At 55.2% G+C, this 57,671-nt stretch carries 43 protein-coding genes, 1 pseudogene and 1 CRISPR repeat array (1 of these 45 cut by a window edge); of the genes and pseudogenes, 17 read left to right on the top strand and 27 right to left on the bottom strand.

Annotated features, from left to right (window positions below; genetic code table 11):
- From AX755_RS25775 to lrp, 7 genes are all read right to left on the bottom strand, one after another.
- On the bottom strand, positions 1 to 300 hold a 300-nt coding region (locus AX755_RS25775; RefSeq protein WP_231883357.1), incomplete at its 3' end, for a 4Fe-4S dicluster domain-containing protein.
- Between the two features lie 10 nt (positions 301 to 310).
- Entirely contained in the window at positions 311 to 2,755 is a 2,445-nt protein-coding gene (gene dmsA, locus AX755_RS11335; RefSeq protein WP_062856769.1) for a dimethylsulfoxide reductase subunit A, read from the bottom strand.
- Positions 2,756 to 2,965: 210 nt separating this feature from the next.
- Positions 2,966 to 4,258 (bottom strand): serine--tRNA ligase, encoded by a 1,293-nt coding sequence (gene serS, locus AX755_RS11340; protein WP_008499983.1) that lies wholly within the window; start codon positions 4,256 to 4,258, stop codon positions 2,966 to 2,968.
- A 92-nt stretch (positions 4,259 to 4,350) separates the two neighbouring features.
- On the bottom strand, positions 4,351 to 5,694 hold the full coding sequence (rarA, locus tag AX755_RS11345; protein ID WP_013097318.1) for a replication-associated recombination protein RarA: 1,344 nt from the start codon (positions 5,692 to 5,694) through the stop codon (positions 4,351 to 4,353).
- Positions 5,695 to 5,703: 9 nt separating this feature from the next.
- Positions 5,704 to 6,315: an outer membrane lipoprotein chaperone LolA gene (lolA, locus tag AX755_RS11350; protein ID WP_013097319.1), complete on the bottom strand. Its 612-nt coding sequence runs from the start codon at positions 6,313 to 6,315 to the stop codon at positions 5,704 to 5,706.
- A gap of 128 nt (positions 6,316 to 6,443) precedes the next feature.
- Positions 6,444 to 10,124: a DNA translocase FtsK gene (locus AX755_RS11355; RefSeq protein ID WP_062856770.1), complete on the bottom strand. Its 3,681-nt coding sequence runs from the start codon at positions 10,122 to 10,124 to the stop codon at positions 6,444 to 6,446.
- Between the two features lie 135 nt (positions 10,125 to 10,259).
- Positions 10,260 to 10,754 carry a leucine-responsive transcriptional regulator Lrp gene (gene lrp / locus AX755_RS11360; protein WP_000228469.1) on the bottom strand — a complete coding sequence of 165 codons (495 nt, stop codon included), beginning with the start codon at positions 10,752 to 10,754 and terminating at the stop codon, positions 10,260 to 10,262.
- Positions 10,755 to 11,298: 544 nt separating this feature from the next.
- Here lrp and trxB point away from each other — a divergent pair.
- From trxB to AX755_RS11395, 7 genes are all read left to right on the top strand, one after another.
- Positions 11,299 to 12,267 (top strand): thioredoxin-disulfide reductase, encoded by a 969-nt coding sequence (trxB, locus tag AX755_RS11365; protein WP_013097321.1) that lies wholly within the window; start codon positions 11,299 to 11,301, stop codon positions 12,265 to 12,267.
- A gap of 114 nt (positions 12,268 to 12,381) precedes the next feature.
- Positions 12,382 to 14,148, top strand: a complete 1,767-nt coding sequence (gene cydD, locus AX755_RS11370) for a heme ABC transporter permease/ATP-binding protein CydD (RefSeq protein ID WP_062856771.1) — start codon at positions 12,382 to 12,384, stop codon at positions 14,146 to 14,148.
- Positions 14,148 to 15,869 carry a heme ABC transporter ATP-binding protein/permease CydC gene (gene cydC / locus AX755_RS11375; protein ID WP_038419020.1) on the top strand — a complete coding sequence of 574 codons (1,722 nt, stop codon included), beginning with the start codon at positions 14,148 to 14,150 and terminating at the stop codon, positions 15,867 to 15,869. The genes cydD and cydC overlap by 1 nt, the downstream gene beginning before the upstream one ends.
- Before the next feature lie 45 nt (positions 15,870 to 15,914).
- Positions 15,915 to 16,619, top strand: a complete 705-nt coding sequence (aat, locus tag AX755_RS11380; protein WP_062856772.1) for a leucyl/phenylalanyl-tRNA--protein transferase — start codon at positions 15,915 to 15,917, stop codon at positions 16,617 to 16,619.
- Positions 16,620 to 16,903: 284 nt separating this feature from the next.
- Complete coding sequence (gene infA / locus AX755_RS11385) at positions 16,904 to 17,122, top strand: translation initiation factor IF-1 (RefSeq protein ID WP_002211347.1); 219 nt, start codon at positions 16,904 to 16,906, stop codon at positions 17,120 to 17,122.
- Between the two features lie 304 nt (positions 17,123 to 17,426).
- The gene (parS, locus tag AX755_RS11390) at positions 17,427 to 17,870 is read left to right on the top strand and encodes a type II RES/Xre toxin-antitoxin system antitoxin (protein ID WP_038981400.1); all 444 of its coding nucleotides are present in this window, start codon (positions 17,427 to 17,429) and stop codon (positions 17,868 to 17,870) included.
- A complete protein-coding gene (locus tag AX755_RS11395) occupies positions 17,867 to 18,340 on the top strand; it encodes an RES family NAD+ phosphorylase (protein WP_062856773.1) in 474 nt (157 codons plus the stop codon). Before parS ends, AX755_RS11395 begins: the two co-directional genes overlap by 4 nt.
- Before the next feature lie 22 nt (positions 18,341 to 18,362).
- Here AX755_RS11395 and cas6f read toward each other — a convergent pair whose 3' ends face one another.
- From cas6f to clpS, 9 genes are all read right to left on the bottom strand, one after another.
- Positions 18,363 to 18,917, bottom strand: coding sequence for a type I-F CRISPR-associated endoribonuclease Cas6/Csy4 (gene cas6f / locus AX755_RS11400; RefSeq protein WP_040022896.1), 555 nt, complete (start codon positions 18,915 to 18,917; stop codon positions 18,363 to 18,365).
- Positions 18,918 to 18,927: 10 nt separating this feature from the next.
- Positions 18,928 to 19,926, bottom strand: a complete 999-nt coding sequence (csy3, locus tag AX755_RS11405; protein WP_062856774.1) for a type I-F CRISPR-associated protein Csy3 — start codon at positions 19,924 to 19,926, stop codon at positions 18,928 to 18,930.
- 13 nt (positions 19,927 to 19,939) lie between these two features.
- Positions 19,940 to 20,875, bottom strand: a complete 936-nt coding sequence (gene csy2 / locus AX755_RS11410) for a type I-F CRISPR-associated protein Csy2 (RefSeq protein ID WP_062856775.1) — start codon at positions 20,873 to 20,875, stop codon at positions 19,940 to 19,942.
- Positions 20,872 to 22,182 (bottom strand): type I-F CRISPR-associated protein Csy1, encoded by a 1,311-nt coding sequence (gene csy1, locus AX755_RS11415; protein WP_062856776.1) that lies wholly within the window; start codon positions 22,180 to 22,182, stop codon positions 20,872 to 20,874. Before csy1 ends, csy2 begins: the two co-directional genes overlap by 4 nt.
- 347 nt (positions 22,183 to 22,529) lie before the next feature.
- Positions 22,530 to 25,754, bottom strand: a complete 3,225-nt coding sequence (gene cas3f / locus AX755_RS11420) for a type I-F CRISPR-associated helicase Cas3f (protein ID WP_062856777.1) — start codon at positions 25,752 to 25,754, stop codon at positions 22,530 to 22,532.
- A 2-nt stretch (positions 25,755 to 25,756) separates the two neighbouring features.
- Complete coding sequence (gene cas1f / locus AX755_RS11425; protein WP_062856778.1) at positions 25,757 to 26,734, bottom strand: type I-F CRISPR-associated endonuclease Cas1f; 978 nt, start codon at positions 26,732 to 26,734, stop codon at positions 25,757 to 25,759.
- Positions 26,735 to 27,068: 334 nt separating this feature from the next.
- Positions 27,069 to 27,997: a CRISPR direct-repeat array (repeat unit 28 nt; unit sequence TTTCTAAGCTGCCTGTACGGCAGTGAAC).
- Between the two features lie 175 nt (positions 27,998 to 28,172).
- Positions 28,173 to 28,613: a hypothetical protein gene (locus AX755_RS11430; protein WP_062856779.1), complete on the bottom strand. Its 441-nt coding sequence runs from the start codon at positions 28,611 to 28,613 to the stop codon at positions 28,173 to 28,175.
- A gap of 477 nt (positions 28,614 to 29,090) precedes the next feature.
- Positions 29,091 to 31,370 carry an ATP-dependent Clp protease ATP-binding subunit ClpA gene (gene clpA / locus AX755_RS11435; protein ID WP_023622164.1) on the bottom strand — a complete coding sequence of 760 codons (2,280 nt, stop codon included), beginning with the start codon at positions 31,368 to 31,370 and terminating at the stop codon, positions 29,091 to 29,093.
- 27 nt (positions 31,371 to 31,397) lie between these two features.
- Positions 31,398 to 31,718 carry an ATP-dependent Clp protease adapter ClpS gene (gene clpS, locus AX755_RS11440; RefSeq protein WP_006174393.1) on the bottom strand — a complete coding sequence of 107 codons (321 nt, stop codon included), beginning with the start codon at positions 31,716 to 31,718 and terminating at the stop codon, positions 31,398 to 31,400.
- Between the two features lie 267 nt (positions 31,719 to 31,985).
- On the opposite strand from clpS, the gene cspD reads away from it, so the two are divergent.
- Positions 31,986 to 32,207 carry a cold shock-like protein CspD gene (gene cspD, locus AX755_RS11445; RefSeq protein ID WP_008499993.1) on the top strand — a complete coding sequence of 74 codons (222 nt, stop codon included), beginning with the start codon at positions 31,986 to 31,988 and terminating at the stop codon, positions 32,205 to 32,207.
- 70 nt (positions 32,208 to 32,277) lie between these two features.
- Here cspD and macB read toward each other — a convergent pair whose 3' ends face one another.
- Together macB and macA are read right to left on the bottom strand one after the other, a co-directional pair.
- The gene (gene macB, locus AX755_RS11450) at positions 32,278 to 34,218 is read right to left on the bottom strand and encodes a macrolide ABC transporter ATP-binding protein/permease MacB (RefSeq protein WP_062856780.1); all 1,941 of its coding nucleotides are present in this window, start codon (positions 34,216 to 34,218) and stop codon (positions 32,278 to 32,280) included.
- Positions 34,215 to 35,330, bottom strand: coding sequence for a macrolide transporter subunit MacA (gene macA / locus AX755_RS11455; RefSeq protein WP_023622163.1), 1,116 nt, complete (start codon positions 35,328 to 35,330; stop codon positions 34,215 to 34,217). The genes macB and macA overlap by 4 nt, the downstream gene beginning before the upstream one ends.
- Positions 35,331 to 35,489: 159 nt before the next feature.
- On the opposite strand from macA, the gene AX755_RS11460 reads away from it, so the two are divergent.
- Entirely contained in the window at positions 35,490 to 36,446 is a 957-nt protein-coding gene (locus AX755_RS11460) for a VirK/YbjX family protein (RefSeq protein WP_062856781.1), read from the top strand.
- Here AX755_RS11460 and AX755_RS11465 read toward each other — a convergent pair.
- Complete coding sequence (locus tag AX755_RS11465; protein ID WP_062856782.1) at positions 36,443 to 38,101, bottom strand: ATP-dependent endonuclease; 1,659 nt, start codon at positions 38,099 to 38,101, stop codon at positions 36,443 to 36,445. The two genes, AX755_RS11460 and AX755_RS11465, sit on opposite strands and share 4 nt — an antisense overlap.
- Before the next feature lie 371 nt (positions 38,102 to 38,472).
- Between AX755_RS11465 and aqpZ the strand changes: the two genes are divergently transcribed.
- The 4 genes from aqpZ (at position 38,473) to hcr (ending at position 43,001) form a co-directional block, all read left to right on the top strand.
- Entirely contained in the window at positions 38,473 to 39,168 is a 696-nt protein-coding gene (gene aqpZ, locus AX755_RS11470; protein ID WP_013097330.1) for an aquaporin Z, read from the top strand.
- 157 nt (positions 39,169 to 39,325) lie between these two features.
- Entirely contained in the window at positions 39,326 to 40,225 is a 900-nt protein-coding gene (locus tag AX755_RS11475; protein WP_013097331.1) for a lysine exporter LysO family protein, read from the top strand.
- A gap of 144 nt (positions 40,226 to 40,369) precedes the next feature.
- Positions 40,370 to 42,022: a hydroxylamine reductase gene (gene hcp, locus AX755_RS11480; RefSeq protein ID WP_023622157.1), complete on the top strand. Its 1,653-nt coding sequence runs from the start codon at positions 40,370 to 40,372 to the stop codon at positions 42,020 to 42,022.
- A gap of 10 nt (positions 42,023 to 42,032) precedes the next feature.
- Positions 42,033 to 43,001, top strand: a complete 969-nt coding sequence (hcr, locus tag AX755_RS11485) for an NADH oxidoreductase (RefSeq protein ID WP_062856783.1) — start codon at positions 42,033 to 42,035, stop codon at positions 42,999 to 43,001.
- 97 nt (positions 43,002 to 43,098) lie between these two features.
- Here the strand turns inward: hcr and AX755_RS11490 are convergent, their stop codons facing one another.
- On the bottom strand, positions 43,099 to 43,533 hold the full coding sequence (locus tag AX755_RS11490; RefSeq protein ID WP_040022874.1) for a DoxX family protein: 435 nt from the start codon (positions 43,531 to 43,533) through the stop codon (positions 43,099 to 43,101).
- A gap of 152 nt (positions 43,534 to 43,685) precedes the next feature.
- Between AX755_RS11490 and poxB the strand changes: the two genes are divergently transcribed.
- The 4 genes and pseudogenes from poxB to AX755_RS11510 all read left to right on the top strand — a co-directional run bounded on the left by poxB (position 43,686) and on the right by AX755_RS11510 (position 48,996).
- A complete protein-coding gene (gene poxB / locus AX755_RS11495; RefSeq protein ID WP_062856784.1) occupies positions 43,686 to 45,404 on the top strand; it encodes a ubiquinone-dependent pyruvate dehydrogenase in 1,719 nt (572 codons plus the stop codon).
- Positions 45,405 to 45,442: 38 nt separating this feature from the next.
- Complete coding sequence (gene ltaE, locus AX755_RS11500) at positions 45,443 to 46,444, top strand: low-specificity L-threonine aldolase (RefSeq protein ID WP_062856785.1); 1,002 nt, start codon at positions 45,443 to 45,445, stop codon at positions 46,442 to 46,444.
- A gap of 10 nt (positions 46,445 to 46,454) precedes the next feature.
- The gene (locus AX755_RS11505) at positions 46,455 to 47,891 is read left to right on the top strand and encodes an SDR family oxidoreductase (RefSeq protein WP_029883005.1); all 1,437 of its coding nucleotides are present in this window, start codon (positions 46,455 to 46,457) and stop codon (positions 47,889 to 47,891) included.
- A 92-nt stretch (positions 47,892 to 47,983) separates the two neighbouring features.
- Positions 47,984 to 48,996, top strand: a pseudogene (locus AX755_RS11510) (NAD-dependent epimerase/dehydratase family protein).
- A gap of 145 nt (positions 48,997 to 49,141) precedes the next feature.
- On the opposite strand, the gene AX755_RS11515 reads toward AX755_RS11510, so the two are convergent.
- From AX755_RS11515 to gspK, 7 genes are all read right to left on the bottom strand, one after another.
- Entirely contained in the window at positions 49,142 to 50,983 is a 1,842-nt protein-coding gene (locus AX755_RS11515) for a glycoside hydrolase family 19 protein (protein WP_062856786.1), read from the bottom strand.
- 137 nt (positions 50,984 to 51,120) lie between these two features.
- Positions 51,121 to 51,573, bottom strand: coding sequence for a type III secretion system invasion protein IagB (iagB, locus tag AX755_RS11520; protein WP_029883008.1), 453 nt, complete (start codon positions 51,571 to 51,573; stop codon positions 51,121 to 51,123).
- 137 nt (positions 51,574 to 51,710) lie between these two features.
- Positions 51,711 to 54,413 (bottom strand): glycosyl hydrolase family 18 protein, encoded by a 2,703-nt coding sequence (locus tag AX755_RS11525; protein ID WP_062856787.1) that lies wholly within the window; start codon positions 54,411 to 54,413, stop codon positions 51,711 to 51,713.
- Positions 54,414 to 54,676: 263 nt separating this feature from the next.
- Positions 54,677 to 55,474, bottom strand: a complete 798-nt coding sequence (locus tag AX755_RS11530) for a prepilin peptidase (RefSeq protein WP_062856788.1) — start codon at positions 55,472 to 55,474, stop codon at positions 54,677 to 54,679.
- Entirely contained in the window at positions 55,471 to 55,956 is a 486-nt protein-coding gene (locus tag AX755_RS11535; protein WP_023621352.1) for a type II secretion system protein M, read from the bottom strand. The genes AX755_RS11530 and AX755_RS11535 overlap by 4 nt, the downstream gene beginning before the upstream one ends.
- Entirely contained in the window at positions 55,953 to 57,083 is a 1,131-nt protein-coding gene (gspL, locus tag AX755_RS11540; protein ID WP_062856789.1) for a type II secretion system protein GspL, read from the bottom strand. The genes AX755_RS11535 and gspL overlap by 4 nt, the downstream gene beginning before the upstream one ends.
- Before the next feature lie 15 nt (positions 57,084 to 57,098).
- A protein-coding gene (gene gspK / locus AX755_RS11545) for a type II secretion system minor pseudopilin GspK (protein WP_062856790.1) crosses the window boundary here: on the bottom strand, positions 57,099 to 57,671 show its 3' portion. 444 nt of this gene lie beyond the right edge of the window; the window shows 573 of its 1,017 coding nt (coding positions 445–1,017); its start codon lies beyond the right edge, outside the window; the stop codon is at positions 57,099 to 57,101.

Genomic DNA, 57,671 nt, shown 5'->3' on the forward strand with positions numbered 1-57,671 from the left:
GATGCAGACATCCTCATTCACCACCACAAACCCGTCGTCACGCTTGTGCATTGCCCCGCTCGGGCACACTTTGGTGCAGGCCGGGTCTTCACAGTGGTTACAGGCAATCGACAGGTAATAGGCAAAGACGTTCTGATGCCAGACGCCGTTATCCTCCTGCCAGTCGCCGCCCGCGTATTCGTAGATCCGGCGGAAGCTGACGTCCGGGGTCAGGTCTTTGTAATCCTTGCAGGCCAGCTCGCAGGTTTTGCACCCGGTGCAACGGCTGGAGTCAATAAAAAATCCATACTGGGTTGTCATCGGTTACTCCTTACACCTTCTCAACCTGAACAAGGTTTGTGTGGGACGGGTTGCCTTTCGCCAGCGGCGACGGGCGCTGCGTGGTCAGTACGTTAATACTGCCAGCCTGGTCGATGCGGTTTGCATCCGGGCTGTACCACGCGCCTTCCCCCAACGCGACAACACCAGGCATCATGCGGGGCGTCACTTTGGCTTCGATATGCACCTCGCCGCGATCGTTAAAGATACGCACACGATCGCCATTGCTGATGCCTCGCGCTTTCGCATCCGTCGGGTTAATCCACATCTCCTGGCGGCAGGCGGCTTTCAGCACATCAACGTTGCCGTAAGTGGAGTGAACGCGCGCTTTGTAGTGGAATCCGGTCAGTTGCAGCGGGAATTTTGCGGTCAGCGGATCGTTATAATTTTCAAACCCGGGCGTGTAGATCGGCAGGGGATCGATAACATCCCCTTCCGGCAATTCCCAGGTTGCGGCAATGTTTGTCAGCTCTTCGGAGTAAATCTCGATTTTGCCCGATGGCGTGGTCAGCGGATTCGCCTGCGGATCCTCGCGGAAGGCTTTGTACGCCACGTGGTGCCCTTGCGGATCGCGCTGTTTATAGATGCCCTGCTTGCGGAAGGTATCGAAATCCGGCAGGTCAGGGATCGCTTTACGGGAAAGTTCATGCAGATGACGCATCCACTCTTCCTGAGTGCGGCCTTCTGTGAACTGTTGTTCGACACCAAGACGTTTCGCCAGCTCAGAGGTCATCTCATAGATAGTTTTGCACTCGAAACGCGGTTTGATGGCCTGGTCGGTGAAGATCACGTAGGACATGTTGCCGCAGGAGGCATCCAGCGCGAAATCCATCTGCTCCGAGGCGGTGCAATCCGGCAGCAAAATATCCGCATATTTCGCCGATGAGGTCATGTGGCAGTCGATCACCACAATCATCTCGCACTTCTTGTCATCCTGCAGGATTTCGTGGGTGCGGTTGATCTCCGAGTGCTGGTTAATAAGGCAGTTACCGGCGTAGTTCCAGATCATCTTGATCGGCACATCCAGCTTGTCTTTGCCCCGTACGCCATCGCGCAGGGCGGTCATCTCCGGCCCGCGCTCAATGGCGTCGGTCCACATAAACATGGAGATACTGGTCTGAACCGGGTTTTCCAGAGTTGGCATCCGTTCAAACGGCAGCGAATAGGAACCTTCGCGCGCGCCACTATTCCCACCATTAATACCCACGTTACCGGTCAGAATGGAGAGCATCGAAATAGCACGAGTGGCGATTTCGCCATTCGCGTGACGCTGTGGCCCCCAGCCCTGGCTGATATAGGCCGGTTTCGCTGAACCGATTTCACGCGCCAGCTGGACAATACGTTCCGCCGGTATCCCGGTGATTTTTGATGCCCACTCCGGGGTCTTCGCCACGCCGTCACTACCCTGGCCCAGAATATACGCCTTGTAATGCCCGTTGGCAGGCGCACTGGCGGGCAGGGTTTTCTCGTCATAGCCGACGCAGTATTTATCGAGGAATGGCTGATCGACAAGGTCCTCGGTGATCATGACCCACGCCAGCGCACTGACCAGCGCCGCATCGGTACCCGGGCGAATAGGGATCCACTCATCTTCCCGGCCTGCCCCCGTATCGGTATAACGCGGATCAATGATGATCATCCGGGCGTTAGATTTGGCGCGAGCCTGTTCAAGGTAATAGGTTACCCCACCGCCGCTCATGCGCGTTTCACCAGGGTTGTTACCGAAAAGCACCACCAGTTTACTGTTTTCGATATCGGACGGGCTGTTACCGTCTGCCCAGCCACCGTAGGTGTAGTTCAGGCCGGCAGCAATCTGTGCAGAAGAGTAGTCACCGTAGTGATTGAGATAACCGCCGCAGCAGTTCATCAAGCGCGCCACCAGCGTTTTGCCCGGTGGCCAGGAGCGGGTCAGCGTTCCCCCGAGCGTTCCGGTGCCATAGTTCAGGTAGATGGATTCGTTACCGTACTCTTTTATCAGACGCTGCATATTGCTGGCGATGATATCGTAAGCTTCATCCCAGCTGATGCGCTCGAACTTCCCTTCCCCGCGCTTACCGACGCGTTTCATCGGGTACTTCAGACGGTCCGGGTTATAAACCCGGCGGCGCATTGAGCGGCCACGCAGACAGGCGCGAACCTGATGCAAGCCGTCGTAGTTATCGTCGCCGGTATTGTCGGTTTCGACGTATTTGATCTCGCCATCCACCACATGCATACGTAATGGACAACGGCTACCACAGTTTACGGTACAGGCGCTCCACACCACGTTTTCCGGGGCCGTAGCCGGGGACAACGCATCCGCCGCCGACGCCAGTCGGGTAAAAGGGAGAGTGAAGGCACTGCTGGCAACGGCGAGACCGCCAATTGCCGTGGTTTTCATCAACCCACGGCGAGTGACCTCGGCAGCCATTAACGCTTCAGGCGCTTTGATTTTCATAAAGACTCACTTTGGTTGCTCACAAAGAATAAGGGGCGGAATTAACCGCGATATAGTTTTATATATAACGAGCTAATGCGTTATGCGTGTTTTATGCTGGCTTTCATTCGCAGGAGTATTACTACTTTAGAGGGAGGGGGTATTGCGTCGTATCAAACCGAGGGTATAAAAAAAGCGCCAAAAGGCGCTTTTTTGTTGTAAGGCAAAGAATTAGCCGATGTACTGCTGGCCTTTCATGTATGGGCGCAGCACTTCAGGGATCTCAATACGTCCGTCTGCCTGCTGATAGTTTTCCAGCACGGCAACCAGCGTACGGCCAACAGCCAGACCAGAGCCGTTCAGGGTATGCACCAGACGGGTTTTCTTGTCGGACTTGCTGCGACAGCGTGCCTGCATACGACGCGCCTGGAAATCCCAGACGTTAGAGCAGGAGGAGATTTCACGGTAGGTGTTCTGCGCAGGTACCCACACTTCCAGATCGAAGGTTTTGCAGGCGCCAAAGCCCATATCACCGGTGCACAGCGCCATACGACGGTACGGCAGACCGAGCAGCTCCAGCACTTTCTCCGCGTGGCCGGTCATCTCTTCCAGCGCGTCCATGGACTCTTCCGGACGAACGATCTGTACCATCTCAACTTTATCGAACTGGTGCATACGGATCAGACCACGCGTGTCACGGCCGTAAGAACCCGCTTCAGAGCGGAAGCACGGAGAGTGCGCCGTCAGTTTGATTGGCAGGTCGTCTTCGTCGATGATCTCATCACGCACGAGGTTGGTCAGCGGCACTTCCGCGGTTGGGATCAGCGCGTAGTTGCTGCTGTCGGCTTCCTCGTCCAGCGGACGGGTATGGAACAGATCGCCGGCAAATTTCGGCAGTTGTCCGGTACCGTACAGAGTATCGTGGTTAACCAGATACGGAACGTAGGTTTCGCTGTAACCGTGCTGCTCGGTGTGCAGATCCAGCATGAACTGTGCCAGCGCACGGTGCAGATGAGCAATCTGACCTTTCATCACCACGAAGCGAGAACCGGTCAGCTTCACGGCTGCCGCAAAGTCCAGGCCCGCGTGCATTTCGCCCAGAGTAACGTGATCGCGAACCTCGAAGTCGAACTCACGAGGCGTACCCCAGCGTTTCACTTCAACGTTGTCGTTTTCGTCTTTACCGACAGGAACGCTGTCGTCAGGAATGTTCGGGATAGCCAGGGCGATATCACGAATTTCGGCCTGAAGAACATCCAGCTCAGCTTTCGCCTGGTCCAGCTCTTCACCCAGTTTGTTCACTTCCAGGCGTAATGGCTCAATGTCTTCCCCGCGCGCTTTCGCCTGGCCGATGGACTTCGATCGAGAGTTACGCTCTGCCTGCAGATTTTCAGTTTGTACCTGCAGAACTTTACGACGCTCTTCAAGAGCGCGCAGCTTATCTACATCCAGCTTAAAGCCCCGGCGTGCCAGTTTTTCAGCGACTGCGTCTGGCTCATTACGCAGCAGATTGGGATCGAGCATGCTTATCCTGTGCTTATCGAATTAAAATAGGAAAATGTGGCCACAGCCTGCGGCCACAGGGATACAATGCCAACATTACCGCAACGACTGAACTAACGGTAGCGTTTTATAGGGCTATTTTGATCCTGTCCGGCGAGCCAGGCGAGCTTTTCGCCAATCTTGCCTTCAAGACCTCTGTTTGTGGGGTGATAATAGCGGGTTTGTGCCATTTCCTGCGGGAAATACTCCTCCCCGGCCGCGTAAGCGTTGGGTTCATCGTGAGCGTAACGATACTCCTGCCCGTACCCCATCTCTTTCATCAGCTTCGTTGGCGCATTACGCAGATGCACCGGCACATCGTAGTCCGGGCGCTCACGCGCATCCGACATGGCCGCTTTGAATGCGGTATAGACGGCATTACTTTTCGGCGCGCAGGCCAGATAGACAATCGCCTGAGCAATAGCGCGCTCACCTTCTGCCGGCCCGACGCGAGTAAAACAATCCCAGGCCGAAAGCGCCACCTGCATGGCGCGCGGATCGGCATTGCCAACATCTTCTGAGGCAATCGCCAGACAGCGACGCGCGACGTACAGCGGATCGCCACCGGCAGTGATAATGCGTGCATACCAGTAAAGCGCGGCATCCGGCGCGCTGCCGCGTACCGACTTATGCAGCGCCGAGATCAGATCGTAAAAGCGATCGCCTTTGTTATCAAAACGGGCGCTACGCTCACCGGCAATTTCGGTCAACAGTTCCGGTTTTAATACCCGTTTGCCGGCGTCGTCGACTTCGGCCATATCGGCCATCATTTCCAGGGTATTCAGCGCCCGCCGCGCATCGCCGTTGACCAGCTCCGCAATTGCCCGACGCGTGTCGTCAGGCAGGACAATGTCCTGTCCGCCATAGCCGCGGGCTTTGTCGTCCATCGCCTGGGTGAGGACGTTTTCAATATCCTCGGTGGTGAGCGATTTAAGCAGGTAGACGCGCGCCCGGGAAAGCAGTGCCGAGTTGAGTTCAAACGACGGGTTTTCGGTGGTGGCACCAATGAAAAAGATGGTGCCGTCTTCGATGTGCGGCAGGAATGCATCCTGCTGACTTTTATTAAAGCGATGGACTTCGTCCACAAAGAGGATGGTTCGTCGCCCGGCGTTACGGTTCTGGCGCGCGCGCTCAATTGCCTCGCGGATCTCCTTCACACCGGATGTGACCGCCGAGATGCGCTCGACGTCCGCGTTAGCGTAGCGGGCGATCACTTCAGCAAGCGTGGTTTTACCGGTACCGGGTGGTCCCCAGAGGATCATCGAGTGCAGATGCCCGGCTTCAATGGCCCGCGGCAACGGCTTACCCGCAGCCAGCAGGTGCTGCTGACCAATATACTGAGCTAAATTTTCTGGCCGCATACGCGCGGCCAGAGGTTGAAACGCATTATCTGAAAAATCGAGCGACAGGTTGCCCACTCATGCCTCTTACTTACGTTGGTCGTCCACCGTTACGCCCTGCGGCGGGGTAAAGGTAAATTTAGATGCATCGACAGCGCCATTTTGCTGTGATTTGAGCTGATAGCTGCTGCGCTGATCGTCCTGCTCAACGGCGCCGAACTGATTGATGGTACCGTTGGTGCTTACATTGATGGTGAACTGCTTCAGGTTGCCGTTGCTGCCTTTTGGCGTCAGGACAAACTCATCACCGTTCTGCTTAATATTATACTGCTGCCAGTCGCTGGCCTGGTTACGGGCAATCAGCATAAATGGCGTGTTGCTGGTCGCATCTTTCAGCCAGGTGGCGGTTGCCTGCTCAACAAACGGGTTGAAGAACCACAGGGTTTTGCCGTCAGAGACCAGGATGCTCTCATCCGGCTGAGTCATGTGCCAGTTGAAAAGATTTGGGCGTTTAACCCACAGATCGCCCTGGCCTTCCTGCACCGCATTACCGCTGCCGTCAGTCACTTTTTGCGTGAAGCTGGCGTGGAAGCTGCTCACTTTATCCAGGCGGCTTTTAAGGTCGCTGGCCGCATCAGCCCAGACGCTGCTGGCGACAAAACTGGTGAGTAATGCACAGGCGATTGCGATTTTTTTCATTGTTGTTCCTTAAAATACGTCATCCCGAAATGGGGTTTCCGTTTTCTATTCTGGACCTGCCCGCAGGCAGGTGACAGAAGAAAATGCTTAAATTTGGCTGATTTACCCTTCTTTGCACACGCTGAAGATCAATCAAACGGCGGCGGAGCCAGCACCTCACGGTTACCGTTATGCCCCTGCTCACTGACAATGCCCTGAGCTTCCATCTGCTCAATGATGCGCGCCGCGCGGTTGTAGCCAATACGGAACTGACGCTGAACGCCGGAGATCGACGCTTTGCGTTTTTCGGTAACAAAATTAACCGCCTGGTCGAATAACGGATCCAGCTCTTCGCCGCCGTCAAAGCCACCGCCGCCGCCTTCGCTTTCGCTGTCGGAGGTAATGCCGTCAACGTATTGTGGACGACCGCGCGCTTTCCAGTCCTGCACCACGGCATGCACTTCCTGGTCGCGAACGAATGCGCCGTGAACGCGCACCGGAGAGGTGGAGTTCGGGCCGGAGTAGAGCATATCCCCCATCCCCAGCAGCGATTCAGCACCGCCCTGATCAAGGATGGTACGCGAGTCAATTTTGCTTGATACGGTAAAGGCGATACGGGTCGGAATGTTGGCTTTAATCAGACCCGTAATGACGTCCACAGAAGGACGCTGCGTCGCCAGGACGAGGTGAATACCGGCCGCACGCGCTTTCTGTGCCAGACGGGCAATCAACTCTTCCACTTTCTTACCGACGGTCATCATCAGGTCGGCGAACTCATCCACCAGCACGACGATGTAAGGCAGTTTTTCCAGCACCGGATGTTGGGCATCCATGCTATCGCCCGGTTTCCAGTATGGATCGGGAATTGGACGACCCATCCGCGCCGCCTCGGCGATTTTCTCGTTATAACCGGCAAGGTTACGCACGCCCAGAGCCGACATCAGCTTATAACGGCGCTCCATCTCGTTGACGCTCCAGCGCAGGGCGTTGGCCGCGTCTTTCATGTCGGTCACAACTTCCGTCAGCAGATGCGGGATCCCCTCATAGACCGACAGTTCCAGCATTTTCGGATCGATCATGATGAAACGGACATCTTCCGGCTGCGCTTTGTAGAGCATGCTGAGGATCATGGCGTTCACACCTACCGACTTACCGGAACCGGTTGTACCCGCGACCAGCAGGTGAGGCATTTTCGCCAGATCGGCTACCACCGGCTCACCCGCGATATCTTTACCCAGCACCACGGTCAGTGGTGAAGGGTTGTCGCGGAATTTGGTGTTGTCCAGCACTTCACGCAGGTACACGGTCTGACGTTTTTTGTTCGGCAACTCAAGACCGACATAAGGTTTACCAGGAATGACTTCAACCACACGAACCGCAACGGTCGACAGAGAACGCGCCAGGTCGCGGGACAGGTTTGAAATACGCGCGGCTTTAACGCCAGGCGCCAGGTTGAGTTCGAAACGGGTTATGACAGGGCCTGGAGAGTAGTTGACCACGTCCGCTTTAATGCGGAAGTCAGCCAGACGCGCTTCTACCAGACGGGCCATTTGCTCCAGCGCGAAGGTATCGACCGGCTCAACTTCTGCTGGCGGCGGCGTTAACAGATCCAGCGACGGCAGAGGCGTGCTCGGACGTTGCAACGGACGACTGTCACCGTTACGCATCAGCAACGGATGAATGAGACTTTCTTGCGGCTGTGCCTGAGGCTGCTGGAATTGTGGCTGCTGTGGCTGCGCATAAGATTGTGGCGCAGGCTGCTGCGGCTGGGCGTAAGCCTGTGGCGCAGGGGCCGGCTGCTGACGCACCGGCTCGGCTTCCGGCATGACGCTCGGCGTGAACAGCGGTTCACTCGGACCATCATCGACCAGATCTTTCATCGGTGAGAATTCGAAATCCGACAGCGAGAACGGGTTCGCACCAGCAGGTTGCTCACCTGAATAGCGTTGCTGCTGGGTGGCCGCAAACTGGCGTGCTAATTCTGCCTCTGCGGCATCATCATCGTCCGCCTGAGCAGGATGATCGTGCTGATACTCCTCGCCATAGCGCTGATGCTGCTGTGCGGCGAACTGACGCGCCAGTTCGTCCTGCTGCATTTCATCTGCATCATCGTCGTAATCAGATTCACGGGCTTTCTCCTCAGCCATACGCTGAGAAGGCAGCTTAATGCCATAGGATGCCAGCTCGCGGCGGGTTGGCACACGCACGCGGTTAGGACGCGGCAACTGCGGACCAATCCCCTCTTTTACCTGAGGACGTGGTGTTCCACCTGTCGCCAGGCTAAAGACCGGCGCCGAAGCGGCTGCTGTGGCCTGTTTCACGCTCTCTGCCACTGGTGCAACCGCAGGCGTTGGAGTAACCGGCGGTGCGGAGACAGAAGGTGTATTCACAACAGGCTCCTGCACCGGCTCAGGAACAGGCTGATACCATGCTGCCAGTTGCTCGCGCTCACGGGCACGGCGCTCTTCAACCTCTTCGAAATAGTACATTGGCGGACGAGACGGTTTGACCTCTTCCACCACCTCAGGTTCTGGTTGAGGCGCGACGTAAGGCTCAGCAGGCGGAACAGGCTCAGGGACATACTCCTGATACGGTTGCGCGACGGGCTGCTCGTCGTACGGGTACCCCTGCGGCTCATGAACGGGCTCAGGCTGATAAGGTTGCTGCCACGGTTCCTGCTGGACCGGCGCATAGCTTTCTGGCTCTGGTGCGATAACCGGCTCTGGCGTATGAACGCCAGGCGCCGTTTGCCACTCTACATGAGGCTGTTGAATAGCGGACTCGGGAGCGGGAACCGACGCAGACGGCATAACGGCTTCCGCTGGTGCTGCATAAGCCTGCGCCGCCGTAGTCGCGGCTGCCGCGGCAGCAACCGGTGCGGTAACAGAGTGACCGTTTAGCAGTGGATCGTATTCATCAAAATCGCCCGGCATGGCGCGACTGCCAGAGAAAAGCACATCATCAGGATCGACGGCGGCACCGGCTGAACGGTACTCAACATGATCGTCTTCGTCCATGCGTTTACCGGAGAAGAGCGCCGCATCGGTTTTACGGCCCAGCGGGTTGGCAAATTTCTCGGCGACGCGCTGACGGCGTGCCAGTGCTCCACGCAAAATACGTGCACGACGAGATTCACGACGCTGTACTGGCGCATCGTCTTCCTCTTCGTACTCATCTTCATATTCGTCTTCATCGACCCATGTGTCGTCACGACGGGTACGGTTGCTGGCAAAGGTCAGAATAGTGAGGACAAAACTGCCGATCTTCTCGGCAATGCTCACCCACGACCAGCCGGTGAACAGCGTTAATCCTGCCGCCCAGATACACAGCAAGGCCAGGGTACCGCCGCTGCTGTGAAGCATAGGCTGCAGCGCAGAGCTCAGCAGGCTACCGATGACCCCGCCAGAGGCGAAATACCAGATGTCATCGGCGTTGATGGCTGCCAGCCCGCAGGAGGTGAGGATCAACGCCAGCGCGCCTATCAGGCGCAGCGAAACCGCGAAATAGTCGATGTAGTCGTCGTTCTGACGATGGCGCCAGGCAAACCAGCATCCGCCAATAATAATGACGGGAATGGTATAGGCCATCACACCGAAAATGAAAAACAGGGTGTCCGCAAGCCAGGCACCGGGAACGCCGCCTAAATTATGGATAGGCTCATGCCATGCAGTTTGTGACCAGCTGGGATCTGAGGGGTTGAAACTGAGTAAGGCTGCCATCAGCCAGACGGCAAAAAGGGCAATAACAATCAGCAACGCCTCAAGGAGCCGACGTCCGCTGCTTAGCTTCGATAATGTGACTTCTTTGTCTTCAGTGTATTCCTGGCTCAAGAAAGGCTCTCCAGGTATCAGGCATATCCTGCCTGTTTGCTAAAACGGACAACAGCGCCGGGACACCCCGGCACTGTTGCTGTATGGATTAACAGGAGTGTAATCAAACTACACTGATTTTGCACCTGTTCCGTGTTAGCGCGTCTTAATAACCAGACGATTGCTCTGTTTGACCTCTTCCATCACCACATAGGTACGGGTGTCGTTCACGCCTGGCAGACGCAGCAGGGTTTCACCCAGCAGCTTACGGTAGGCGGACATATCTGGTACGCGGGTTTTCAACAGGTAGTCGAAATCGCCAGAAACCAGATGACACTCTTGAATTTCTTCAAGTTTTTGTACAGCGGCGTTAAATTGCTCAAACACATCCGGTGCACCACGATTCAGAGTAATCTCAACAAATACCAGAAGTGAGGCATCCAGATAATGCGGGTTCAGCAGAGCCGTATAGCCCTGAATAAAACCCTGTCTTTCCAGTCGGCGCACACGCTCAAGGCACGGCGTCGGGGAAAGTCCCACACGTTTTGAAAGCTCGACGTTGGAAATACGCCCATCCTTTTGCAATTCATTAAGAATGTTACGATCGATACGGTCGAGATCTTTGCCAGGGCGCTTCTTGCTATCTACCATTATTATTGTCTCTCTGTATTCCTTCCCTACTCCTGCCTGGACCCTGTGCACATCACTGTTCAGAGCCTGTACCCGTTAGTCATCACATCGCCTGGTTATCTATTAGACGCGATGCGGATTCGGGTTCTGTTGGTAAGAAGACCGTTGCCCGAAGGCAGTCACCGACATCACGTATGGCGTCTGTCCACGCCATGCGTAGATTTCACTGACCCGGTAAAAATGGCATTTACGTGCATGCCTATGCGGCACACGGTTAACGCGGTTTTTTTTCTTCCTTGAATGTTTTCGCAAAAGCGCAGGGGATTGTCAAAGCAAAACATCGATTTTTAGTACAACATGCCGGATATTCATTTCGGTGGGGTATTAATCCTCATTTTATTGCCTTATAAACAAGCGAATTTAAGAAGTAAGCCTGATGTTATAGCGCTCAATTTATCGTCATTGCCTATCGTACAGATTGAGATCAACATTGCTGTGCTCTTTTTTTACGGCAACAAATTCCCTACAATCCTGCCAACTGTCTGCCAACAACAATGGGGATCTCATGGGCACGGCCAAACACAGTAAGCTGCTAATTCTTGGTTCTGGACCTGCGGGATATACCGCGGCGGTCTATGCTGCACGCGCTAACCTGCAACCGGTTTTGATTACCGGTATGGAAAAAGGCGGTCAGCTGACCACCACCACTGAAGTGGAAAACTGGCCAGGCGACCCTAACGACCTGACCGGGCCGCTGCTGATGGAGCGTATGCACGAGCATGCGGCTAAATTCGAAACCGAAATTCTGTTCGACCATATTAACAAGGTCGATTTGCAGAACCGTCCGTTCCGCCTGACGGGCGACAGCGGCGAGTACACCTGCGATGCGCTGATCATCGCAACGGGCGCTTCTGCCCGCTACCTTGGCCTGCCGTCAGAAGAGGCGTTCAAAGGTCGCGGCGTTTCTGCCTGCGCAACCTGCGACGGTTTCTTCTATCGCAACCAGAAAGTCGCGGTCATCGGCGGCGGTAACACCGCCGTAGAAGAGGCGCTCTATCTGGCGAACATCGCTTCAGAAGTGCACCTGATCCACCGTCGCGACACTTTCCGCGCCGAGAAAATCCTGATCAAACGTCTGATGGATAAAGTGGCGAGCGGCAACATTGTGCTGCACACCAACCGTACGCTGGAAGAAGTGACGGGCGATCAGATGGGCGTTGCCGGTCTGCGTATTCGTGATACCCAGAACACCGATAACGTCGAAACGCTGGAAGTGGCGGGCCTGTTTGTGGCTATCGGCCACAGCCCGAACACGGCAATCTTCGAGGGGCAACTGGAGCTGGAAAACGGCTACATCAAAGTGCAGTCCGGTATTCACGGCAACGCGACCCAGACCAGCATCCCGGGTGTGTTCGCTGCTGGTGACGTAATGGACCATATTTACCGTCAGGCGATCACCTCCGCAGGCACCGGTTGCATGGCCGCGCTGGACGCTGAACGCTACCTTGATGGGCTGGCTGAACAAGGTAAATAATCTTTACAAGTCAGTAACAAACGTAAATAAAGGCGGCGATAAGTCGCCTTTATTGTCTCCTCGTTGTAACATTGCGCTGCCCACTTTCTAATAACATCACCTGCAAAGCACGCAATGGAAAAAAACCGTCAACAAGAGTTAACACGCTGGCTAAAACAGCAGAGCGTTCTTTCCCGCCGCTGGCTCATGATTTCCCGTCTTCTGGGACTGATCAGTGGTCTGTTGATTGTTGCCCAGGCATGGCTGCTGGCCCGCATTCTCAATCATATGATCATGGAGAACATTCCGCGTGAAGCGCTTCTGCTGCCCTTCATCGTCCTGATCCTGGTTTTCATTCTGCGCGCCTGGGTCGTCTGGCTGCGCGAACGCGTTGGTTTTCACGCGGGGCAGCATATTCGCTACGAAATTCGCCGACAGGTGCTTGATCGTCTTCATGAAGCCGGGCCCGCATGGATCCAGGGAAAACCAGCCGGAAGCTGGGCAACGTTAATCCTTGAACAGATTGACGATATGCACGACTACTACGCCCGCTATCTTCCGCAGATGGCGCTGGCCGTCTGCGTCCCGCTGCTGATTGTGATAACCATTTTCCCTGTCAACTGGGTGGCAGCGCTGATCCTGCTGGGTACCGCCCCGCTGATCCCCCTGTTTATGGCGATGGTGGGGATGGGAGCGGCCGATGCGAACCGCCGTAACTTCCTTGCGTTGGGTCGCCTGAGCGGCCATTTCCTTGATCGTCTGCGCGGGATGGAGACGTTACGCATTTTTGGCCGGGGTGAAGCCGAAACGGAAAACATTCGCCTGGCGTCGCAGGATTTCCGTCAGCGCACGATGGAAGTGTTACGTCTGGCGTTTCTGTCGTCTGGCGTACTGGAATTCTTTACCTCGCTCTCTATCGCCCTCGTGGCGGTCTATTTTGGTTTCTCGTATCTCGGTGCGCTGGATTTTGGTCATTACGGCACGGCGGTAACGCTGTCGGCCGGTTTCCTGGCGCTTATTCTGGCTCCGGAATTTTTCCAGCCGCTTCGCGATCTTGGCACCTTCTACCATGCCAAAGCGCAGGCCGTTGGCGCGGCTGACAGCCTGAAAACGTTCCTGGAGACGCCGCTGGCGCATCCGGAGCGGGGAGAGGTAACGCTGAACGCCAATGAACCCGTGACTATTGAAGCACGTGATTTCTCTATCCTGTCACCGGAAGGGAAAGTGCTGGCTGGCCCACTGAACTTTACCTTACCCGCCGGGCAACGGGTGGTGCTGGTAGGGACCAGTGGTTCAGGGAAAAGCTCGCTGATTAATGCGTTATCCGGTTTTATGGCTTATACCGGCTCACTGCGCATCAACAAAACCGAACTGCGCGATCTCGATCCGAACGCCTGGCGAAAACAGCTCAGTTGGGTGGGGCAAAACCCGCAGCTGCCAGCCCCGACGCTACGGGAAAACGTCCTGCTGGCTCGCCCGGATGCACGTGAAGACGAGTTGCAATCTGTTCTCGACCGCGCCTGGGTCAGCGAGTTTCTGCCGCTGCTTCCGCATGGCGTCGATACCGTTGTCGGCGATCAGTCTGCCGGGTTATCCGTGGGCCAGGCGCAGCGCGTGGCGGTCGCCCGCGCGTTGCTTAATCCATGCCAGTTAATGCTGCTGGACGAGCCAGCGGCCAGCCTGGATGCGCACAGTGAACAGCGCGTGATGGCGGCCCTGAACGCCGCCTCGCGGCAGCAAACCACCCTGATGGTCACTCATCAGCTGGAGGGCATTGCCGACTGGGACCAGATCTGGGTCATGGAAAATGGTCGTATTGTTGAGCAAGGCGATTACGCCTCTCTCGTTACCGCGCAGGGCCCCTTCGCTGCCCTGCTGGCGAATCGTCAGGAGGACATCTGATGCGTGCCCTGCTTCCCTATCTCGCGCTCTATAAACGCCACAAATGGATGCTGACGCTGGGCATCGTGTTGGCCATTGTGACCCTGCTTGCCAGCATCGGCCTGCTCACGCTTTCCGGCTGGTTCTTGTCTGCCTCTGCCGTGGCGGGGGTTGCCGGGCTCTACAGCTTCAACTACATGCTTCCGGCGGCGGGCGTCCGCGGCACTGCCATTACCCGTACGGCAGGACGGTACTTCGAGCGACTGGTCAGCCATGACGCGACATTCCGCGTGCTGCAACATCTGCGCATTTACACCTTCAGTAAACTGCTGCCCCTCTCCCCTGCCGGACTGGCGCGTTTTCGTCAGGGGGAATTGCTCAACCGTGTGGTTGCGGATGTCGACACCCTGGATCACCTCTACCTGCGCGTGATTTCCCCGATAGTCGGCGCGTTTGTGGTGATTGTGGTAGTCACGCTGGGTCTGTCGGTGCTGGATGTCGCTGTTGCGCTGACGCTGGGCGGGATCATGCTTTTGACGCTCATTATCCTGCCGCCGCTATTTTACCGCGCGGGTAAATCCACCGGAGAGAACCTGACGCGTCTGCGCGGGGAGTACCGCCAGCAGCTTACCTCCTGGTTACAGGGGCAGGCCGAACTGACGATATTTGGCGCCAGCGAGCGCTACCGTGCGCGAATGGAGAATACAGAACTGAACTGGCATGAAGCCCAGCGCCGTCAGTCTGAGCTTACCGCGTTCTCTCAGGCGCTTATGATGTTAATCGGGGGTGTCGCAGTCATCGCCATGCTCTGGATGGCGTCCGGTGGCGTTGGCAATAACGCACAGCCGGGCCCTCTGATTGCCTTGTTCGTATTCTGTGCCCTGGCGGCCTTTGAAGCGCTGGCGCCGGTGACGGGTGCCTTCCAGCATCTCGGTCAGGTCATCGCCTCCGCCCTGCGCATCACGGAGATTGCGGAGCAGGATCCGGAGGTGAAGTTCACCGCAGAGCAAACGGCCACGCCTGAGCAGGTTGCCCTAACGCTCAGTAACGTCACCTTCGCCTATGACAAGCAGGCACAGAATGCGCTGGAAGGCATCAGCCTCGCTGTGGATGCGGGTCAGCGGATTGCGATCCTCGGCCGTACCGGCTGCGGCAAATCCACGCTTTTGCAGTTGTTAACGCGAGCCTGGGATCCACAGCAAGGTCAGATTCAGTTTAACGGAACTCCGCTGGCAGACTTCAGCGAACAGGCGCTGCGCAAAACCGTCAGCGTGGTTCCGCAGCGCGTTCATCTCTTCAGCGCCACGCTGCGCGATAACCTGCTGCTGGCTGCACCGGAGGCCACTGATGACGTACTCCGCGCCATGCTGGAGCAGGTCGGGCTGCATAAGCTGCTTGAAGACGATGGCCTGAACAGCTGGCTGGGTGAAGGCGGTCGTCAACTCTCTGGCGGTGAGCTGCGTCGTCTGGCGATTGCGCGCGCGCTGCTGCATGATGCGCCGCTGATGTTGCTCGACGAGCCCACAGAAGGGCTTGATGCGACAACTGAAAGCCAGATCCTTGATTTACTTGCGAATGTTATGGCCGGTAAAACCGTCCTGATGGTGACACACCGCCTGCGTGGACTGGCAAGTTTTGATCGGATAATTGTGATGGACAACGGACACATTATTGAGCAAGGTAGTCACGCAGAGCTGTTGACGAAACAGGGTCGCTACTACCAGTTTAAACAGCGTCTGTAGACTATATTTGTAGCGTCCTCACTCGCGTACTGGAGTTTTGCTGTCATGCGCCTGGTCCAGCTTTCTCGTCATAACATTGCGTTCCCGTCGCCAGAGGGAGCGCTGCGTGAACCCAATGGGCTGCTGGCACTTGGCGGCGATCTCAGCCCTGCCCGGCTCCTGATGGCCTACCAGCGCGGCATATTCCCGTGGTTTTCACCTGGCGACCCTATTTTATGGTGGTCTCCTGATCCGCGCGCCGTGCTCTGGCCCACGCAGTTTCACCTGAGCCGCAGCATGAAGCGTTTCCATGCAAAATCACCGTACCGGGTCACATTGAATCACGCCTTCGGTCAGGTGATAGAAGGGTGTGCGGAAGACCGTCATGAGGGGACTTGGATCACCCGCGATATCATCACTGCCTATCATCAACTGCACGAGCTTGGCTACGCCCACTCCATTGAGGTGTGGGAAGGTGGCGAACTTGTTGGCGGTATGTACGGCGTCGCGCAGGGGACGTTGTTCTGCGGTGAGTCGATGTTCTCCCGGGCGGTAAACGCCTCGAAAACGGCCCTGCTGGTTTTCTGCCAGGAGTTTGCTCAGCGCGGCGGGCAGCTGCTGGATTGTCAGGTTCTGAACGAGCATACCGCCTCCCTCGGTGCGGTTGAAATCTCCCGCCGCCACTACATTGAGCACCTGCATAACTGCCGTCAGGAGAAGCTGCCGCGCGATTTTTGGGTACCGCGGACACTCTTTATGCCCAATGTCTAAATGTTTTCCGCATATTTTTTATGAGGGTGTTATAATTATGCCGCAGAGTAGCTTCTGCCTGTTGCCCCGCCGCCGTTTGGGACCTTCGCTTCAGATAACGTCCTGACGTTTATCCTGTTGTATCCCCTTTACGAATGCGCTTTCCGTTCGGTTGTACCGTGACGCTTGGGCAATGCGCCGAAACTGTTTTGCTGCGTTTTAAACGCGCAATTCTTTACTTAATTGATGAATTTCGGCATTATCTTGCCGGTTCAAAACTTGGTAGTGATACCCCAGAGGATTAGATGGCCAAAGAAGACAATATTGAAATGCAGGGTACCGTACTTGATACGTTGCCTAACACCATGTTTCGCGTAGAGCTGGAAAACGGTCACGTGGTAACTGCGCACATCTCCGGTAAAATGCGCAAAAACTATATCCGCATTTTGACGGGCGACAAAGTGACTGTTGAACTGACCCCGTACGACCTGAGTAAAGGCCGCATTGTCTTCCGTAGTCGCTAATTGTTTTCGCCTGTAATGGCAGATGAATATTTAATAAGGCCGGGAGATTCCCGGCCTTAAATTTATGAAAAACCCTACCCTCTGTTATACAACCGCCTTTCTTGCCGGGTGGCGCTGCGCTTACCCAGCCTACGTCGATGTCAATAAATTACATAACTCATTGTAGGCCTGTGCAAGCGTAGCGCCGCCAGTTAAGGTCAGAATCTGGCTGACCCTATCTTTCTTTGTACAGAACATATTCATTTCGCATTGCCAGACAAATGACTATAATAAATCATGACAAATGACATATCAGGAGGTCAAAATGAGAACATGGGTTCCTGCGCAGAAGCCTGCTGATAACGCACTTTGGCGCTATGCCGGTTTACCTGCAAATCGAGGTATGCAACTGATCGAGTTACTCAGCCAAGGTCTACCCGTTAGCGTGCTCGACAATATTCATGAATGGACGGCGATGTCAAAAGCAGACATTTTGCGCGTCACCGGTATAAACGAACGCAATGTCGCGCGTCGTAAAAGTGCGGGTCGTACGTTGACCCCCGATGAAAGTGAGCGCGTGGCGCGCTTCGTACGCGTTTTGGATGCTGCCGTTGATTATTTTGGCAGTAAAGATGATGCATGGAACTGGCTGCAATCACCGGTCCGTGGACTCGGAAATGTTGCGCCTGTCGATTTGATTGCAACAGAAACCGGTGCACTGGAAGTGACCGATTTGATTGGTCGCCTGGAACATGGAGTATTCGCATGATTTTTTATCGTCTGGTGACAGGACGATATGCCAGCGAAGCGTGGAGTGGAAGCGGCGCAAACCAGTATGGCGGCCGCTGGAATCACAAAGGACACCCGGCGGTATACGTCTCTACATCCATCTCGCTGGCATCACTTGAAATTCTGGTTCACGTTAAAAAAGATACCGTGTTAAACCAGTACCAGCTTTTCAGCATTGATATCCCGGAAGAGCAAATTGAGTATCTGGATAAAGCATGGCTACCCAAAGACTGGCAGGAGGATCCTGCACCGATGTCGACAATGGATCTGGGAACCGGTTGGCTCCAGTCCAGCAGCGCGCTGGCGCTTATTCTACCGTCCTGCATCATTCCTTCTGAAAATAACGCCATACTGAATCCACTGCATCCCGATTTTCATCAGAGACTGGAGACCGTCCAGCAACTCCCTTTTAGCTTTGATAACCGGCTAGCAGAAAAAACCGCATCCTGAGAACGAATGCGGTGGTCACGTTTCAAAACCAGGGGATCGTGGCTGTAGCGCTTAGCCCGTAGGTGGAAAATACTCCCGTAACGGGTGCGGAGAGCAAATCACCATGACGGATAAACAGCCTGAACGATTGACCCGTCGAGAGACTACGCAAATTTAGCCACGGCAAATCAGTCCTAGCCTCTGCCATCGTCAACATACGCTGCTGCGCTTCCTCTTCAGTTAACCATCCCTTCTTCACCGAACGTCGCATGAGCCGCTGCGCACTACTTTTGACCTGTACCCGGCTGACACAACGCCAGTGATTTACCTCTGGCACATTCTTAATCTCCGTACAGTCGCAGTAATCACTCAGCCCTTTTCTCCAGGCCAGTTGCTCAAGCTCATTGAGTGCCTGCCGGTGGCCATGCAAACGCAGAATAGCGCCAGGTTTTACAGTATACGCAGGGAAACTAATACCAATATCGCCCTGCCCTCTCTGACCCAATGCGCGATGCAGTTTTGCCACCAGCGCGGCCATTAGCATCTCTTCACTGAATTCGGGATCTGGCAACACACGGATCTCAAGATAGTGATCCATAAACAGCTCCTTACTCGCTCTTCTCGCCGAAGACACCACCACGGATCAATACGGCCATCACGTAATGTTGCTGATCCACATCCGGCTTCTGGCCTTTGGTGACCCAATTATCGAGAAGCGTGTAGAAATCCATTTTCTCTTTCGGCTGACGACACGCCACTCCACGGCTGGTGACAGATCCATAGGGTTCAACGGCTATCGCACCAAGTTCGTCCACTTTAGGATGCCAGGTATCGATAGTTCGAATCGCATTACCGATTTTCTGCGAGTGGATGCCAGCGACTTCATCCACCTGATAAAGCAGACGGCTCTTGCTGTTGTTGCTGTCCAGTACTAACTCCTGCGACGGGAAGATCTCCTGCCCTGCGCCAAGCAAAACCTGCGCCTCTACGTTGAGCAGAACAAATCCTTTTCCACTGAGCCCCTTTTCTATTTCCTGAGCGAGTTCTGTGAGGCTCTTGTCACGGGCGGTAAAATCACGCAGCGCATAACTGTACGCATCAAACGTCCACGACTGGCTGCCTGTCACTTTCACAACGATTTTTTCTGCACCAACGCGGTTACGCCATAAAAAACGACCATTCGCCAGGTTGTTGGCGTAACGACGCGCCAGTTCGGCGAAACCATGTTCATGTATGTAGCCGTCGATAACCTGCTGGAGTTCTTCCTGATAAGCGCGGTCATTACATACAGAAGGAGTCGATAAGTTTCCCAACACGCGCAGGGTAAATTTAACCTGTAAGGTATCCGCGTCCGCAGGCAGTGCCGCCACATCTACACGCTGGAGATTGGCTTTCTGGATCTCAGCATCCAGTTTTGCCGGATCGTTGGTGAGCGCGTTTTTTAGACGGTTAGAGATAGTGCCGCGTACTGCTTTTTCCTGAATCCGAATCGGTTGCCAGGTTTCTCCTTCCCAGCATCCTGAATACATTACCGCATCCGAGGTCGCCAGTTTACGTTCAAATGCCAGTACAGATGCCGTTTTAACGGCAGTTGGAGCCTTTGCCATAAATAAGTCCTTTTTAATTTAGAGGTTCAGATGTCACCGGCGCGCCCGCGCCCTGACAGTAGTAGCCTGTTTCCGTCGTGCGATAGCGCCAGAAAATGTCTTCTAATGACCGAATCCGGTGCAGACCGCACCACTCGCCCACGCCATATACGGCTTCGGTAAACGCGAACGGTGTTTCTGCATCACGCGCATTTGCCACGACGCCGGGTGCGTAGAGTTCAGAGATGCGCTGGTATCCTGTCATTAATGGCACCAGATACCCGGGTTTAGGTTTGGGAACGTAGAGCCAACTGGCCGGATCGCCTTCCTGGATAGCGCCCTCGTCCGGCATTTCGGCCTGCAGTTTCAGCGAAGCAAAATCGAGCCAGGCATCAAGTAGCGTGGCATCAGGATTGTTTTCCAGAAGCGTTTGATGATGTTCGCCCAGCCAGCTGCTGCGGTCGCGCAGGGCAAAGCCCGGCATCAATTGCCACTGTAATCGGCCCATTTCCTGAACGCTGGCAGGCATCGCCATAACCGAAATATTCTGGATATCGACGATGATTCCCCCCGCCAGTCGAAGCGTCGGGCATATCTGAGACAGAAACTCGGCGAGGTCACGCTGCCCGTATTCACCGTTTGGGATTTCCCCATGACACTCCAGCAGCAATGAAACCGTCAAATGCATACGCCCCTCTTCATTAAAGGAGGCGGTTTTCGCTTTACGGGTAAGAGGATTGCGGGTCAGGGCGAACTGATAATCGCGGCCAGACGTATGCGCGTGGATCTGGTGCTCGTGGCTCACGACAGCACAGCCATCAATGTGCAGCCCATGCTTTTCTGTCAACCTGCGCGACAAAGCATGAGAAAATCCCATGAAATGGGTGATCGCTGGAAAACCCCAGGTCAGGCCAGCAACCGCGTTGGCGTTTTCAACTCTCACACGGCGAAGCAAAATCAATGAACTCATTTCAGCGCCTCCTGGATAATTTTTTCCATCTCACGGAGGTTGGCCCGTAAGTGCTCGCGGGTTTCCCATTCACGTTTTTCCACAGCACCTAAATCCGGCATCGACTTTCGCAGACGTGCGTTCAGCCAAAGGGAAAAATCTTCTGCCACAGCGTCCTGCCAGTCGTCTTTTTCTCGCTCAAGACGAAAGGCTTCATCTGTTTTTGTACGCCAGGGATCGAGCCAGAGCTGTTGATGGGGTTTCAGATCGGGACAGTTGCGCGTCCAGTTTTGCGCGGTTTCACGTTGAAAATCAGATGCGATCTCGAACAAGAGATCGATAATCATATTGATGTAGCCATCGCGGGCTTCGCGAATACGAAAATTGGTGTAATCACCCGCTTTCGTCAGTAGGGAAACAAGCAGCTGAATGTGGCTCTTCGCTCGGCGGTCAAATTGCCCACCCCAGGCGAAAACAGAACGTAAACTCGTTGGCGGCTTTTCTGCCCTTTTCCACTGCGGCGGCTGGCAGGAAAGTAGCCAGCTACGTCCGCCACGCACGCTGTTGAGATAGGAAATGTTTTGCGGTTTAGTGCCACCGAAGTGTATTTCCGCTGAATCCGGGAATAACGTCAGCGGAGTGGGATGCCAGGTTTTCTCGCGCCTGGCTTTCCAGATGGCTTTAACATCGTCTCCAAAACGAAAGGCAATCATTTTCTGATGCAGGGCGTGAACAAGTGAGGTGGCAAACAGCGGGCTTAACAGATGATAATCATCATCAACCGGAAAATAATTCTGTTTCGCCAGCTTGTGCGAAGCGGGTTCGCCAGGTGTTAATGCGCGCGAAAATCCCACAATCCATTCACTCAGTTGGCTCATGTCATCGGTAAAAGCAGCCAACGCGGCGTGGTCGCAACGTTTCAGGCTTGCCAGTAGAGAGTCTCCGCCTTCAACCCTTATTTGCAGCAGTTTCGCGACGTCCAGTGCAGCGGCGTTACCCACCGCATCCGGTTCCAGACCTGACAGCGTCGCTGTGCTGAGATACCCTTCCTTAGCCACTGCCTCGCTGTAGATACTGCTACTTTTTGAATCCCCGTGGGTAAACTTCGCCGCATGGGTCACGAGGTTAATTTGTCCGGCTCGCTTCGCGGCATCCGTCAGCCATGCTTTCGGCTCGTAACGAAGCTCCAGTTCCCGGCGTTCTGCCGCAAGCGTTGCGCTATCAATATCGCTGCGCTTTGCGGCCTCTTTATCAAATGCTTCCAGCTTGGTTTGCCGTCGTTCGGCAATAAAAGCTGTAATAAATGAGAATAGTGTTCCTTCCTTCATATATCACCCTAACTCTTGCACTTATAAACAATAAAAAATATAAATCGCGCAATTATATTTAATATAAATAGCTTGAATAAAAACAAAACAGAATCATAACCAAGAAAAATAAAAGCCTAATAACAATCATCGCAGTGAAACATTCCTTTATCTGAGTAAAAAATAAAGTACTCCATTTCAAAACGTTCATCCACACCTATATTAGGTTTTTATCTTTATAGCGACATACTCTTGCCAAAAAAACTTAAATAAATATAATGCTCACCTACTGTCGCCTAGACAGCTTAGAAATATATGAGGCTCTTATCATTTATTTTATACTGCTGAACAAGCAGCTTGCGCCCGCGTTAGAGGGCGCGAAATACACCTAACATTGAGTGATACAGCCATTGTTCCGTCTCCTCCTCCCTGCTGACTCTTAACGTTATTTCGCCATACCGGCGCGACACCGCGGCCAACTCCATTTGCTTGGTCTCGGCCAGCGCCTGTAATATCTCGGCATAATCAATTGCTATCCACGGCTCTACGCCGTCTGCCATGGATAACGCCTGTTCGCAAAATCCTCCCGCAGGTTTTAACACCCCGTTTTCCTGCATCAGGCAAAACTCTGGTTCATCGCCTTCCTCTTCCATACTCAAAAAGAAAGTTTCCTGTGGTGAAGCACGGCGAAACGGCGTTCGCCGCTGCAATTCACCGTTCCACGTTAGCGGCCGCCGCCACCACGACGCGGCCACCACATCTGATTTATCGCCGCCGTCCAGCAGCGCGGCGCGCAACCGGGCATGCTCCAGCGTCGCCAGCGCATTGCCGGGCAGATTTTCAACGATGCGCGGTAGTGCATTTAGTGTGCGATAGCCCTCTTCACTGAGCAGCTCATGGAGATCGTGTTGAGGCAGAAGATGGTGTTCGGTTTCAAATCCTGGCTTACAATAAGCCACCTTTTCTCCACGGAGCGCGCGTACGTTGCGTTCCAGAATCACCAGGTTTTCAGTATCCGGAACGATCTGGCGATGGCGCTGAATACGCCCCGCAAACTGTATAAGAGAACGCATCGAACTCGGCTCAATAATTCCCCAGTCGGCATCAAAATCGCGCCCAACCTCCAGAACGGATGTGCCGAGCACGACAAAAAGATGGTGCGGTTCCGGTGACGTCAGTGCCTGCTCAACTTCCGGCAACTGCCAGACCAGCGCCGGTTTGTGCCGTGTGAACGCGGCATCGAGGCGTTTTTCAATCGCCGCACGCACCGCCAGCGGGTGCTGGCTGTGATACACGCAATAATGAATGCGGTAATTGTCCGGAGAAGGTAATGCCATCAGCGCCTGCGCGACGGCAACCAGCGGGTTGATGTTCGCCATCCTCACCAGACCAAATGACACGGTTTTGCCACTTTTATGCGTGCTGTGATGATGATCGTGCAGCGCGATTGTTTGCTCGTGCAACGTCTGCGCCAGCGCAGAGACAACGTCGGCAGTACAGGACGAGTGAGGCTTCACGACGGCCAGTTTCCCCAGGCGAAGCTGGGGCTGCTTTGGCAGACGTTTAATCCGCTGCCTGACAAAATCGCCATGCACCTTACGGAATTGAGCATCGTCGGCCACATCCTGCGGCTGCGCGCCATATTCATCAAACCAGGCGCAGCAGATACTCATCGGTCTGTCCGACTGACCGCACGCGGCCTGCCAGACTCTCCGCCCTTCCCGATAGGCTTCAAACAGCGCTTCCGTTAATGCAGGGGGCAGCGTTGCGGAGGAAAGCAGCACGCGGGAGCCGAGCATTCCCGCCCAGTTCACCAGCCGACAAAGGGCATGTAAATCATCAACGTCAAAATCATCAGGCTCATCAAGCACCAGATCGCTGGTCAGCAGGCGCAGCATAGCGGGGATCTGCTTGCCACCGCGCACCCCTTCCGTTGCAGGCATCAGGTGATCGAGGGTTGTCACCAGCACCGGAGCACTGACCAGGCGATTGAGCGCCGGTTCTTTCGCCAGCCACTGCTGAGCGATCCCGCTACTGGTAGCCCCTTCGTAATGCACGTAGTGATGGCTGGCGAAGAACGTTTCGTCGCTGGCACTGCGGGTATCTTCGGCGTCATTCCCCTGATAGAGCTCCTTCACTGCGGCGGCACCGGTCACCACGGCCAGCGTGTCGTCATCCAGCCTCAGGCGCGACTGCAAAGCCTGACCCGTCTGCAGCGTCAGCGTGCGTAACCCCAGCGCCACGCTGAAACGACACCCTGCCTGCTCATCTGCCAGAGCGTACATAATTCGGGCATTGGCAAAGGTTTTACCGCATCCGGTCGAGGCCATATTGATGCCGAAAAAGCCCTGCTCAGCACTCTTCTCGCGTAGAGAAGAGGCAACGTCCCACGCCTTGTTTTGCCAGTGAAAACGCTCTTCTTTCGCCCTTTCCCGAAACGTTTTATGCCGGGCGATGGCGGGTAATGAGCGTCGCAACGCCGGAAGAGAGCGCCCCATCAACAGCGCATGATGGGCGACACCAACATTGTGCTCATCAAGTTTTTGGTTAAGTTCGGTTCCGTGGTGAGTGTTAGCCCACGCCTGTATGGCATCATCCTGCCATCCGGAATAAGCTGGTTGAGAGGAGTAAACGTGATCGGCCAGCATTAGCGACAGGCGGGCGAGATGGAGGGTGAAGATATTATCCATCGTTCCCGCGTGAAGCAGCGCAGGCAGATTCCGGATACGTTTACCAATCTGTCGGGCCTTCTCGCGCCAGGTTTTACTTTTTAGCGGCGTACCGTAGGGGAATTTCCAGACATTTTTAAAATCACGCTCTTTCCACTGATGTTTTTCGGTAGATTTATGATTAAGCGAGTTCCAGTCTGCGTTCAGCTGTTTCTCAAACCAGCCTTCGCAGTAGATCATCTGTGGACGTGTCGAATATGACTGCGGCAAACGGTGATGCGACAAAATCAGCCATACCACCACTTTAGCCAGAGGCGGGAGCTCCCCCAAAAGGCTGCAGTTCTTGTCTGTGTCCATCTTCAACGCTTTCAACATGGCCTTTTCGTCAGCGGCTTTTAGCTGAGTGAGGGATGCCAGCCACTGTTCATCGGTTTGTTTTCCTACAAACGCCTCGAACAGACGAACCGAGATCCACTCATGACGATACGGCTGGCAAATGTGCTTACTTTCCCCCTTAAGCGTCTGCTGGAAGCACATCCCCGCTTTACCAAAATCATGAAACAGCCCGGCAATCGCTGCCAGCAAGGCGATGCTTTCCGCGCTGTGCCAGCGGTGTTCACTGTCGTTCCGGATAATTTGCAGGGTTGTGCGGTTTGTTGGCACGCGCCCTTGCGCGTTAAAGCGACGCAAATTCCCGACAATCCACAACAGTTCACTTTGACCGTTTTTTTTCAGCCAGTGGCAGGCCACGGCGGTGTTACGACGTGCCGTTTTACGCAGCAGCTTGCGCAGCGTAATAGCGCCTTCCATAGTCATCGTCGTCTGCCACGCCGCGTCACCCGTACGCTCAGCGAACTGATCGATAATCCGACAACTTTCGTCCCTTGCATTTTTTGTGCAGCGAGAAATGATCAGTACATTCATGACTAGTGTCCCGCCAGTGCCTGCGATGTCTCCTGCAACGTGGTAATCATCACATCCAGCGCATCGGACTGCTGAAACGCGTTAATGCAGCGCTGACGAAACTGTTGATTATCCTCACCTTCCATAGCCGCAATAAATGCCTGCGGCATAACGAGGGCATCTTTTATTAAATCGGCAATATCAAAAACCAGCCCACCGCGACGAGTTTTACCGTGCATAACAGCCAGACCGTGAGGGATCCCCGTTACCCAGGCCGCTACCGCAGCCAGGCCGTAGGCCAGATAGTTACCCTGATCGAGAAACCGATTTGCCATATCCGCACCGCCGCCCCGTTTGGCGCGGGTAAAACAGCCATAGCCCACCGTCTGGCTTACCAGTTTGTAGAGCGATTTTGTGAGCTGTGCTTCCTGGAGCATCAGCGACGTATGATCCTGCGCGTTTTCCATACCCTGCCTTGTACGCTCCAGAATAGTTTCCAGCGCGTCCAGATCGGGCTGAAATGACGTTTCTCGCTGCATCCGCAGCCCTGCCCACTGTTTTTCGATTTGCTGTAAACGAATAAACTGAAACTGCTTTGCCGCCTGCAGACGTTTCTCTTCATCAAACCAGAATGAGACCCAGTTTTGTAAATATGCCGTGGGACGATATTCGCTTTGCGGGCTGAGCCATGAGACGTCAATATCCACCTCGTTCGCGGAATAAAGCGGCGTGCCGTCCGTTCCACAAAAACCAACCATCACGCCTGCTCGCGCGAACTCCCGCATTGCCATTTGCGTAACGGATGTTCCCATACCCAGCATCACTGCCGTGGTATTGGCGATGGGAATATTCCAGTAAAACGATTCTTTGCCTTCCTGAGTGACATATTCAACGCGCCCACCATTCACCTGAATACGACATTTTTCCAGGTAATAAATATTGGCGCGCTTAGAATGAAGAATAGTTTTTAAGTCTGTTGGAGTGATGCTGTTGACGGGCATGGCAAGGGCTTTTATTTCAATACATTGAATACACGACATGTTATCGTAGATAAGATGAAAACAAATGTGATGGGTATCAAATGAATAGTAATTGCAGTGATAATTTAGCGAAGAATTAATTTTTTGCCTTGAAATATTATTTTTACGAATAATATATTCACCAGAATATAATTTGTTCGTGAATTATTTTTTATTTATTGTAAAAAATAGAGAGTGTGGGGTTGATAGTATTAACTTTAAAATAGCTGGGATGAATCTTTCAGAGGATTGGTTTCAATTGTACTGCCTGTGCGGCAGTGAACCGTGTAGCGCCTGTTTGTCGATGTTGTTCATTTTTCTAAGCTACTTGCACAGCAGTGAACTCCGCACAGAGCTAGCGCAGCTGTCTTTGCCCTTTCTAAGCTGCCTGTACGGCAGTGAACCGACGGTGCTGTGCCCGCCGACAAGTTTATCTTTTCTAAGCTGCCTGTACGGCAGTGAACGGCAAACGCTTCTATGAGCCGGTTGTGTTCTGTTTCTAAGCTGCCTGTACGGCAGTGAATTATAACCTTCACCACGTACTACTGGGGCTAAATTTCTAAGCTGCCTGTACGGCAGTGAACTCATCATGATTATTATCGTGCTGGCGCTGATCTTTCTAAGCTGCCTGTACGGCAGTGAACTGCATAATTCGTTACCTCAGTGTTACCGTTGATTTCTAAGCTGCCTGTACGGCAGTGAACTGAGAATAGGTTGCTCCACTGGTGAAGGTTCTTTTCTAAGCTGCCTGTACGGCAGTGAACTGGAAAGCATCAGTGAACCTGCTGCGCGGGCTTTTCTAAGCTGCCTGTACGGCAGTGAACGCCTTCTCAGCGGCTGCGCGGCGCTTGTCCTTTTTCTAAGCTGCCTGTACGGCAGTGAACGGGACCACCAACAATACATGTCCGGCATAGCATTTCTAAGCTGCCTGTACGGCAGTGAACAAGGCGGCCAGTTTTGACGACGAACTCCAGGATTTCTAAGCTGCCTGTACGGCAGTGAACTCGTACTCTTCGCGAGTGAACCCTTTCTGCTCTTTCTAAGCTGCCTGTACGGCAGTGAACGAATTTTCCAGGAACGCCTAAGCTGCGTTGCATTTCTAAGCTGCCTGTACGGCAGTGAACTTGCGTAATCGGCGCATCTTTGGCGCTCTCTGTTTTCTAAGCTGCCTGTACGGCAGTGAACATGTCTCTCAGAGCGCGTTAGAGGCCGCAATATTTCTAAGCTGCCTGTACGGCAGTGAACTGAGAGGAAACAACGCCATCTTATTGTTAGAAAAGAAAATAATCAACTTTTGCGCATAAAACCCTTTTTTCAGAAACGTAAATCCAAACCATATAAATCAATGAGTTACGTGCACATCAAAAAAAGGGTTAAACCATTGGCGTCAGAGGAGCTTCCCCGATGCCTCAGATCGCACTCAGGAAATAATGTGCATTATCTTTTCTGAAGGTTGAGGTGCAAAGACATCTGCCGCCATTGAATGCGTAATGTCATGGAGCAGCCCCGTCAGGTGCGGCAACATATCGCGGTCAACATGCGACACCAGCAACACATGGTTTAACGCCCGGCAGTAGTCGCATTTCGTTTCGGTATCCTCCAGCAACCACTCTTTTTGTCGCGGTTGCTCCGCGTCGTCCTCAAATTCCACTACCTGAAAATCACGCATTGATTCTGTGAGGCCGGTTTTCACTTCCTCCAGATATGCTCCGAGACAGCGGCATACGGGCTGCGTTTGTGGGAGTGACTTGCAGTCGAGGAGGATTTCGGTGAGCAGTGTGCAGCGTTTGGCGAGGGTTGGGAGATCGGGGCTGAGGGAGAGTTCACTGTATAAATGGGCGAAATTGTTTTCTGTATTCATTGGGTAATTCCTTCACACACTTTGAATTTACCACCGCAGGAAACGCCAATTCGCTGGCGGCGGACGAAAAGGAATTGGCGTACCAGTGTGTGTGCTACTGGCGCTTCAAAAGAAGCTTCCGATTCGCCCGCCAGATGCAAATTATACCCCTTTCCATAGGGCGAACGAAGCCTGCAGCATCACTGCTGCTCACACACTTTCAGGACGCCAATCCTGACACCTGATTTTGCAGGTGCGCCGCCATTTTATTACTGTGGATTTATCCAGCAGCTGACTTCGAAAGAATCTGGAAAGCGCCTCGCAAAATTCCTCTGCGGCATGATGCCCTCACCCCAGCCCTCTCCCACAGGGAGAGGGAGAAAACACTAAAAACGACAACCCTGTTGCCCTCACCCCGCCTCTCTCCCACTGGGAGAGGGAGAAAAGCAGGCATAAAAAAACCGGGCTATTGCCCGGTTTTTAGACCTACGTAAGAAATCAGTGAGCCGCTTCCGGCTTGTGCTTCGCCGCACTCTGGAAATCGTACGTCAGTTCGTTCTTCGCCTGATCCAGCGCCACTGTCACCTGGCCGCCGTCCACCAGCGAGCCAAACAGCAGTTCGTTCGCCAGCGGTTTCTTCAGGTTATCCTGAATCACACGCGCCATCGGACGGGCACCCATCGCACGGTCGTAGCCTTTCTCAGCCAGCCAGTTGCGGGCCTCCTGGCTCACTTCCAAAGACACGCCTTTCTGATCCAGCTGAACCTGCAGCTCGACAATGAACTTGTCCACCACCTGATGGATCACCTCGGTAGACAGGTGATCGAACCAGATAATATTGTCCAGACGGTTGCGGAACTCCGGCGTGAAGATCTTCTTGATCTCTTCCATCGCATCGGTGCTGTTATCCTGGTGGATCAGGCCGATGGATTTACGCTCGGTTTCACGTACCCCGGCGTTGGTGGTCATCACCAGCACCACGTTACGGAAGTCCGCCTTGCGCCCGTTGTTGTCGGTCAGCGTCCCGTTGTCCATCACCTGCAGCAGGATGTTGAACACGTCCGGGTGCGCTTTCTCGATTTCATCGAGCAGCAGTACCGCATGTGGATGCTTGATCACCGCGTCGGTGAGCAGACCGCCCTGGTCAAAGCCCACGTATCCCGGAGGCGCACCAATCAAGCGGCTGACGGTGTGACGCTCCATATACTCGGACATATCAAAGCGCAACAGTTCAATGCCCAGCGCTTTGGAGAGCTGCACCGTTACTTCGGTTTTCCCGACACCGGTTGGACCGGCGAACAGGAACGAACCGACAGGCTTATGCTCATGCCCAAGTCCGGCACGGGCCATCTTGATCGCTTCGGTTAAGGCCTCAATGGCTTTATCCTGACCAAAGACCAGCATCTTCAGACGATTGCCAAGGGTACGCAGCGTGTCGCGATCGCTCTGAGAAACGCTCTTCTCAGGAATGCGCGCGATACGAGCCACTACGGACTCAATATCCGCCACGTTGACGGTTTTCTTACGCTTGCTGGCTGGCATCAGACGCGCACGCGCCCCTGCCTCGTCAATCACGTCAATCGCCTTATCCGGCAGATGACGATCGTTGATGTATTTCACCGCCAGCTCCACCGCCGCACGCACCGCTTTCGCGGTGTAACGCACGTCATGGTGCGCTTCATACTTCGGTTTCAGGCCGTTGATGATCTGCACCGTTTCCTCGACGGACGGTTCAGTGACATCGATTTTCTGGAAGCGACGTGCCAGGGCACGATCCTTCTCAAAGATGTTGCTGAACTCCTGGTATGTGGTCGAGCCAATCACCCGGATCTTGCCGCTGGAGAGCAGCGGTTTGATCAGGTTAGCGGCGTCCACCTGCCCACCCGAAGCGGCACCCGCACCGATGATGGTATGTATTTCATCGATAAACAGAATGCTGTTGGTATCCTGCTCCAGCTGTTTTAGCAGCGCCTTGAAGCGTTTTTCAAAATCACCACGGTATTTGGTGCCCGCCAGCAAAGAGCCGATATCCAGCGAATAGATAGTGCAATCGGCAATCACTTCCGGTACGTCGCCCTGCACAATGCGCCAGGCGAGCCCCTCGGCAATCGCGGTTTTACCCACGCCCGATTCCCCCACCAGCAGCGGGTTATTTTTGCGGCGACGGCACAGCACCTGAATCGCGCGCTCCAGCTCTTTATCGCGACCAATCAGCGGGTCGATACCGCCAACGCGAGCAAGCTGATTAAGGTTGGTGGTGAAGTTTTCCATACGATCCTCCCCGCCTGCTTGCTCTTCATTGTTATTGACCTGATTGCTGGGATCCGATGCCTGGTTAGGCTCGTCTTTGCGCGTGCCGTGGGAAATAAAGTTAACCACATCGAGTCGGCTGACTTCGTGTTTGCGCAGCAGGTAGGCCGCCTGCGACTCCTGCTCGCTGAAGATGGCGACCAGGACGTTTGCGCCCGTCACTTCGCTACGTCCGGAAGACTGGACGTGGAATACCGCGCGCTGCAGCACACGCTGGAAGCTGAGCGTCGGCTGTGTGTCGCGCTCTTCTTCACTGGCTGGCAGCACCGGTGTCGTTTGTTCGATGAAGGCTTCGAGTTCCTGACGTAGCGCCACCAGATCCACGGAGCAGGCTTCCAGCGCTTCGCGGGCAGATGGGTTGCTAAGCAGTGCGAGCAGTAAATGCTCGACGGTCATAAACTCATGTCGGTGCTCACGCGCTCTGGCGAAAGCCATATTTAAACTGAGTTCCAGTTCTTGATTGAGCATAGGCACCTCCCCCAATTTTATGCCTTATCAGGCCTTTTCCAGCGTACACAGCAACGGATGCTCGTTCTCCCTCGCATAGTCGTTCACCATCGCCACTTTGGTTTCTGCCACCTCGGCGGTAAAGATGCCGCAGATAGCTTTGCCACGATAATGAACGGTAAGCATCAGTTGCGTTGCACGTTCTACATCATAAGAAAAGAACTTTTGTAGCACGTCAATAACAAATTCCATCGGCGTGTAATCATCGTTCATTAACATAACTTTATACATAGATGGCGGTTTTAGCGCGTCACGCACTTTGTCTTCCGCCAGCTGGTCAAAATCCAGCCAGTCGTTGGTCTTACCCATTTTGCATAACCACTTTGAATCTACCTCAGATGTTAGATAACAATCATCTATTACTGTCATCCGCGATGTCTGTCACAAACTGTTGCAATAGCGTTAACTGCTTCAAACTTTGGTTGATTATTGTCCCATCTCCAGCGCCAAACGCTTGACGATGTCTTTCGATTCTCTAAATTGTACAAGCGTGAGATGGCGAGGTTTTGAACAGCCCCCACTCCACCACCGGTTCATTCCATCTTAACTTATAAGATTTACGAAGGATGTCGAAGCATGGAAATGGGTACTGTTAAGTGGTTCAACAACGCCAAAGGGTTTGGCTTCATCTGCCCCGAAGGCGGCGGCGAGGATATATTCGCTCACTATTCCACCATTCAGATGGATGGTTACAGAACGCTCAAAGCCGGGCAGTCCGTCCGGTTCGATGTACATCAGGGACCCAAAGGCAATCACGCAAGCCTTATTGTACCGATTGAAGCAGAAACGGTTGCTTAGCTCTCTGTTTTATTGTGTACATCCCGCAGTCAAAATGCCAGCCCGATCGGCTGGCATTTTTATTTTCGGGTTATTCCCGAGCCAGCGCATCCACCGGATCCAGCCGCGCCGCGTTGCGGGCCGGCAGCCAGCCAAACAAGATGCCGGTAAAGGTCGAGCATAAAAATGCGGTAAGAATGGCCACCGGTGAAAACCCAATCTCCCAGCCGGGTAAGAAAATCTGCAGGGCAAAGGCGATCATCATCGACAGCGCAATCCCCATGGCGCCGCCCACCAGACACACCAGCACCGCTTCAATCAAAAATTGCTGCAGCACGTCGCTGGCTCTGGCCCCAACCGCCATGCGAATACCAATTTCCCGGGTACGTTCCGTCACCGAGACCAGCATGATATTCATTACCCCGATACCGCCAACGACCAGCGAAATCACCGCCACCAGCGTGAGGAACAGCTGAAGAGTACGTGTGGTCTTTTCCGCCGTTTTCAAGAGGCCGTCCATATTCCAGGTGAAGAAATCCTTCTTCCCGTGACGCAGGGTTAACAGCCGCTCAAGCTGCTGTTCGGCCAGCGCGCTGTCATAACCCTCCTTCACGCGCACGGTGATGGAGTTCAGCCACGACTGCCCCATAATCCGCCCGGAAATGGTGCTGTACGGTAGCCAGACCCGCAGGATCTTGCTGCTGCCAAACATGGACTGCTTCTCTTCCGCCACGCCAATCACGGTGGCTGGCATGTTCCCTACGAGGATCACTTCGCCCACGACGTTGGTTTTATTGGGGAAGAGCTGTCTGCGCGAGTTCGCGTCCAGTACCACCACCTGCGCCCTGCCCGCCAGCTGTTCGGCGTTGAAGGTCGCCCCTTCGCTGAAGGTCATGCCGTAGACGTTAAAATAATCTCCGCTGACGCCGTTCGCGCTGGCGGCAACGTCCACGTTACCCACGCGCAGGCGAAGGTTTTGCGACACGGCAGGCGTCGCCGAATTGACCCACGGCTGTTTCTGAATGGCCGCCAGGTCGTCGTATTTCAACGCCTGCTGATACTGCGGTTCGTCATCACCAAAGTCTTTCCCGGGATAGACGTCAATGGTGTTGGTCCCGATAGCGCGGATATCCGCCAGCACCAGCTGTTTGGCTGCATCGCCCACCACCACAATCGACACCACCGATGCAATACCGATGATGATCCCAAGCATGGTCAGCAGGGTGCGCATTTTATTGGCCGCCATCGCCAGCCAGGCCATGGTCAGCGCCTCGCGAAAACCGCTGGAAAACTGTCCCCAGCCGGTTGCAGCAGGCAAGGCTTCTTTTGGCGCGGCCGCTCTGGACGCACGCGGCGGCGGGTTGCTCACCAGCTCGCCGTCGTGGATCTCGATAATGCGCTCAGCCTGCGCCGCCACCTGCGGATCGTGAGTCACGATAATGACCGTGTGCCCCTGATCGCGAAGCTGATGGAGGATCGCCATCACCTCTTCACCGGAATGGCTGTCGAGCGCTCCGGTGGGTTCATCGGCCAGGATCACCTGCCCGCCGTTCATCAGCGCACGGGCAATACTCACACGCTGCTGCTGACCGCCAGAAAGCTGCGAAGGCTGATAATCTACCCGCTCCGCCAGGCCAAGACGCGTTAACAGCGTCTGCGCCCGCGCAAGGCGTTTCTTGCGCTCCACACCTGCATAGACCGCCGGGACCTCCACGTTCTGCGCCGCACTCAGGTGAGAGAGCAGATGGTAACGCTGAAAGATAAAGCCGAAGTGTTCCCGACGCAGCTTTGCCAGCGCGTCGCCGTCCAGAGTGGAAACGTCCGTTCCGGCCACGCGGTAGGTACCGCTGGTCGGTTTATCCAGACAGCCAAGAATGTTCATCAGCGTCGATTTACCGGAACCCGACGCGCCAACAATCGCCACCATCTCGCCCGCTTCCACGCGCAGGGAGATGCCCTTCAGCACCTCCACCGGACCATCGCCCGACGGATAGCTGCGACGAATATCAGTCAGCTCAAGCAACGCCGTCATTTCGCCGCTCCGGGCAGGGTTTCGCTGGTGACTACCTCGTCACCCTCTTCCAGCCCTTTCACCACCACCACGTCAGTATCGTTGCGTGCGCCAATCACCACTTCACGCTCGCGCGTTTCGCCGTTGCGTAGCACCTTCACCTTATAACGGTTATCCCCGGCGGATTCCCCCAGCGCAGAGAGCGGAACGGTCAGCACGTTTTTTACGCCGGTCAACTGAATATGGACCTGCGCGGTCATATCCAGACGCAGCACGCCCTGCGGGTTGGGGACTTCAAAACGGGCATAGTAGAAGATCGCATCGTTCACTTTTTCCGGCGTAGGCAGAATGTCCTTCAGCACGCCTTCATAGCGCGTCTGCGGATCGCCCAGTACGGTAAACCAGGCGTTCTGCCCCGGCTTAAGATGGATAACATCCGCCTCGGAAACCTGCGCTTTCACCAGCATAGTGCTCATGTCCGCCAGCGTCAGAATGTTCGGCGCCTGTTGGGCGGCAATCACCGTCTGACCCTGAAGCGTGGTGATCTGGGTCACTTCCCCGGCCATGGGCGCCACAATCTTCGTATAATCGAGGTTGGTTTTCGCCGTATCCAGCGAGGCCTGGTTGCGCTTGATTTGCGCGTCAATGGTGCCAATCTGCGCCTGTTTCACCGCCAGTTCGGTGGCGGCCGTGTCGAGATCCTGTTTCGAGATCGCCTGCGTTTTGGCCAGCGCCTGCTGACGCGTCAGGGTCACCTGGGCAAGATTACGTTCCGCCAGCGCCTGCGCACGCTGCGCGCGCAGCTCCATCAGCGTGGCTTCCACTTCCCGGATCTGGTTTTCAGCCTGTTCCGGGTCGATAACGCCGAGCAGCTGCCCCTTTTTCACCTTATCGCCAATCTCAACGGACAGCGTTTTTAACTGCCCGCTAACCTGTGCGCCCACGTCAACCTTGCGCAGCGCATCAAGTTTGCCGGTCGCCAGCACGTTTTGCTGCAATTCACCCGGACGGACGATCAGCGTTTGATACTGCGGAACCGGCGCGTTGAGCACTTGCCATAACCAGTATCCGGCCGCTATCACCACTATCGCCAGCAGCAGAAACCACTTTCTGCGTTTTCCCTTAAGGTTCATAAATATTCCAAATAATTATTCTGGCTTACATCAACGTCGATTCTATCTAAACCACTCCTCAACGAAACCCCTGAATTCAGGAAATGCCTGGATTTGTTGACACAACGTTGACAAAGGGCCTGCTGAAATAACGCCATTCCATAAGAAGCAGGATCTCACATGTCTTCCATCGTCGATACACCGTATTCCACTCTGTCGCAGCCTAAATCCGGCTGGCAGCTGTTTAAAAGTCTGGTCACTGGCGCCATTATGCCGGGCCTGGCATGGCAAAATCCCGCCTATCGACGTAAGTTTGCGCTTCGCACGCTGGCCACACCGCTCAGCACCGCACGTCTGCTCTCAAGCCTGGCAAAGCAGCCCCGTTTGATGCAAATGCTGCAGGTCCAGCCTGGCCTGCCCTGTCGCCTGCATCGCCCTTGGCTGACCGTGAATATGGATCGCCCGCATGCGCTGGAAGCCCTGAACTGGCACTACCAGACCATGAGTGACCACCTGCCGGCCGCGCTGCTCAAAGGCTATCTTTCTAAGCAGGGCGTGACGCTCCTGACCTTAACCGGTAAGGATGAACAGCAGTTTACCGTTCGGTTGTGCGCCGATGCGTTCCTGGATAAAGAGGGAGAAGCTACCCTCTTTTTCAGTGACCATCAGGATACCGTGCTGGCGGAAATAACGTTTACGCTGTGCCCGTTTGAAGGCAAAAGCACACTCTTTATCGGCGGTCTGCAGGGGGCGAAAGCCCACGTTCCGCATGAGCTGATCCAGAAGGCAACCAAGGCGTGCCATGGCCTTTTCCCGAAACGACTGCTGGTTGAAGCTGTCATGACGCTCGGCAGCGCCTTTCCGGTGGAGCAGATTGTGGCGGTGAGTAATGCCACCCACATCTATCGCAGCTGGCGATATCGCAAGAAAAAAGAGGGGAAACTGCTGGCGGATTACGACAGCTTCTGGATCTCCCTCGGCGGACACAAACAGGATAACGGTAACTTTGAACTGCCGCTTGCCATGCCGCGTAAGTCCATGGAAGAGATTGCCAGTAAAAAACGCGCGGAATATCGCCGCCGCTATGAGCTGCTGGATAGCCTGACGGAGCAGGTCACCCAGGCAACCCGTCGTTAATCGGCTTTCCCGCGTGCCAGCCACAGGACGCGGGAGAACATTTTACGCAGCAGCGTAGGCACCGATTCGATCCCTCTCCGCCCTGCTTCTGTTGCCACTTCAATGGCTAAATCCGGTTTTGAAGAGCGGTGGATCGCTTTGGCGATCACGCGCCGCATGTTCATCGGCACATCAACCGGCACCATCGCTATCCTGTGGAACACGTCGTCGAACCCCTGGCGATACATAAAGTGCTCCATGTCCATGGCGGGCAGCATGGTTAAATGATCCCGCTCTTCTTCTCGCTCATCGTTCAACAGGCTGCGCACGGTGGATGCGTATTTTTTACCCGCCTCATCGCCGTCGACCAGCACGTGCCATTCTATGCCCATCCGCCGGGCGAATTTGATCAGCGGCTTTAACCCTGACTGCGCAAACTCGATGACCTTAATCCCCTCCGCATCAAAATGGTGGCCGCACTGGCGCGCCAGCTCGTTGATGACCCAGGTCTCGGTTTCCCCCTCCACCAGAAGCCAGCAGCGGGCAAAAAGCGACGAGGCGCGATTAAAGCGGATATGAAACGCAATACGGCGACCATCCTCGGCATTCATCCCTCCCGGCCCCAGCCGGTAAGCAGAAACGCGCGATGATTCACGCACAAGGCGGCAAACATACTCGACCGGCGTCAGCGACAACAACTCGCCGGAATTGGTGGTAGTAATGCGCTGAAGCGGCAGCAGATTCAACAGGTGCCAGGCAACGGAGAGCATGATGGGGTGCAGACGTGTTTCCGGATCTTCCACCAGCAGCAGCGGACGCGCATCGCGATCCAGACGGACGGTTCCCTTGGCCTGCAGAAGGGTGGAAAATAGCCCCAGCAAAATCACCCGATGAGTGCGTCCGCCGGGCCGGTCGATCATCCGGTTAATAATATCGAGATAGCGCCAGCTTCGTTGCTCATCATGGGATCGACGGCGCATCAGACGATGGCGCGACTGCGAGGTTCCCTGCTCGGAAAAATAGTGCTCCAGCAGTTGCACCATGGCAGAGAGCCCCTGGCGGATTTGCCCATCGGTGAGATTTTGCGGACGCGAAACCAGCTCGCGTGCCAGGAAATCAAGCTCGCGGGCGGTGACTTCTACTTCCGGCATATGCGGCACGGTACCGTTACGGATACGCCGCATAAAACGCGCATCGCGCAAGCGTAGCACCGGCATCAAACGAATCAGATGCCGGGCCAGCTCGTCGATATTGTCCAGCGGGATGGGGTTGCCTTTCTGGTCGAGAAATTCACGCAGGGTCAGCACCCCTTCATTCTCTGACATCTCGCCTTCCAGACGATAAAAAATACGGTGGAAGCCATTGTCGCTCTGAACCCAGCACGGTGACATCGGGCGGAAGCGACGCACCCGGTGACGCCCCGGCTCGGATTCGCGGAACGTCAGAATGATATGGAGATGCTTCTCACGGCCGTTGACATCGCCGGGCGGAAACCAGAAATCATCATGAACGAAGTGATACAAATCGCCCTCGGGCGAAAGCAGCAGCGTCAGCGCGTCCAGCAGGCTGGACTTACCCCAGGCGTTCTCGCCGATGAGGACGTTATTCTGCTCCAGCTGGAGTGACAGACGGTTTATACCGCGAAACCCGACAATTTCCACACGTTCGAGAAGCATACATCCCCCGAGAAATGATCACTTTTTCCTTTAAGTTATCAGCAGTATAGCGGGAGGATGCCGCGCAGAACACTGTCAGGCCTCCTGATTATTTTGTCTCAGCACGAAAAATTCAGAATTTACGTGCAAGGTTTCATTTGAAATAGTCTCAATAGCACCACAAACTATCGCCCGCAAATTGGACTATGATCTATTCACCTCCAGTTTGAACAAGGATTGACATCACATTGCCTTAAATCAAATTATCCGAATTTATTTAAGTGGCGAAGGGGTGTTGTTGGTTTCTAAAATAATGGCTCTTTGAGTCGTCATCCCTTTATGGCGATATATCCCGCGCGCGGGAAAGCGTGCGGTAGTTAATTGAGGTGGTTATGTTCAGAAAATTAGCAGCAGAATGCTTTGGTACATTCTGGCTGGTGTTTGGTGGCTGCGGTAGTGCCGTTCTGGCAGCAGCATTTCCGGAACTCGGCATTGGTTTTGTCGGCGTCGCGCTGGCATTTGGTTTAACGGTATTAACCATGGCCTTCGCCGTGGGACATATTTCCGGTGGTCATTTTAACCCGGCCGTGACATTAGGCTTATGGGCTGGTGGTCGCTTCCCGGCCAAAGAGGTCATTGGCTATATTGTCGCTCAGGTTGTGGGCGGTATTATTGCTGCCGCGGTGCTGTACGTGATTGCCAGCGGTAAAGCCGGCTTTGACGCCGCAGCCAGCGGTTTTGCTTCCAACGGCTTCGGTGAGCACTCGCCTGGCGGCTACTCTATGCTCTCTGCCATTGTGATTGAAATTGTACTGACCGCCGGCTTCCTGCTGGTGATCCACGGCGCGACCGACAAATACGCCCCTGCGGGCTTCGCGCCTATCGCCATTGGTCTGGCACTGACGCTTATTCACCTGATCTCCATTCCGGTGACCAACACCTCGGTGAACCCGGCGCGCAGCACCGCCGTCGCCATCTTCCAGGGCGGTTGGGCACTTGAGCAGCTGTGGCTGTTCTGGGTAATGCCGATCGTCGGCGGTATTCTGGGCGGCGTGCTGTATCGCACCCTGCTGGAAAAACGCGATTAATCTTTCCCTCCCTCTCCCTGTGGGAGAGGGCCAGGGTGAAGGTAACAGGCCGGGTAAGGCGCAGCCGACACCCGGCTTTCTTTTGCCGCTTTACTGAACAGCCTTTATTGGGTAGTGTCTCTGGCGCTCAACAGCTACTCACAAGGACCGGTTGTTCATGTTCTCAGGACTCCTCATTATTTTGCTGCCCCTGATTGTGGGCTATCTTATCCCGCTGCATCAGGCATCGGCATTACGGCTTATCAACCGTTTTCTCAGCTGGATTGTTTACGTCATTCTGTTCTTTATGGGGATTAGCCTGGCCTTTCTGGATAACCTGGCGACCAATCTGCTTTCCATCCTGCATTATTCTGCGGTCACTGTTGTGGTTATTTTGCTCTGCAATATCGCCGCCTTATTCTGGCTTGAACGCACTATTCCGTGGAAAAACCATCACCATCAGGAAAAACTGCCTTCCCGAATTGCGATGGCGCTGGAATCATTAAAACTGTGCGGCGTCGTGGTGCTCGGTTTTGTCCTTGGGCTCACCGGATGGCCTTTTTTGCAGCACGCCACCGAAGCCAGCGAATATACCCTGATCTTCCTGCTGTTCCTTATTGGTATCCAGCTACGCAATAATGGCATGACCCTGAAACAGATTGTCCTGAATCGTCGGGGAATGATTGTTGCCGTTATTGTGGTCGCCAGTTCAATGGTAGCAGGCGTCATTAACGCCTTGATTCTCGACCTGCCGCTCAAAACCGGCCTGGCCATGGCCTCCGGATTTGGCTGGTATTCCCTCTCCGGTATTCTGCTAACCGAGTCGTTTGGCCCTGTTATTGGCAGCGCCGCCTTCTTTAACGACCTGGCGCGTGAGTTAATCGCCATCATGCTGATCCCGGGCCTGGTTCGCCGCAGCCGCTCTACCGCGCTGGGTCTGAGCGGGGCGACGTCGATGGACTTTACCCTGCCGGTATTACAACGCTCTGGCGGGCTGGAAATGGTGCCCGCCGCCATCGTACACGGCTTTATTCTGAGCCTGCTGGTGCCTGTTCTGATGGCCTTTTTCTCTGCCTGATACCTCTCTGGCGGTAGGGTTCCTGCCGCCAAAATTGCGCTAAATCAATCTCCCTCTACTTTGTCAAAAAAAGCCCTTTTCACCGCCCGGACACAGGCATAACCTTAAACATGTATATCAAATATAACTTTAACAGGTGTGATTATGTTTTGTGTGCAATGTGAACAAACTATCCGTACCCCGGCAGGCAATGGCTGTTCTTACGCGCAGGGTATGTGCGGTAAAACCGCAGAAACATCAGACCTGCAGGATCTGCTGATTGCTGCCCTGCAGGGGCTTTCCGCCTGGGCATTCAAAGCCCGCGAGTACGGTATTGTCGACCACTACGTAGACAGCTTTGCGCCGCGCGCCTTTTTCTCCACGCTGACTAACGTTAACTTTGATTCGCCGCGCATTGTCGGGTACGCCCGTGAAGCGATTGCCCTGCGCGAAGCGCTGAAAGCGCAGTGCCTGAATGCCGATGCCAGCGCCCGCGTGGACAACCCGATGTCAGAACTGCAGCTGGTGAGTGACGACCTGGGCGAATTACAGCGTCAGGCCGCAGAATTTACCCCGAACAAAGACAAAGCCGCGATTGGCGAGAACATTCTCGGCCTGCGCCTGCTGTGCCTGTACGGCCTGAAAGGTGCCGCAGCCTATATGGAGCACGCGCACGTGCTTGGCCAGTACGATAACGACATCTACGCGCAGTACCACAAAATCATGGCGTGGCTGGGCACCTGGCCTGCCGATATGAATGCGCTGCTTGAGTGCTCTATGGAAATCGGCCAGATGAACTTCAAAGTGATGAGCATTCTGGATGCCGGTGAAACCAGCACCTACGGTCATCCAACGCCAACGCAGGTCAATGTGAAAGCGACCGAAGGCAAATGTATTCTCATCTCCGGCCACGACCTGAAAGATCTCTACAACCTGCTGAAGCAGACCGAAGGCACCGGCGTTAACGTCTATACCCACGGCGAAATGCTGCCCGCACACGGCTACCCGGAACTGCGTAAATTCAAACATCTGATCGGGAACTACGGCAGCGGCTGGCAGAATCAGCAGGTTGAGTTCGCCCGCTTCCCGGGCCCAATTGTGATGACCTCTAACTGCATCATCGACCCGACCGTCGGCGCGTATGATGACCGCATCTGGACCCGCAGCATCGTCGGCTGGCCGGGCGTGAGCCACCTTGAAGGTGACGATTTCGGTCCGGTGATCGCCCAGGCGCAGCAGATGGCGGGCTTCCCGTACAGCGAAATTCCGCACCTGATCACTGTCGGTTTTGGTCGCGAAACGCTGCTCGGCGCCGCAGACTCGCTGATTGACCTCGTCAGCCGTGAAAAACTGCGCCACATCTTCCTGATTGGCGGCTGTGACGGCGCGCGCGGTGAGCGTAACTACTTCACCGATTTCGCCACCCGCGTGCCGGAAGATTGCCTGATCCTGACGCTGGCCTGCGGTAAATACCGTTTCAACAAGCTGGACTTCGGTAACATTGAAGGGCTGCCGCGTCTGGTGGATGCTGGTCAGTGTAACGATGCCTATTCAGCCATCATTCTGGCGGTCACGCTGGCGGAGAAACTGGGCTGCGGCGTGAACGATCTGCCGCTGTCGCTGGTGCTCTCCTGGTTCGAGCAGAAAGCGATTGTGATCCTGCTGACCCTGCTCTCTCTGGGCGTAACCAATATCGTCACCGGCCCAACCGCGCCAGGCTTCCTGACGCCGGACCTGCTGGCCGTGCTGAACGAGAAATTCGGTCTGCGTTCCGTGACCACCGTAGAAGAAGATATGCAGCAACTGCTGAGCGCGTAAGGAGTATTTCATGACCATGCCAACCTCTCAGTGCCCGTGGCGGATGCAGGTTCATCACATCCAGCAGGAGACGCCGGATGTGTGGACGCTGTCGCTGCTGTGCCATGACTACTACCCGTACCGTGCCGGTCAGTATGCGCTGGTCAGTGTCCGCAACGCGGCGGACACACTGCGCGCCTATACGATCTCCTCGACGCCGAGCGTGAGCGAATACATTACGCTCACTATCCGCCGCATCGATGACGGTGCAGGCTCGCAGTGGCTCACGCGTGACGTCAAGCGCGGGGATTACATCTGGCTGTCTGACGCGCAGGGGGAATTTACCTGTGACGACAAAAGCGAAGATAAATTCCTGCTGCTGGCCGCGGGCTGTGGCATCACGCCGATCATGTCAATGCGTCGCTGGCTGGCCAAAAACCGCCCGCAGGCCGACGTGCAGGTGATCTACAGCGTGCGCTCGCCGGACGATGTGATCTTTGCCGATGAGTGGCACAACTATCCGGTGACGCTGGTGGCAGAGCACAACGCGACGCACGGTTTTGTCGAGGGACGTCTGAGCCGCGAGCTGCTGCAACGCGTGCCCGATATAGCGAACCGTACGGTGATGACCTGCGGCCCGGCACCGTATATGGAGATTGTGGAACAGGAAGTGAAAGCCCTGGGCGTAACCCGCTTCTTCAAAGAGCAGTTCTTCACGCCGGTGGCGGAGGCGGCAACCAGCGGGATTCAGTTCACCAAACTGCAACCGGCACAAACCTTCTTTGGCCGCGTCGGCACCACGCTGCTGGAGGCGCTGGAAAGCAATAAGGTGCCGGTGGTAGCTGCCTGTCGCGCGGGCGTATGCGGTTGCTGTAAAACGAAGGTAGTCTCCGGGGAGTACAGCGTGACCAGCACCATGACGCTGACCGATGCAGAAATTGCTGAAGGTTATGTGCTGGCGTGCTCATGTCATCCGCAGGGGGACCTGGTCCTTGCATAAACGATAAACGTTAAATGTTCGATCGTAGGCCCGGTAAGCGTCAGCGCCACCGGGCTTTTTGTCGGGTGGCACTACGTTTACCCGACCTACAACAACCCTATCGCCACGCAGGACCTTTCCCTACCGCGTACCGCCCTGCCCCTAAAAACGCCACCGCCAGCGAGCCGATAAAGAAATACACCAGGCTCTCAATGGCCCACGCACCGACGGCATCGAGTGCAAAGGTTTTGCCCGTGCCCACCATCAGCCATGCCACAATCATGGTAAACGCCAGCACCAGCGCCGCCGGGCGCGTAAAGAGGCCGACAATAATCAGGATCGGTGCCACCACTTCGCCAATCAATACGCCGTAAGCAATAAACCCCGGCAGCCCTTTTTCCACCAGCAGGCCGCTGATGAAGCCCACACCACCAAATAACTTGTGTAATCCGTGAAACAACATCAGCCCACCGACGGCAAGTCGTAACAAGAGTTTGCCGAGATCGTCGCACGTTAGCTTTTTGTTTACAGCAATTAACAATGATTTAACCATCTGAAATGATTCCCGTTTTCACCCAATCTGTCGCCAGATTATGCCGAATCATTGCCGGTGAAAACCACCCTGAAATGAGGGGTATTGTGCAGGCAATACAGTGACTTTCTTCTAAGCTTGTAAGCGATATCACAAAAAGGAGACGGACAACCATGAAACAAACCGTGGCTGCATACATAGCGAAGACCCTTGAACAGGCAGGTGTAAAACGTATCTGGGGCGTAACCGGCGATTCACTGAACGGGCTGAGCGACAGCCTCAACAAGATGAAAACCATTGAATGGATGCCGACCCGTCATGAGGAGGTCGCCGCCTTTGCCGCCGGGGCCGAAGCACAGCTCACCGGGGAGCTGGCCGTCTGCGCCGGATCGTGTGGCCCAGGGAACCTGCACCTGATTAACGGGCTGTTCGACTGTCACCGCAATCACGTGCCGGTGCTGGCAATTGCCGCCCATATTCCCTCATCTGAAATCGGCAGTGGCTATTTTCAGGAGACGCATCCGCAGGAGCTGTTCCGTGAATGCAGCCACTATTGCGAGCTGGTGTCCTCGCCGGAGCAGATCCCGCAGGTTCTGGCGATAGCCATGCGCAAGGCGGTGCTGAACCGCGGTGTTTCTGTGGTCGTGATCCCGGGGGATGTGGCGCTCAAGGCTGCGCCCGAAGGGGCCAGCACCCACTGGTATCACGCCCCCCAGCCGGTCGTTACCCCAGCTGAAGAGGAGCTGAAAAAACTGGCGCAACTGCTGCGTTACGCCAGCAATATCGCCCTGATGTGCGGCAGCGGCTGTGCTGGCGCGCACAAGGAACTCCTTGAATTTGCAGGTAAGCTAAAAGCCCCAATTGTTCATGCCCTGCGCGGCAAAGAGCACGTTGAGTACGATAACCCTTACGACGTGGGCATGACCGGGCTGATCGGTTTTTCGTCCGGCTTCCATACCATGATGAATGCCGACACGCTGATCCTGCTCGGTACCCAGTTCCCCTATCGCGCGTTCTACCCGACGGATGCCAAAATCATTCAGATCGATATTAACCCGGCCAGCATCGGTGCACACAGCAAGGTCGATATGGCGCTGGTGGGCGACATTAAATCCACCCTTGCCGCCCTGCTGCCGCTGATGGAAGAGAAAACGGATCGTAAATTCCTCGACAAAGCCCTGAGCGATTACCGCGATGCGCGTAAGGGGCTGGACGAACTCGCCAAACCGAGCGACAAAGCGATCCACCCGCAGTATCTCGCGCAGCAGATCAGCCACTTCGCGGACGACGATGCCATCTTTACCTGCGACGTCGGCACGCCAACCGTCTGGGCGGCACGCTACCTGAAGATGAACGGCAAACGCCGCCTTCTCGGCTCGTTCAACCACGGCTCAATGGCCAACGCCATGCCGCAGGCACTGGGTGCCAAAGCCACCGCCCCGGAGCGTCAGGTGGTGGCGATGTGCGGTGACGGCGGATTCAGCATGCTGATGGGCGATTTCCTGTCGGTGGTGCAGATGAAGCTGCCGCTGAAAATCGTGGTCTTCAATAACAGCGTGCTGGGCTTTGTGGCGATGGAGATGAAGGCCGGGGGCTATCTGACGGACGGCACCGAGCTGCACGACACCAACTTTGCCCGCATTGCCGAAGCCTGCGGCATAACCGGTATCCGCGTGGAGAAAGCCTCCGAGGTGGATGAAGCCCTGCAACGGGCGTTTTCCATCGACGGTCCGGTGCTGGTGGATGTGGTGGTCGCCAAAGAGGAGCTGGCCATCCCGCCGCAGATCAAGCTGGAGCAGGCCAAAGGCTTTAGCCTCTACATGCTGCGGGCGATCATCAGCGGCCGCGGCGATGAAGTGATCGAACTGGCAAAAACTAACTGGCTCAGGTAAAACATTTCGCATGACCTCTTAAAATAAAGGGATGTGAAATGATTGATTTACGCAGTGATACCGTTACCCGTCCGAGTCGCGCCATGCTCGAAGAGATGATGGCCGCCCCGGTCGGGGACGACGTCTACGGTGACGATCCAACGGTCAACGAACTGCAGCGCTATGCCGCAGAACTCAGCGGTAAAGAGGCCGCCCTGTTCCTGCCCACCGGAACGCAGGCCAACCTGGTGGCGCTGCTCAGCCACTGCGAACGCGGTGAAGAGTACATCGTCGGCCAGGGAGCGCATAACTACCTGTACGAAGCGGGCGGCGCGGCGGTGCTCGGCAGCATTCAGCCGCAGCCGATCGACGCCGTACCGGACGGCACTCTCCCGCTCGACAAAGTCGCCGCAAAAATCAAAGCCGACGACATCCACTTCGCCCGCACCAAATTACTCAGCCTTGAAAACACCCACAACGGTAAAGTCCTGCCGCGCGAGTACCTCAAAGCGGCGTGGGAATTTACCCGCGAGCGCAGGCTCGGCCTGCACGTGGACGGCGCACGAATCTTTAACGCCGTGGTGGCCTACGGCTGCGAGCTGAACGAGATTACGCAGTATTGTGACTCGTTCACCATCTGCCTCTCAAAAGGGCTGGGCACCCCCGTGGGTTCTCTGCTGGTGGGCGATGCGGACTACATCAAACGCGCCAACCGCTGGCGCAAGATGACCGGCGGCGGCATGCGCCAGGCCGGTATTCTGGCCGCAGCGGGTCTGTATGCCCTTAAAAACAACGTGGCACGCCTGCAGGACGATCACGACAACGCCGCGTGGATGGCCGGGCAACTGCGTGAAATTGGCGCCGACGTGATGCGACACGACACCAACATGCTGTTTGTTAGGGTGGGTGATGAGCACGCCGCTGCGCTTGGGGAGTTCATGAAAGCGCGTGGCGTACTGATCAACGCGTCACCCGTTGTGCGTCTGGTGATGCATCTCGACGTCAGCCGCGAGCAGCTGTTGGACGTCGTGAAACACTGGCAGGCGTTTTTACAGCGTTAAGGAGCAGAACGTGCCGCAACGTATTCTGGTGCTCGGTGCCAGCGGGTATATCGGTCAGCATCTGACCACGGCGTTAAGCCAGCAGGGGCATCAGGTGCTGGCGGCGGCACGCAACACGGAACGCCTGCAAAAACTAAACCTGCCTGGCGTCACCTGCCACAACGTCGACCTTAACTGGCCTGAGTCGCTGCCCGCGCTGCTGGAAGGGGTCGACACGCTGTATTACCTGGTGCACAGCATGGGCGAAGGAGGCGATTTTATCGCCCACGAACGTCAGGTGGCCCTGAACGTCCGCGATGCCCTGCGGCAAACGCCGGTTAAGCAGGTGATTTTTTTAAGCTCGCTCCAGGCGCCCGAAAATGAGCAGTCCGACCACCTGCGCGCCCGTCAGCTTACCGCGGACACCTTGCGCAGCGCTGATATCCCCGTCACCGAACTGCGGGCGGGGATCATCGTCGGCGCGGGCTCTGCCGCCTTCGAAGTGATGCGCGATATGGTCTACAACCTGCCGGTGCTCACCCCACCGCGCTGGGTGCGGTCTCGCACCACGCCGATTGCCCTGGAAAACCTGCTGCATTACCTGGTGGCGCTGCTGGACCATCCCGCCGAACAGCACCGCGTGCTTGAGGCCGCCGGGCCGGAGGTGTTGAGCTATCAGGAACAGTTCGAGCATTTTATGCGCGTCAGCGGCCGCCGACGCTGGCTCATCCCCGTTCCCTTCCCGACCCGCTGGATCTCCGTGTGGTTTTTAAACGTTATTACCTCGGTGCCGCCGACGACAGCGAAAGCGCTGATCCAGGGGCTGAAGCACGATCTGCTGGCGGACGATGGCGAACTGCGCGCATTAATTCCGCAAACGCTGATCCGTTTTGACGACGCGGTACGCCATACCCTGAAAGAAGAAGAGAAGCTGGTGAACTCCAGCGACTGGGGCTACGACGCGCAGGCGTTTGCCCGCTGGCGGCCGGAGTACGGTTATTACCCGAAACAGGCGGGCTGCACGGTGAAAACCTCGGCCAGCCTGGCATCGCTGTGGGAGGTGGTGAACCAGATCGGCGGCAAAGAGCGTTATTTCTTCGGCAATATTCTCTGGCAGACACGCGGAGCGATGGATCTGCTGGTGGGCCACCGGCTGGCGAAAGGCCGCCCTGCGCAGCCGTACCTCAAAGTGGGTGATACGGTCGACAGCTGGAAAGTCATCATCGTCGAACCGGAAAAACAGCTGGCGCTGCTGTTCGGCATGAAAGCGCCAGGGCTGGGACGGCTCTGCTTCACGCTGAAAGACAAAGGCGATTGCCGTGAACTGGACGTCCGCGCCTGGTGGCACCCACATGGGATGCCCGGTCTGTTCTACTGGTTACTGATGATCCCCGCACATCTGTTTATCTTCCGCGGGATGGCAAAACGGATTGCGCAACTGGCAGAACAAAAAACGGAAAAGAACTAAATAAAACTCGCTTTCTTTCACCTTTCCCATTGCAACCCGCCGTAATTCACGAAAGAATGCGCACGAAATTCTTTTCAACACAGTGGATTGTTATGAAGGTACTGGTTACCGGGGCGACCAGCGGCTTAGGCCGAAATGCGGTCGAATTTCTGCGCAACAAAGGCATTAGCGTCAGGGCTACCGGTCGCAACGAGGCGATGGGTAAGCTGCTGCAAAAAATGGGCGCAGAGTTTGTCCATGCCGACCTGACGGAGCTGGTCTCCTCTCAGGCGAAAGTGATGCTCGCCGGAATCGACACCCTGTGCACTGCTCCAGTTTTACCTCTCCGTGGGGAACCCAGGAAGCCTTTGATCTCGCCAACGTGCGCGCCACGCGCCGTCTGGGCGAGTGGGCCGTTGCCTGGGGCGTGCGTAACTTTATTCATATCTCCTCTCCGTCGCTCTACTTCGACTACCACCACCACCGGGATATCCAGGAAACGTTCCGTCCGGCCCGTTTTGCCTGTGAGTTTGCCCGCAGCAAGGCGGCCAGCGAAGAGGTGATCGACCTGCTGGCGCAGTCGAACCCGCATACGCGCTTTACGATCCTGCGTCCGCAAAGTCTTTTCGGACCGCACGATAAAGTGTTTATTCCGCGCCTGGCGCAGATGATGCACCACTACGGCAGCGTGCTGCTGCCGCGCGGCGGTGATGCGCTGGTGGACATGACTTACTACGAAAATGCCGTGTACGCCATGTGGCTGGCGAGCCAGCCGGACAGCGATAAACTGGCGTCGGGCCGCGCGTATAACATCACCAACGGCGAACCCTGCCGCCTTCGCACCATTGTGCAGCGCCTGATCGACGAGCTGCACATCGACTGCCGCATTCGCTCGGTGCCTTATCCCATGCTGGATATGATTGCCCGCAGCATGGAGCGTTTTGGCAGCAAAACCGCCAAAGAGCCTGCGCTGACGCATTACGGCGTGTCGAAGCTGAATTTTGATTTCACGCTGGATATTTCGCGCGCGGAGAATGAGCTGGGGTATAAGCCGATTGTGACCCTGGATGAAGGGATTGTGCGCACCGCGGCGTGGCTGCGGGACCATGGGAAGTTGCACAGGTAAGCGCCCTGCCCCATGTAGGCCGGGTAAGCGCAGCGCCACCCGGCTAAAAACAGAACTCTGCGGCCTGATGCCCTCACCCCGGCCCTCTTCCACAGGGAGAGGGCGTAAAGACTAAAACGGCAACCCGAAGGTTGCCGTTTTGCTTTTACAGAGCCGTCCAGGCCTCAGACCATGCCAGACCTGCGCCTGGTTCATAGTACATTGGTGCGTTGTTACACCAGCCGCTGTACGGGAACGGTTTGCACTGGAACAGTTTACCGTGGTGGTTCACGATATCGCCTGCGCTGTACTTGCTGTTCGCGCTCCACGCCGGGTAAGAGCCGGAAGTGCCTTCGTCCTGAGACGGGGTGGCTGCTTTGGCTTTTACGTTCAGCAGGTATGTGGTGGTGCTGCTCAGCTCGCCGTCGCTGACGGTCAGGCTGATTTCATACTGCTGCGCCGTCGCGGCTTCAGGCGCGTTGAAGGTCACTACCGCTTTATCGTCGCCGGTAACGGTCTGGCCGTCCTGGGAACGCCAGGTGTAGGTCAGCTTGTTGCCATCTTCGTCGGTAGAGCCTTCTGCGCTCAGGGAGACCTGCGCACCGGCTTCAACCGCACCGATCGGACCGGCAATCTGCGCTACTGGCGCATGGTTTACCACCGCCGGGATGTCGTCTGGCACAGGTGCCGGGGTTTCATCCGGTGTTGGTGTCGGCGCTGGCGTCTCATCTTCAGACGGAGCTGGAGCAGGAGCCGGTGTTTCATCCGGCACGACCGCGGAACCGTCGTCGTTAACGATGTTCACGTTAAAGAACTTCTGTACACACTTTGTGTAGTCGCCGTCTTTGAACGCGCTAAATGGCGTCTGGTAACCCACCAGCTGGCAAGCGTAGGTCTTGCCATCTGGGGTATCCGCGCTCCATCCCCAGTCCTGTTCCCAGTAGATCTTCAGGGCACCTGCGCCACCTTCATCGAACTGCTTCATGTTGGCACAGCCAAGCACTTCGTCAGCCGGTACAGGGACTTTCAGGTAGTTAGCGAACTCTTTGTAGTATTTGATACGGTTCTGAGACTGGGCAATTTCAGTCGGGCCACCGCACTCTACGCCGCCGTTGATGATCTGGGTGGTCACGCCAAAGCCAGGGACAAGACCGTTGGCTTTATCGTGGTCGTTCGGCTGCCAGGTGCCGTCGATAACCTGAAGCATGCTTGGTTTTGGCGGCTGTGGATAGGCGAAGAAGAAGATGGCGCTCGCCAGGTTCAGCCAGGTATCGGCCACCAGCTCAGGTTTGTCGAGCAGCGTGCGGACATCGCCGTACATTGCTTCAGAGAATGGACCGTAGTTGTAGTTGTAGGACAACTGCTTAGCGCCGCGGCCAAAGTAGCTCAGGAAGTCGCCATCTTTGTCTTTACCGCACGGCCAGGTCTGACCCTGCCAGACGTCCGGGTTACACTCCCCGTTATAGCCGCCCTTCTGGCCTTCGCTCCAGCCCATCTCGCGCACATAGACCAGTGCCTGACGCCATTCCGGCTCCGGACGCCAGCTTTCGTGGCCGCCGGTTTCCTGTGCGAAGTGAGCAAACATGGTTGCCAGCTCTTTACGGCAGATAGCTTCGCTGTCGCGGCCATCGTTGTAGGTATCACACAGCGCCGGGAATTTACCCACGGCTTTCAGGAAGTTACTGTAGCTGTAATCCTTCGCGCGCAGCGGGAACAGGTATTCCCAGTCGCTCTCTTTAAGGATCCCTTCAACGCGTTTCACGTTTACCGGGTTGGCTGCACGGCCTGGCTCAATCTGCTCGACCTGAGCGTTGTCCAGCGTACGGATGGTATCCTTCACGGATTTCATCAGTGGGAAATCGGTGAGCTCTTTTTCCTTTTTAGCCAGATCGCTGGCTTTCATGGTGTAAGGCACACTGCTTTCCGCCTTCAGCATGGTGGCCTGAGCAATCACCGGCGCTACGCAGGCACCGGCAATAAGCACGCTCAGTAATGTCCTTTTATTCATCTCGGTTATTCCTGTTAATTTCGATAAAGTTAAATAAATCTAAATTCATTTATTAATCCGTTAATAAATAAACTTCAGACAGCTGCTTTTCATTTTCTGAAGAATACGGGTGGGTACTCTTCAAAAAACAAAAAAACTCACCAGTTGGTTCTGTCGCGGGCGGCTAATTTTAACTGCTGATACTTTTTCCAGACCTTATGGGCATAGACCATGCGCTTAGGGTAATTTTCTTTTTTAAGCCCGGCGTTATACGCACCTACCGCTTCCCAGTTGTATCCATAAACCTTAATCATGCCTGACAAAATAGAGGCGCCGACCATAATAGAGGTGCAGGGCTCTGTCATCAGACGGTTTTCATTAATGCCTTTGCGTTCAAGTTCAGGAAAGTGCGAGCTGTTGATTTGCATTAATCCGACATCGCGCGTTCCGTCATGATTGATGCCAATGGCGTACGGGTTCATTCCCGATTCCACATTCGCGATGGCATAAAGTAAAAACGGATCAATATGATAATAATGCGCCGCTTTATTCCAGCAATTTGCAAATGCGCTATGACTTAATATCAATAACAAAAACAGAAACCTTTTCATTCTTCACCTGCGTGGCCGTTTTTTATTCTCCTCAAACACGTCCTGTTAAATTATTGGAAGGTACTGGCCACACCCGAAGCGGGGTGTGACCAGTGATTGTGGGCCGATATCACACCCACAATTTCAAGCTCAGAAGATTATTTGCAGTCTGCTGACGCGCCTTCTTTCACCCATACATCGCTGTTGCCTGGTTTGTCACCTTTTGTCCACCATTTCGCGCGGTACTCGAAACCTTGATAGGTTGTCTTGTCACCACCGTTGTAGACCATGTCGGAGCGCCAGTTCATTTTCACCTGGCTGACCAGTTCCCATGCATCGGCGTTAAAGCCAGGTTTGTTGCCCTGAGTCCAGTACTTCGCTTTCCATACCAGATTATCGGAGCTGACCATGTCGCCGTTGTTGTAGATTTTGCTGGATTCCCATGCCGCGTATTTGCTGGCATTGGCATCTACCGGGTTATCGCAGCTGCCGGTTGCAGTGCCTTCATCAGATGGGGTGTTACCTTCATCGGATGGCGTGTTGCCTTCGTCAGACGGGGTATTGTCTTCATCAGGCACAACCGGGGTGGCTTTCGGCGTTACGGTAACCTGTACGTTAGACTGTACGCTGGTTTTACCGTCGCTTACGACAACGCTCAGGGTGTAGGTAGAGTCAGTTGTAACGTCCGGCGCGGTGATCTGTACGCTGGAGGTATCAGTACCGGTCGCGTGCATATCAGATGGTACGCTCCAGGCGTAGGTCAGTGCATCGCCGTCTGGATCCGCTGCCTGCACGTTCAGGGCGTAGGTCTGACCGGCTTCCAGAGTGACGTTCTGCATCTGGTTAACCACAGGGGCCTGGTTGGCTTTCGGCGCTTTGTTCACAACCTGAACGTCAGCGGTGCTGCTCAGACCTTTTGGATCGGTCACGGTCAGACGGAATGCCAGGGTCTGGTTGCTGGTTACAGCGCCAACAGAGAAGGTCGCTTTCGCTTTGGTGCTGTTGGTCAGGGTAACGCTTGGGCCAGAAATCTGGGTCCATTTGTAGGTCAGCGCATCGCCATCAGGATCGGTGGAGGCAGAGCCATCCAGAGTCACGGTCGCAGGGCCGGTCACGGTTTGATCCGCCGCAGAAGCAACCGGTGCATGGTTGGTCACTACCGGATCTGGCGTGGAGCTGCCCAGCAGGCTTTCGTTCATCGCGTTCAGGATGTCGCCGTTATCGGAGTCGATAGACCACGCGAACAGGCCGCCCAGGTTTTTCGCCAGAACGTACTTACCTTTTGCCGTTGCGGAACGGGCATCTTCATAAGAGATCAGCTCGCCGGTGGATTTGTTGAAGACGTATGGCGCTTCAGCATCTGCGTCGTAGCCATATTCCCAGCCTGGCTTGCCTTTGTACTCGTTCACAATCTGACGATAGTCAACAACGCCTGGTTCCCAGGTGCCTTTCACGCCGTCAGTCGCCGTACCGGTGAACGGGTTGTTGCCGGTATAGCCGTGAACGCCAGTCCAGCCACGACCGTACATGCCGGTACCCACCACGATTTTGCCTGGCTGTACGCCCTGCTCCAGCAGCGCGTTAACGCCATTTTCGGTGGTGTAGTTGGTGTCCGGACGCCATGCTGGTGCATGCAGCGCAGCCTGGTGGCCCAAATCGGTCATGCTCCACGCGCCGTAGAAGTCGTAGCTCATCAGGAAGATGTGATCGAGATACTGCTGCGCCGTGGTGTAATCCACGTCTTCAATCTTGTCTTTACCGGCACCGATGGCGCTGGTCAGTTCATAGGTGCGTCCGGTTTCAGCTGACAGTTCGTTCAGCATGGTACGCAGATCGTGCATCAGCGCGGTGTAGGTTGCTTTATCCACCTGCGGGTTGCCCAGCGATTCGTTCACACCGCCGCCGCCCGGGAATTCCCAGTCGATATCCACGCCGTCGAAGAATTTCCAGGTTTTCAGGAAGTCTTTAACAGAGGCCACGAAACGTGCACGGATCGCGGAATCGTTCATGTGATAGAACGGATCGGACATGGTCCAGCCGCCAATGGATGGCAGAATTTTCAGGTCAGGATGGGCTTTTTTCAGCGCCATCAGCTGGCCGAAGTTACCTTTGTACGGGTCGTCCCAGTTAGATACGCCGGACTGTGGTTTCTGCAGCGCAGCCCACGGATCGTGGATCGCCACGGTGTAGTCAGGACGGCCAGCACAGGCTTTCTGCAGGTTGGCGAAGCTGTTGCCGTTTTCAACGGTTTTCAGACCGTCGTTGATGCCGTCGCCGCCACAGATTGGAATGAAGCCGTACAGGATGTGGTTCAGGTTAGCGGCAGGGATTTTATCGACCGGGAAGTCACGGCCATAAACGCCCCACTCAGGGAAGTAGGCGGCAACCACTTTATCGGTATGTTTTGCGAAGGTTTTGTTGTTTTCCTGCAGAGGCGCATTCAGCGGCAGGAGGTGGCTACCGTCAGTATCCGCCACGATGATCAGCTTGCTTGCGCTTTTGGTACAGCCGCTGTTGTTACAGAGTTCAACCTGCTCCTGGTAGCGACCGCCTTTTTTCACTTTAAAGGTGGCAGAACCGGATGCACCGGCAGCACCGGACCAGACGGTCTTGCCATCCAGCAGCACTTTACCGGAGGTCGGCGCGTCGCCGCTCCAGACGTTCCACTCGACTTTTACGTCGACACCGTCGTTATGAACCTTAACAAGATTACCGTAGTCCACTACGGCCTGGTCCACTTCAACGATGGCAAATTTATCGTTACCGCTGCTGATTGAAGGCGTACCTGGCGCTGCGGCGAACGCAGAGCCGGAAACGGCTGCGACAAAGAGTGCCAGATAGGTTGGCTTCATAAATTTCATTATTAATTCCTGATAATCTTATTTTTGATAAATGAAAAGGACCATGTATTCCATATAACATGGGCGAGTACTGAATAAGCTATTTAATTAAAACCACAAACCCAATTTAATTTTACTAACCATGTATAGTGCTAATATACCCTCCATAAAAAGACATGAGCGGCAATCCTTACAGCTTATGTTTCTTACAATACTCCGGGAATGAGTTGACGTCCTTTCATTCCCTCAGCGAAAAAATTTCAAAAAAAACTTGACCGCGTAAATCAGAATGTGAATTGCAAGGTCTGCAGAATAAAAATAACCAAACCGGTGAGTGACAACAGAGGGCCAAACGGAATAACGCTATTTTCTTTAACCGCTTTATAAAAAACAAAATACAGTGCGATACCGCTTAATGCCGCCGCGAGCAATAACGAAGGTAACGCCTGCCAGCCGCACCACGCGCCCAGCGCAGCCAGCAGCTTAAAATCACCGTAGCCCAATCCCTCGCGTCCTGTTGTCAGGCGAAAGGCCCAGTAGAGAAGCCACAGCGACAGGTAGCCCGCCGCCGCGCCAAACAGGGCATCCGACAAAGGTATGGTATGAAAAAGCGCATGATTCAGCAGGCCCGCCCACAGCAGCGGCTGCGTCAGGCAGTCCGGCAGCAGCATGTGTTTTGCGTCTATCGCCGCCAGCGGCAGCAGTCCACACCAGAGCACCCACAGCGACATCAATGCAGCCGCAGACGGGGCGTACGCCGCCGTCAGGGCAAAAAACAGGGCGCTGGAAAGTTCAAGCAACAGCAGACGCAGCGGGATCGCGGTCTGGCAGCAGCGGCAGCGCCCACGCAGGCAACACCAGCTCAGAACCGGGATATTTTCCCACCAGGCGAGCGTGTGGGAGCATGCTGGACAGTGGGAGGCCGGAAACAGCAGGTTTCCGGCACCCTCCTCCTCTTTAATGAGCGGGGGAATGCGTTCGACCACCACCCCCAGAAAGCTGCCGATAATGCCGCCAAGCGTGCCGCTGAGCAGGCAAAGGGCGGGCATCTGGCTGCCCTGAAGCAGCGTCAGCGAGTTCATGCCACTTTCGCCCAGGAGAGCTTAATCTGGGCCTTTACATCGCTAAGGTGATCAACCGGCGTGAGATCCATTTTCTCCAGACGAACCCCGGTGGTTAAATTCACCTCCCGAAGCCAGTTTTTCAGTTCATAGACGTTGACCCGATCAATATTAAACGTCAGGGTTTGCCCGTCCTGCTGGATATTACTCAGCGCAACGTGGATCTCTTTGGCGCTCTCTTCCACCACGCTTCTCGGGTTACTGGTTTTTAATACTTTCGCCTGAAGGTGATTTTTATTAATTTCTGCACGCATCCAGTTCAGGGTCTGTTTCTGTTTTTGCAGCGTGCTTTTCTCATTTTTAATAATATTATCCAGCGGGGTCATTACACCGTACCAGATAATGGCGCAACAGAGCGCCGAGCCACAGAGTTTAATCAGCGTTCGTTCGCGCGGGCTGTAACGCAAATAGCGTGCTTTTAATTGTCCAATTTTCTCTTTCATTTATATTTCCCTGTGATGATAGCGGTATAAGGCGCTTCACTGGAGACCGGCTGCAGCGTAAAGTCGAAGGTATCACTCGCCTTATTGACGAACGCCTGCAACGCCGTGGGATCCATCGAACGGATGTTCAGCGTGAGCTGATTCTGGGTGTCGTCGTATCCCACTTCACTCAGTTCGACCGCCGGGAGCGATTGCTTGATCTGCTCCAGTGCGTCCAGTTGAAGAAAGATCCCTTTCTTCTCTTTCTTGATGTTCTGCCCGAAGTGGTACTTCAGGTTGGTGGTCTGGCGCAGCGTGGGGAAATAGTGCTGGGCCAATTCCACCATCTGCTGCTGGGCCAGGTTTTCCTGGGTAGAGAGCATCCATGCCATGCCGATACGAGGGCCAACCAGCAGCCCGAGACTCAGCACCGCCATGGCGGCAAGGGCCGGTTTCGCATAACGGAAACCGGTCTGTGCACCCGTGGCGCTAAAAACGCCGTGCAGCAGGTTTGCTTTGCAGCTTTTCCACTGCGGCTGGATCAGCACCAGCGGATGCTGCCAGGCCCGTTGCTCATCCATCTGCACGTCCGCTGGCGCATCGCCGTAACAGACGAGGTTACCGGCGCACTGCTGACTCAACAGCAGCGGCAACAGGGCGGCGTCGGTTTCACAGGCGCCAAACGGCGAATAGCGCATCCAGTAGCCGTTGTCGGTGGAGACCAGCGTGCTGCCGCCTTCGGTTACCGGCAGAAGGATCGCATCGGGCAGCACCTGCACCACCGTCAGCCCGGCATCGGCACAGCGCTCCAGCCAGTACTGCAGACGCGCCGCATCAATGGCCACCGCATCCACTTCCCGCCCCTTCTTGTTGAGCACCGTCCAGTGAAGCGTGTCCACATCGCCAATCAGCGTCTCTTCAGCCAGCCAGGAGAACTCAACGCTGCCTTTTTTGGGCAACGTGAAGCGACGGAAGATCATTTCGCTGGCCGGCAGTAGCAGGCAAACGCGTGTGGCTAACGCGTGACCGGCAAGCGCCGCCAGTGACGCCCCGCCCTGACGCTGTTCCACCTGGTCGCTACCGGACTCGCACCACATTATGTTCCCGTCCTCATGCGTGTCGGGACGAATAAAAAGCACCTGTTTCATAGAATTCGTCTTGTGTTATTCAACCATTCGGTAGCGACGTTGCCAGGTAATCACCTTCCCGGCTTCATTATCAACATGAAGCTGGCTGACGACGCGCAGCGTTAAATCATCGGTATTGCCGGTACTGTTGACCCGGAAATAGTGACTGTTCACCGCAAGAAACGCCTGAACCTGCTTGAGGGCGTCTTTGGTCTGCGGATAATTTGTCTCAAGCTCTTTCTGGAATGCCTCCATCGACTCCCAGCCCTCTTCCGGGCGGGAGGCGATCAGACGGGCGGCCTCGTCCTCGCTCAGCGAGCCGATAAACAGGGCTGCCAATAGCGGTGCCTGTTCTTCGGTCAGGGTGTTGACATCCACCTTGCTGGCGGTGTCGGGTAAAGCGCACAGCACTTTACTGACCTTGCCGTAGGCCGCCACCGGAAACGCGGGCAGCAGCTTTAGCTCGCCCGGGGTGCGCATCATCTGATTCGCAAGCAGCCGCGCAGGCTCTACGCCCGCCCAGGCATCCGACTCCAGCCCCTCTTTGGCCGTTGTGGTATCACCGTCGAGATAGTCCATCAGCTGCTGGTAAATCTCTTCTGCGTCACC

The organism is Enterobacter sp. SENG-6, assembly GCF_001605945.1.
Lineage (GTDB): Bacteria > Pseudomonadota > Gammaproteobacteria > Enterobacterales > Enterobacteriaceae > Enterobacter > Enterobacter cloacae.

What these genes read in the sequence shown, in the direction of transcription:
- infA (WP_002211347.1), top strand. Translation starts at nt 16,904, where the DNA reads ATGGCCAAAGAAGACAATATTGAAATGCAGGGTACCGTACTTGATACG.
- csy1 (WP_062856776.1), bottom strand. Translation starts at nt 22,182, where the DNA reads ATGAAGGAAGGAACACTATTCTCATTTATTACAGCTTTTATTGCCGAA.
- cydC (WP_038419020.1), top strand. Translation starts at nt 14,148, where the DNA reads ATGCGTGCCCTGCTTCCCTATCTCGCGCTCTATAAACGCCACAAATGG.
- parS (WP_038981400.1), top strand. Translation starts at nt 17,427, where the DNA reads ATGAGAACATGGGTTCCTGCGCAGAAGCCTGCTGATAACGCACTTTGG.
- csy2 (WP_062856775.1), bottom strand. Translation starts at nt 20,875, where the DNA reads ATGAGTTCATTGATTTTGCTTCGCCGTGTGAGAGTTGAAAACGCCAAC.
- dmsA (WP_062856769.1), bottom strand. Translation starts at nt 2,755, where the DNA reads ATGAAAATCAAAGCGCCTGAAGCGTTAATGGCTGCCGAGGTCACTCGC.
- iagB (WP_029883008.1), bottom strand. Translation starts at nt 51,573, where the DNA reads ATGAAAAGGTTTCTGTTTTTGTTATTGATATTAAGTCATAGCGCATTT.
- cas6f (WP_040022896.1), bottom strand. Translation starts at nt 18,917, where the DNA reads ATGGATCACTATCTTGAGATCCGTGTGTTGCCAGATCCCGAATTCAGT.
- cas1f (WP_062856778.1), bottom strand. Translation starts at nt 26,734, where the DNA reads ATGCCCGTCAACAGCATCACTCCAACAGACTTAAAAACTATTCTTCAT.
- AX755_RS11465 (WP_062856782.1), bottom strand. Translation starts at nt 38,101, where the DNA reads ATGCTTCTCGAACGTGTGGAAATTGTCGGGTTTCGCGGTATAAACCGT.
- AX755_RS11395 (WP_062856773.1), top strand. Translation starts at nt 17,867, where the DNA reads ATGATTTTTTATCGTCTGGTGACAGGACGATATGCCAGCGAAGCGTGG.
- csy3 (WP_062856774.1), bottom strand. Translation starts at nt 19,926, where the DNA reads ATGGCAAAGGCTCCAACTGCCGTTAAAACGGCATCTGTACTGGCATTT.
- cas3f (WP_062856777.1), bottom strand. Translation starts at nt 25,754, where the DNA reads ATGAATGTACTGATCATTTCTCGCTGCACAAAAAATGCAAGGGACGAA.
- AX755_RS11535 (WP_023621352.1), bottom strand. Translation starts at nt 55,956, where the DNA reads ATGAAAGAGAAAATTGGACAATTAAAAGCACGCTATTTGCGTTACAGC.
- hcr (WP_062856783.1), top strand. Translation starts at nt 42,033, where the DNA reads ATGACCATGCCAACCTCTCAGTGCCCGTGGCGGATGCAGGTTCATCAC.
- AX755_RS11530 (WP_062856788.1), bottom strand. Translation starts at nt 55,474, where the DNA reads ATGAACTCGCTGACGCTGCTTCAGGGCAGCCAGATGCCCGCCCTTTGC.
- trxB (WP_013097321.1), top strand. Translation starts at nt 11,299, where the DNA reads ATGGGCACGGCCAAACACAGTAAGCTGCTAATTCTTGGTTCTGGACCT.
- lolA (WP_013097319.1), bottom strand. Translation starts at nt 6,315, where the DNA reads ATGAAAAAAATCGCAATCGCCTGTGCATTACTCACCAGTTTTGTCGCC.
- AX755_RS11460 (WP_062856781.1), top strand. Translation starts at nt 35,490, where the DNA reads ATGTCTTCCATCGTCGATACACCGTATTCCACTCTGTCGCAGCCTAAA.
- clpA (WP_023622164.1), bottom strand. Translation starts at nt 31,370, where the DNA reads ATGCTCAATCAAGAACTGGAACTCAGTTTAAATATGGCTTTCGCCAGA.
- AX755_RS11475 (WP_013097331.1), top strand. Translation starts at nt 39,326, where the DNA reads ATGTTCTCAGGACTCCTCATTATTTTGCTGCCCCTGATTGTGGGCTAT.
- aat (WP_062856772.1), top strand. Translation starts at nt 15,915, where the DNA reads ATGCGCCTGGTCCAGCTTTCTCGTCATAACATTGCGTTCCCGTCGCCA.
- hcp (WP_023622157.1), top strand. Translation starts at nt 40,370, where the DNA reads ATGTTTTGTGTGCAATGTGAACAAACTATCCGTACCCCGGCAGGCAAT.
- aqpZ (WP_013097330.1), top strand. Translation starts at nt 38,473, where the DNA reads ATGTTCAGAAAATTAGCAGCAGAATGCTTTGGTACATTCTGGCTGGTG.
- AX755_RS11430 (WP_062856779.1), bottom strand. Translation starts at nt 28,613, where the DNA reads ATGAATACAGAAAACAATTTCGCCCATTTATACAGTGAACTCTCCCTC.
- cspD (WP_008499993.1), top strand. Translation starts at nt 31,986, where the DNA reads ATGGAAATGGGTACTGTTAAGTGGTTCAACAACGCCAAAGGGTTTGGC.
- ltaE (WP_062856785.1), top strand. Translation starts at nt 45,443, where the DNA reads ATGATTGATTTACGCAGTGATACCGTTACCCGTCCGAGTCGCGCCATG.
- cydD (WP_062856771.1), top strand. Translation starts at nt 12,382, where the DNA reads ATGGAAAAAAACCGTCAACAAGAGTTAACACGCTGGCTAAAACAGCAG.
- AX755_RS11525 (WP_062856787.1), bottom strand. Translation starts at nt 54,413, where the DNA reads ATGAAATTTATGAAGCCAACCTATCTGGCACTCTTTGTCGCAGCCGTT.
- macB (WP_062856780.1), bottom strand. Translation starts at nt 34,218, where the DNA reads ATGACGGCGTTGCTTGAGCTGACTGATATTCGTCGCAGCTATCCGTCG.
- serS (WP_008499983.1), bottom strand. Translation starts at nt 4,258, where the DNA reads ATGCTCGATCCCAATCTGCTGCGTAATGAGCCAGACGCAGTCGCTGAA.
- macA (WP_023622163.1), bottom strand. Translation starts at nt 35,330, where the DNA reads ATGAACCTTAAGGGAAAACGCAGAAAGTGGTTTCTGCTGCTGGCGATA.
- AX755_RS11490 (WP_040022874.1), bottom strand. Translation starts at nt 43,533, where the DNA reads ATGGTTAAATCATTGTTAATTGCTGTAAACAAAAAGCTAACGTGCGAC.
- lrp (WP_000228469.1), bottom strand. Translation starts at nt 10,754, where the DNA reads ATGGTAGATAGCAAGAAGCGCCCTGGCAAAGATCTCGACCGTATCGAT.
- AX755_RS11515 (WP_062856786.1), bottom strand. Translation starts at nt 50,983, where the DNA reads ATGAATAAAAGGACATTACTGAGCGTGCTTATTGCCGGTGCCTGCGTA.
- poxB (WP_062856784.1), top strand. Translation starts at nt 43,686, where the DNA reads ATGAAACAAACCGTGGCTGCATACATAGCGAAGACCCTTGAACAGGCA.
- clpS (WP_006174393.1), bottom strand. Translation starts at nt 31,718, where the DNA reads ATGGGTAAGACCAACGACTGGCTGGATTTTGACCAGCTGGCGGAAGAC.
- gspL (WP_062856789.1), bottom strand. Translation starts at nt 57,083, where the DNA reads ATGAAACAGGTGCTTTTTATTCGTCCCGACACGCATGAGGACGGGAAC.